This window comes from Gilvimarinus sp. DA14 (genome assembly GCF_024204685.1).
Classification (GTDB): domain Bacteria; phylum Pseudomonadota; class Gammaproteobacteria; order Pseudomonadales; family Cellvibrionaceae; genus Gilvimarinus.
Genome location: NZ_CP100350.1, coordinates 3,693,424 through 3,751,094 on the forward strand (window position 1 = coordinate 3,693,424; position 57,671 = coordinate 3,751,094).

Below are 57,671 nucleotides of genomic sequence, written 5' to 3' on the forward strand. Positions count from 1 at the left end.
ATAATGTTCGTACCATTGCCCGCGAGCTTGAAACTTTTAGCCCGCATTTGGCCCAGCGCGAGCGCTGGTTGGTGCTGAATAAAGTGGATTTGCTGCCCCTTGAGGAGCGCGAGCAGATCTGTCAGAAAATTGTTGATGAACTGGGCTGGCAGGGCCCGGCTTACCATATTGCCGCTGCCAGTGGCCTGGGTACGGATACATTGGCCTCGGCACTGATGAGTCATCTGGAAGCGCTGTGGCAAACCGAGCGTGAAGACGATGACGCGCGTCAGGCGGAATACGATTTCCAGGATGCTATGCAGGCCGAAGTGCGCGAGCGCATTGAAACCTTGCGCGAGCAGCACCGCGCTGCGCGCAAAGCGCAAAAGCAGCAGGATGACGATGAAGACGACGATGACGTGGAAATTATCTACGCGCCCTAGCGTTTAGCCCGAGATTTTGAATTCAATGACAAGACGTCAGGATATAACCCGCGCGCGCCGTTGGGTGGTAAAAATTGGCAGTGCCCTGTTAACCAATGATGGCAAGGGGCTGGATTACGCTGGAATTTCCCACTGGGTAGCGCAGATGGCCGAGTTGCGCCAGCGCGGGATTGAGCTGGTACTGGTATCCTCCGGTGCAGTAGCCGCCGGTATGACTCGCCTGGGCTGGCGCGAGCGGCCCACCGAAATTCATCGCCTACAGGCCGCCGCTGCGGTAGGGCAGATGGGTTTAATTCAAACCTATGAAGCCGAGTTTGCCCGTTTTGAGTTGCACACCGCCCAAGTGCTGCTGGACCACGATGATTTATCTTCCCGCGAACGCTATTTAAACGCCCGCTCGACCCTCACCACACTGCTCGAATTGGGGGTAGTGCCGGTGGTGAATGAGAACGACACGGTAGTGACCGATGAAATCCGCTTTGGCGATAACGACACTTTGGGTGCGCTGGTGGCCAATTTGGTGGATGCAGACTTGTTGGTCATTCTTACCGACCAAAATGGTATGTACAACGCCGACCCGCGCTCCAACCCCGAGGCCAAGCTGATCAGTGAAGTGGCCGCCGCCGACAAAACCCTGGATGCCATGGCCGGTGACGGCGGCAGCCTGGGACGCGGCGGTATGATCACCAAGGTGCGCGCGGCGCGGGTTGCGGCGCGTTCGGGGGCGGACACTGTGATAGTAGGGGGACGTCAAGACAGTGTTTTAACCCGTCTTGCCAACGGCGATAACCTGGGCACTTATCTCTGGGCGGATCAGCAGCCCCAGGCCGCGCGCAAACGTTGGATAGCGGGCCATTTGCAAACCCGCGGCACCCTTGTGCTCGATGACGGTGCGGTCAAGGTGTTGCTGGAGAAGGGCAAAAGCCTGCTCCCGGTCGGCGTGAAAGCGGTAAAGGGAGACTTTACCCGCGGCGAACTAGTTGTTTGTATGGACAGCAATGGACGCGAGGTGGCTCGGGGTCTGGTGAATTACCATGCCTCGGAGGCCGCTAAGATCATTGGCCAACCCAGTGCGCATATTCATAAGCTGTTGGGTTATCAGGGCGACGAAGAACTGATTCACCGGGATAACCTCGTGGTAACCGCGTGAGCAATCAGCACAGACAAATAGATTGAGTTTTCTTATTCGATAATAATTATCATTAGCGTTAATATGACCTCTCTACCAAGGGAGGTTGTATGCAGCAAAACGCACTGGAAAATGATTCGATGCGCCGGCGCCTGCACCAGTATTTAGTGACGCGGCTAGGCTCGCACACCCTGGCCACTCGTGCGGCCAGGGAAACCTTAGAGCGGGTTAGCGACAGCGGCATACTGGCTCATGTCGGAAACCAGGAAACCTACATTCAGGGTTTTGCGCTGTCGGTTGCCTTGCGCATGCGCGAGTACTACCAAGCGGGGCAGTGCGCCCCCGATAACCAGCATGATCAAGGCAAAGAGGCGTGACAGGTATGAATCCGTCACTTGCTGTTCCCGCGCCGCAACTCGATAGCCTATACAGCCATGCCATAGCCGATGCACGCTGGCCGGAAATTGGTCTGCGCGATCGCGCTGCACGCGAGTTGTGGCAGCTCTGTTGCCAGCGCTGCCCCCACTATTGTCCCCGTGCCAGTATCGAGTGTGTGCAGCAAAGTGTGTGGTTCGATAACCGCTGCCAGCAATTGCTACAGCGCGAGCCCAACACCCGTTTTATCAGTATTGGCGGCGGTTTAAATACGCGGTTTCACCGTTTGAGTCAGGCCAGCGATTGGCCCAGGTTCTCATGGTGGGATTTGGAGCTGGCTGAGAATCGCGAGTGCAAGCGTGGCTTGTTACCTGAAGTGGACAATTACCAGCTGCTGGAATATCACCCTGAAAATCTGGCCACTCAGCTTGGGGATATTATCCGCGCTGCGGACACCCCAGTTGCAATATTGGTGGAGCGCCCGGCGCTGCACTTTACTCGCAGGCAGTGGGATGAACTCACCTTAAGTTTACGTGAGCAGGCTGGTGATGTTGAGCTGAACCTTATTTTCGACTATCTCACGGCGCTGTCTCAGGCGTGGCCGGGGGCGGTGAAAAGTCGCGCAGGCTACTTTAGAGTTCATTTTACCCTCGCGGCCAGTCCGGCGGGCGGCGGTTTGGTAAATGCGCAACTGCTCGAACGTTCGTGCCTCAGTCGCGGGGTTATCAATCGCCGTTTCCTCGGTAACTTATGCGGCGTGTGGTATGCGGGCCATTGGCGGCTAGTGCCATAGATTTTGTGGGAGATGCGTAATCAGGTCTTAACACTGTAGTGGCAAAGTTTGTGCATTGGCTAACTTGGAGTGAGTCAGCAGGACTTTAAAAGGAGGCCATGCTATGCCTGATGCCAGTCAAACGCCCGCCGCTCTGTGGCCAGACTTTTTTACCCAGCAATTGCGCCAGGATGCTGCAAAGACTTTCGATATCGATGAGCTCAGCGCCAAGTTTGCCGCCGAGCTAGCTTTGCCTGAGCCGTTAGCGCAAAGCTTGTGTGCGTTGTACCAGCCTTTAGCTGCGCATTGTGCTAGTGCCAGGGGAAAGGGCACTTATGTGGTGGGCGTAAACGGCGCCCAGGGAACCGGAAAATCAACCGCCGCCAGTATTTTAAAAGTATTGCTGGAAGCGGTTTACGGTCTTAACGTTTGTGCGCTGTCCATCGACGATTTATACCTCTCCCGTGCGGCAAGAGCTGAGCTCGCTCGCGACACTCATCCGTTGCTGGCAACGCGCGGCGTTCCCGGCACGCACAATTTACCCCTCGCCCTTGAGACTTTTACGCAGTTAAAAAAAGCCGGCGCGCAGCAGCTTACCCCGATTCCTCGCTTTGATAAGTCTCAGGATGATTGCGTGAGCCGCGAGCTGTGGGACACAGTGCAGGGTCGTCCCGACATCATAATTTTTGAGGGCTGGTGTGTGGGGGCTAGAGCGCAGCGCAGCAGCGATTTGCAAACACCCATTAATGCCCTGGAAAAAGAAGAAGATATCGACGGCCATTGGCGTCGCTATGTCAACGATGCCCTGGCCGATTATCAGGCGCTATTTGCCCAAATAGACTTGCTGGTAATGCTAAAAGCGCCGTCTTTTACCCAAGTGCTGGAGTGGCGTCAGCTGCAGGAGCAAAAACTGCGAGACTCGTTAACTGACGCACAGCTGCAACACTCGCGAGTGATGAGCGCTGCGCAGATAGAGCGATTTATCGCCCACTATGAGCGCTTAACTCGCTGGATGCTCAGTGAGATGCCCGCCCGCGCTAATATTGTATTAGAGTTGGCAGAGAACCATCAGGTGGCTGCCATTCAATGCCATATCAATCACTAATAATCAGTTAATAATGGAGCTTTATTGTGGCAAAGCCTATTGCCGTGTTTACCGACCTTGACGGTACTCTGCTGAATCATCACGACTACTCGTATGCCGACGCCCTGCCTGCGATTAATCATTTAAAAAAGCAAAATATTCCCCTGGTTTTGGTGTCCAGTAAAACCCAGGCAGAGATGAGTGCCCTGTGCCAAGAGTTGTCGCTCACCAGCCCCTATGTGTGTGAAAACGGCAGCTTAATTGTAATGCCTGCGCCAGAGCGTCAAAGACTGGGGGTAGAGCTGGAAAACGCCGAACAACAGGGCGATGACTTTTTAATTTATCGCGGTGCTAATCGTGAAGAAATTGTGCGTATTTTGGCGCAGCTAAAGCGGACTTTTTCTTTTACCGGTTTTGCCGATATGAGTGTGCATGATGTGGTCAACTGCACCGGGCTCAGCGAGCAAGCGGCCGCTAAAGCGATGACGAGAGCCGCCTCAGAACCACTGCTTTGGCATCAAGATGAAGCGGATCTTGCTGATTTTGCCCAACATTTGCGCAAGCATAATTTACGCGTGCTCAAAGGTGGGCGTTTTTATCATGTGATGGCCACCTGTGATAAAGGCGATGCGGTACGCTATTTGCTGAGCTTGTATGAGTCCTATTATGGGGCAAGGGTGGCGAGCATTGCGCTGGGTGACAGCCCCAATGACCTGCAAATGCTCAAAGCGGTGGATCAGTCAGTGGTAATGCCGCACCCGGATGGAACCTACATGCACGATGATAGTTTAACTAACGCTATTCGTGCACCTTTTGAGGGCGCTCGCGGTTGGCGCGAGGGCGTCGAGGAAGCCTTAGCCGGCTTAACAGAACATGAGGAAGCACCATGAGTGACTTTTTTCAAAACGGACGTATCGGTACCCTGCATAATCTGGGCGATCGACCCATCGAGGAGCTTGAAGCCGAGCTAATGGAGTGGGGTAAACAAAAGCCCATGTGCCTGGTGCTGCCTTGCTTGTATTCTGAGCTGGAAGGCCCGGCAATGGATAACATTGTCGAAGAGCTGTCCAAGGTGCCTTTTCTGGATGAAATTATTATCGGCCTGGATCGCGCCGATGAAGAGCAGTATAAAAAAGCGAAAAAATTCTTCGCTCGCCTGCCGCAAAAACACTCTATTTTGTGGAACGATGGCCCACGCTTAAAAGCCGTGGATCAAGTGTTGGATGAAGTGGGCTTGGCGCCGCAGCAACTGGGTAAAGGTCGTAATGTTTGGTACTGCCTGGGTTACGCGCTGGCCAAAGGGCGCGCCCGCGCCGTCGCCCTGCACGACTGCGATATCGTCACCTACAAGCGCGATATTGTCGCCAAGCTGTTTTACCCCATAGCGCACCCAACGTTTAACTATATGTTCTGTAAGGGCTATTACTATCGCGCCGCGGGCGGCAAATTAAACGGCCGAGTCAGTCGTCTGTTAGTCTCACCGCTGGTGCGCGCACTGCAAAAAGTGTGTGGCCACAATAACTACCTGGACTTTATCGACAGCTTCCGCTACCCGCTTGCCGGTGAATTTTCCATGAGCATGGATGTGGTCAGCTCCATCCGTATCCCCAGTGACTGGGGCCTGGAAATCGGTGTGCTCTCAGAGGTGAATCGCCGCTACTCCGACGAGCGCGTATGTCAGGTAGACATTGCCGACGCCTACGACCACAAACATCAGGACCTATCCGCCGACAACCCCGACGGCGGTTTGTCCAAAATGAGCACCGATATCTCTAAATCCTTTTTCCGTAAACTAGCCATTAACGGCGTGGTGTTTACCCCCGAAGTCTTCCGTACTCTTAAGGCCAGCTACTATCGTTTAGCTCTGGACTTGATCGACCGCTACCACAATGACGCGGTGATTAACGGTATGAAACTGGATCGCAACAAAGAAGAAGAAACCGTTGAACAATTTACCCAGTGCATTATGCGCGCCGGCGAAAAGTTTCTGAACGATCCCACCGAACGCCCCTTTATGGCCAACTGGTCACGGGTATTAAGTGCGGTGCCGGATGTGTATGAGCGTTTGCTGGATGCGGTGGAGAAGGATACGAAGGAGATTAGTTGATAGAGGGAATGACGGGTAACGGTAGACGGAGAAGGGGAACGTAATCGCGTCGGACGTCTGATGCGATGGAAAAATGCGGTACGCAGAACGCTGAACGAAAAAGAAGGGGCAGACCTAAAGGTTTGCCCTTTTTATTGTGAAGTTTATGTGTAGAAGTGTAGATCTAATCTGACAAAAGACGTGACGGCGACTGTGTCAACATCGCGATAATTTTATTCCGCGTTCCGCGTTCCGCGTTCCGCGTTCCGCGTTCCGCGTTCCGCGTTCCGCGCCAACATTAACGGCATCAAATTCAACCCCCAGGGTGTCATATCCTCATGTAAGGTATTACTATTTCGCGGTGACAGCAGGCGTTGGGCATTGTTTGTGGCTTAAGGGCAGTCAATGTGCAGCTATACTCCGAGCTGTTACCTACAAATTCAGCAAAGGAATTACTGATATGAAAAAATTATCCCTCTTATTTGCGGCTCCAGTAGCTCTGGCGCTGGCCATGCATACCCATGCCGATATCGCCCCCGGCTACGATGTTACCACCCCGGCAGACTTCGGCGTGTCCGATTATGTATATAAAGTCTCGGAAAGCGATTTTAATTTTAAGCGCAGTCTGGCAAAGGCACCGATCAACGAATGGGCCTATCAGAGCGATCTAAGCCGGGTTAAAACTCAACAAGTGATTCGCGAAAACCAGGATGGCATATACGCCAGTGCGGTGGTGGACGTAAGCAAGGGTGCCACATTTACGGTCCCCGAGGGGGATCACTATCAGATCATTCAGGTGATCGATATGCAGAATTATGTTGCCGCTGTAGCTTATGCTGGCGATAGCATTACCATTACTCCTGAGGATTTAACCTACGGCAATCACGTGTATTTGAATATGCGGGTGCCGATTCTGACTGAGGATAAAGGCGGCATAAAAGAAACCTTGCGCCTGCAGCGCTTGGCCACCATCGAGGCCAACTCGGCCAAGCCCTATGTCTCGCCCGACTTTGTCCTGCCATTGGAAAAAACCGAAGAAATTCGTGCGGCCCTGGTTAAAGACGTAAAAGGCGGCGCGCTGACCCATACCCGTTATGTAAATGGCACCCCCTACACCTCGCGTCCGCAAGACCATTTATATGGTACCGCTTATGGTTGGGGTGGGCTGGGTCTGCCCGATGCCGCCTACTGGCCTTTTGCCAATAAAAGCAAAATGGTGGATGGCAAAATGCAGCCCTCCAGTGCTACCTTTACCCCACCGGACATTCAGGAAGAACGTGGCGGTTTCTGGTCAGTGACCATCTATAACGAAGAGGGCTGGTTGGCTAAGGATATTTCCGCTATCTCTAACACCCAGGCCGAACCCAATGCGGATGGCACTTACACCATTCACTTTAACTCGCCAGGTAAAAAGAACAACTTAGAAACCTCCGCGCCTTTTGCGGCATTGTTCCGTTTTTACCTGCCGGACTCCAAAGAATCCGCTGTGCAGTACATCAATGATCACGGCGGCGAACTGGTGATTGAATAGTCGCTAGCAGAACCCCAAACGAAAAAAAGGCGAACCGCAAGGTTCGCCTTTTTTATTTCACAGCTTACGTTAGCAATTATTGAAATTTACTTGATGGAGCATTCGCATTCGGCCTATCAGCAACAATACCGTTCAGCGTTCAGCGTTCAGCGTCAGACATCCGACGTTGCAGCCCTCACTCCCCCAAATAATTCGTCAGCCACAAATTCTGATAGGGCTGCAACATTATTTTTCCGTATAAATCATCCACTGGTTGGCCGCTGATTAAATCGACCCAGCTTTCGGTACTGATTAGATTTAAATCCGACAGGCTCACCTCTTGCGGTTGGTCGCTCAGGTTATAAATACAAAAAATACTTTGAGTGCGGCGCATGCTCTGGCGCCAGAAGGCGAAAATTTCCGGACGGATATGCAAAGTAAATTGCGTGGCGTTGGGGTGGAAGGCCGGTTGTGCCGAGCGAATTTTTACCAGTCTGGTTAATTCATTAAATACGCGCTCGCCGGGGCCTCCTGGTTTGCTTAGGCGCTCGTCCAGATCGCTCAGGCTCCAGTTGCGACGGTTGATTGAGCGGTTATGCCCTGTGGTTTCTAATTTGTCGTAATCATTCGGTGTGGCAAATAGGGTGTGGATATAAAACGCAGGAATGCCTTCCACCGCCAGCATTATGGCTTGCGACATAATCAGACGCTCTACTTGCCATTTATCCGTGCCGTTTAAGGTGCCTTTAAAGGCGTCGAACAGGCTGATGTTAGCCTCGTAAGGTTTGGCGTTACCTTCGGCGTCGGTGCGTGAGGAAATCTTACCGCCAAACGATTCCAGGGTGCTGAGCATTTGCCCCAGCTCTTCATCGCTTAATAGACCTTCTGCGGGGCGCAGGCCGATACCGTCGTGGCTGGCGGTAAAGTTTAGGTAAGCGCAGCCCACCGGCGGTGGGGGCATGCTCATCATCCAGCTTTTCAGGTAGGTGCAGTCGCCCGCGAGCAGGGCGTGAATCACCAGTGGTGGCAGGCTGAAGTTGTAGATAATGTGCGCTTCATTACTGTTGCCAAAGTAGGTTAAATTTTCCCGATTGGGCACATTGGTCTCGCTGATCAAAATCGCGTGGGCGTTTTTGTATTCGGTGAGCAGGCGAATCAGTTTTACCACATCATGGGTCTGGCGCAGGTGGATACAGGAGGTGCCTAGCTCTTTCCACAGAAAAGCTACCGCATCAAGCCGGATCCACTGCGCGCCTTCATCCAGATAGCGGCCAATAATACGCAAATACTCCAGTAGGACTTTTTCGTTGCGAAAGTCTACGTCTACCTGGTCGTGGCTAAAGGTACACCAAACATGTTTTATGCCGTTCGCGGTATCGGTTTTGCGCAACAGCGGGCTGGTGCGGGGGCGCACGACATTTGACAGATCGTAGTTGGGGTCTGCCTCGACAAAATAGTCCCGCCCCGGGTCTTTGCCGTACTGGTAGTTGCGGAACCACAGGCTCTGGCTGGAGACATGGTTAATGACCAAATCGGCCATTAACTTAAAGTCTTGTGCCAGGGCATTAATGTCATCCCAGTCGCCCAGGTCGGGGTCCACCTGGGTGTAGTCGATTACGGCAAAACCGTCGTCGGATGAGTGGGGGAAAAACGGCAGAATATGGACTGCCGAAAACGTACCCTGGAGTTTTTCGTGCAAAAAGTTTTGCAGCGTATCTAAAGGCTTGTGCCCTGCTTCGCGTAGAGAGTTGCCGTAGGTGATCAGTAAGCAGTCGCGCTCGGACCAGAGCCTTTCAGGGGCAACTATGTCTTTGTTTAGACGTGGTCCAATAGCATCAAAACAGGCTTGGGTTAAGGCCTGCGGTTCGCAGTTTGGGTACAGCGTGGCTATCAGTGCGTGGATTTTTTGTTCGAGTTCGTCGATGGACAGGAAGTCTGTGGTCATTGGCATGGCCCTATTGCAGGTCTTTGCCCACTATAACGCAAAACTTATGCCGCTAAACCCTTGAGCATGCTTGTTCAATACAGCTCTCGACTACCTGGGAGAGCGGCCGGTCAATATCAATACTGATTACGTCGGTTTCAGTTGTGCTTTCTTCCATACTGGCAAATTGGCTGTCGAGCAGCGAGGGCGGCATAAAGTGGTTATTGCGGGCATTGATGCGTTCGGCTATTAAGGCTTTGCTGCCCTTTAGGTACAAGAACACCAGGTCGAAGGGAAGTTTGCGCAGTTGCTGACGGTGACTGCGCCTTAGCCCCGAGAACGCCAGGGTGCAGTTTTGACCGTTTTGAGCGCGGGTTGCCAAGTGTGCACAGATATTGTGCACCCATGGGATGCGCTGGGCATCAGTAAGTGGAACCCCGGCGGCCATACACGCTTTTGCTTCATCACTGTGGAAGTCGTCGGCATCCAAATACTCGTAGTTCAGCTGCTCGGCCATGGCTTTGGCTACACTGCTTTTGCCAGAGCCGGAAACGCCCATAACGATAACAAGTTGTGGTTGGTGTGTTGGGGCGCTGGGCGCTCTGCTCATAGGGGGTTCTCGGCTGCTTCAAGTATCGGCTTAATGATAGCGCAAACATTTGTCATTGTGCTACCATAACGCCTTTTTATAAGCTGGAATAACTATGGCTGGCCGCACTCGCAACTCCTCTTCAAAACGCGCTACTTTGGCCGATGTGGCTCGGCTGGCTAACGTCAGTGCAATTACAGTATCGCGAGTGTTAAATCATCCCGATAAGGTTTCGGATGATCTCAAGCGCCGAGTGCAAGAGGCTATTGAAAATCTGGGTTACATTCCCAACCAGTCGGCCAGCTCCCTCGCCTCAGCGCGCTCACGGGTCATCGGTGTTTCTATTCCCTCGTTGTCAAATATTGTCTTTAACGATGTTCTGCGTGGCATTTACGATGTGGCCGGAGCCAATGGCTATAAAGTGCTGTTGGTGGATACCCATTACTCGCCGCTGGAGGAAGAGAAAATGGTCCGCACACTGCTCAGTCAGTCGCCCGAGGCCATGATTATTACCGGCGGCGATCAGACCCGTGCCTGCCAGCGAATGCTTGAGAGTGCCGCTATTCCAGTGGTGCAGATGATGGAAATTTTGCCCAACCCGCTGGATATGAACGTGGGTTTTTCTCACTATCAGGCCGGCTACGATGTCGCTGTATCCCTGCTTGAGACGGGCTGCAAGTCGTTAGGCTTTATTGGCGCGCGCATGGATATGAGGGTGCAGCAGCGTATGGCGGGTTTTGTCCGTGCGTTGGAAGAGCGCAATGCGTATCAGCCCGACTGGATTGCCACTACGCCTGAGCCTTCTTCCATTGCCCTGGGGGGCGAGCTGTTGCGCAGTTTAATCAGCAGCTCTGCGGGAGCCATTGACGGTATTTTTTGCTGTAATGATGACTTGGCGCTAGGCGCTTTGTTTGAAAGTCAGCGTATGAATATAAAAATTCCCACCGATCTGGCGCTGTGCGGCTTTAACGATTTCGAAACCTCGGCGTTTGTTAATCCATCGCTTAGCAGCGTGCATGTGCCACGCTTTGAGATGGGAGTAAAGGCCGCGCAAATGATTCTGGACCAGTTAGAAGGAAGGGCACCTGTGAGCAAGAAGGTAGATATTGGTTACGAGATTGTGATGCGTCAGTCTACAGCGGTGGCGAAATAAACCCCCGCTAAATCATCTAAACCGTTAGTTGCGTTTGGAGCAAAAGGCCCGGCAAAGGAAAAAGGTTTTCCTTTGCCGGGCCTTTCCGGTTACTGAAGTTCTATTGCAAAGTTGCTGCTGCCATCTTTATTAAGTGACATTGTCGTTTCGGTGGTTTCACCTTCATAAGTAATGCGAACCTTGTAGTCTCCATAGAATCCCCTTTCTGAAAACTTGCCATCGTTATTCGTACTGCCGCTAAAGTCATTCCACCACTGGTTGTAAATTAAGTCTTTCCAGGCCAGGGCGTTGGGTTTGGCCTCCCAGTTTTGCCGGAACATGGCGGTGTTCTCGCGCCAGATGGCCCCTTCCCAAAAACCCCAGGTTTGTACCCCCACGGTGGCGGGGTGACTGAAAAATACAGTTAGAAAATCGCGGGTGTAGTCCGCCTGTAGCGCTTCGTCCTGGGTGTTAATATCAAATTCCGTGGCGCGAATGGCCAATTCGGGAAAGGCCTGATGGTAGCGCTCGATTATCTCGTAAACTCGGGGCAGGTCGGTAGGGCTATTGCCAAAGTGGCCCTGCAAGCCAATACCATCAATCGCTGCACCCTCATCCACTAAAAACTGAATGGTCTGTTGGTAGTGATTTTGGTGCGGGGTGTTGCGGCCCCCACCAGAGAGGATGGAGTAATCGTTAATATACAGCTTGTGGTTGGGCAAGTGGCTGCGGGCTCGATTAAACCAATCCACCATGACCTCGTCGCCGAAGGCGTCCATCAGGTAGTGGTTGTCGTAGGGCTCGTTGAGTACGTCCCACTCCTGCACCACGCTGGCTGTTGAGCTGGCGATATCGTCAATATGGTCCAGCACTAACTGCTCGGCCGCCGGGTCGGCACTGGCCGGGTCACCTTCGGGTAAATAGGGTTGCATCAGGTTGGGCAGGTTGCGTTTAGAGGGCCACACCATCACATGCCCGCGAGTGTATAGGCCGTTATCCTGCAACCACTGCAAGGCGCTAAGGGTGGTGTTCTGGTTAAAGTCGTTGCCCCATTCGCCAATCCAGGGCGCCCATTTTAGGTCGTTCTCGGGGCCGCTTTGGTTAAACATGTCCAGCACCGTTCGCCGGTATTGTTCGCTGTCGCTGCCTTCGCCCAAGAGGATGTTGCCGACAATGACCGAGCCAAAGTGGTAGCCGTGACGTTCAAAGTTTACCTCGACCTCGGCGCCCTCAACCGGCGCGCCATTATCGGTGACGGTAATCGTAAAATCGCCTTTGCGGTGCTGCTCAATCCGGTCGGCGGCTTCGGCGCGCCAGGGAGCGTCGGCCTCGCGCCCGCCGTAGCTTAGGGCGGTGCCGGGCAAATCGTCGGCAGTTAAACTGTCGCCGTAATTGAGCAGGGTGACATTGGCAACTTCAAATACCTGCGGCCGGTCACCCGCGCCAAAACCAATGTTTAAACGCAACTCGCCCGCCTGCTCGGCGCCGTTCATTTCCACCGGAATAAAAAATTCCTGCCACTCGCCGGTGTTACTGATTTCGCGGCTCATGTATTTGGTGTAGTCGGGGCTGGGCCCTTCAAGAAACACAGTGGCAAACCCCGCCCCGGTTTCTTCCATATTTTCCACCGAGCGGAAATAAAAATGCACTAGCAGGGTATCGCCATTGCTTACGTCGCTGACGGTGGGGTACTGCACCTGACCGTTAAAAAATTCTCCGGCGGGGTTGGTGACATTGACGCGGACTGCCTGCGAGAAAGCCTCGTGCTCGGCGCCGACCGTCTCGGCCGAGCCCACAGGTCCGTTAAAATCGCCGCTCCAGACATTAAAGTCTGTAGCGGGTGAATCGGTTATTAACAAACTGCCCCCAGCGGGGATCTCATTGTCTGGCTCTGGCTCTGGCTCTGGCTCTGGCTCTGGCTCTGGCTCTGGCTCTGGCTCTGGCTCTGGGACAGGTTGTGGTTCAGGATCTGGTTGTGGAGCGGCGGTCGTGCCGCCACCCCCTCCACCGCCACAGGCGGTAATGCTGGTAGCGGTAAACACAGAAAGGGTGGCGATCAATATCAGGTGGAGTAAGCGTGTCAGCATAAACAGGACCGTATTATCACTATTATTGTGTACTTACAGCCAACTCTAGCGTGTTTTGGTCATTTTTACTATAACGCTGATGTGATCGCGCAGCCGGTTTAGCGTCCGAGTGTCACAGCCACCTGATAGGTTTTACCTTGCTGCAAATTTTTAATTCGGTTGTCTGGTTGTTCTATACCGTTCAGGCTTACGGTTAAGTCCGTTGACGCGTTGCTTTTGCGGTAGGTGACTTTTAGTGTAGCGCCACGGAACATGCGTGTGACCGATGCCTGATCCCAATCGCCCGGTAAATTCGGTTCGACCACCAAGTCTTCCCCATCGCCTTTTAATCCAAACAACCCTTCCACCAGCGAGCGATACACCCAGCTAACTGTGCCAGTATTAAACAGCTGGCTAGAGCATCCCGCGGTTCGGGGGTATTGGTAATAAGCACCCCGGTAATAGTTGGGGATATAAATAGGCATTTGCCCGCGCTGCGCAAAGTCTTGCATGTCCGGGCCGGGGATCATCTGACGCAGCAGCTTATAGGCGCGGTCGGCTTCGCCGATGGTGTAGAGGCTGTAGATATAAAAAATGGCGGCGTGGTTGTAGACCGAGCCGTTCTCGGCCGAGCCCGGGTGTTTTTGCGTGACTCGGCCCACGTCGTCGCGCATGGCGGTAAAGGCGGGGGCGAGCATGGCGACGCCGTAGGGGGTTTCTAATTGTTCCTCCACTGCCTTTATCATTTTTGCACGCTGCTCATTCGAGCAGGTGCCGGCGAGTATGGCCCAGCTTTGTGGGTTGAGGAATATGCGGCCCTCTTTGTCTTTGCTGATGCCGAAGGTGACATTGTCATCGGTGATGCCGCGACCGTACCAGTCGCCATCCCACAGGTGTTGGTTCACCGACGCGTTTATTTCATCCGCCCCTGCGCGAAAATCCTGTGGGGTTTCAATATTGTTTTGCTCGCAGATGTCCGCCCATAGATTTAGTGCGTAGGCGGTGGCGACGCTGAGCCAGCCAGACACGCCTTTGCCCTTATAGCCCACCATATTCATGGGGTCGCACCAATCGCCCTGGGCGATGTAGGACAGGCCGCGTTCATCGCGCGCTTGCAACAGCCAGCTCATGGCGGCGCTAATGCGTTCGGCGACGCTTAGGGTTTTACCGTCAGAGCCGCCTACCGTTTCGTTTAACAAAGCAAAGTCGCCGGTTTCGTCCAGGTAAGCTTTTAGGCACACGGGCAACCACACACAGTGATCGGTGTGGGGCACCTGGTTGATGTATTTTAATTCGGCGTCTTCGTGCAGCAGTATGCCGTCGGGCATAGCGCCCGAATCTTCCTGCTGACTCAATGCGTGCAAGAAGGCGTGACGGGCAACCTTGGGCTTGATATAGCTCATGCCCATATTGTCCTGCAGGTAGTTGCGTGTCTGCGGGTCGGTGGTCAGACGGTTTACATCGCCGTGATAATAAACTTGCCGCGCCAGCCAGTGGTTAACAAAGTTGTTCAGTCCTTCATCGGGGGTGTCGATGTGCAGAACCCCTTCGCCTTCGCCGATGTAATTTTGGTAATCCTTCTGGGCCTGAGAAAAACCGGCTTCGCTTAGGTATCGATCGCGTATTTGTTTTATTTCGGCCTCGTCTTTAGCGGGGCCAAAGGCAAAGCGGTAGGTTTGGGGCTCGCCCGCCGCCAAACATAAGCGGTACTGCAGCGCGGCCAGGGGCGGTTCATAGCGCGAGTCGTCGCAGGGCAGCAAGTCTTGCTGTACAGCGTCGGGGTTGTGCAGCCCGCCTTCGCCTTCAAATGCTTCACGCTGCACCTGCCAGGCGTCGGGTTTTTTCTCAGCAAGCAAATAGGTTTTGTCTTTAAAGTGCTGGTTTTTAAAATAGTCTGGGTATTTTTGGTAGGGCGTTACGCAGCTGGCAACCACTGCCTGCAGCTCGGGGCTGTATTCGGCGCTCTGGTTCATCCAGCTCATGTAACCCGGGGTAAAATAGGGGTACAGGCTGATATTGCGGGCTTGCTCCCCGAGGTTTTTCACACCCACTTCCCACAGCTCTGCGACATCATCCACCGGTAGGGCGAGGCGTAAATTAACTTCCAAGTCGCTGCATGTAATGGTCCAGCGAATATCGGTTTTGCCCGGTGAGAAACAGAATTTGCTGTTTTGGTTGCGCACCGGCTCATAGGGAGCTGAGAATATCTTGCCTGTTTCTTCGTCTTTAATATAAAAAAAACGGCCCGGGTGGTGCGCGTAGTAAGGCTGCTCGGGCTGCATAAAAGTTTTCGCCTCAAGGTTTGGGGCGTAGGCATACTTAGCCGGTTCCGGTTGCATAAACTGAGCGACGGCGTATCCGCGACAGTTCATTTGAATCATCATTTTTTTATTCCATAAAAAACCGGCCGCACGGGGCATCAGGCTAGGGCTTTTTAAGTGGTAGTAATGACCATCGGCGGAGGGGCTTAGCATAGTGTCCTCAATCGTGTGCAACATTAAATAAAAAAAGAGCGTCGCTACTTCAGACGCTCAAGCAAGGTGACGGTTTGCTCAGTGGTCACCGGTCAAGGATGTTTCGTGTTAACTCTGTCGCTCGGCCAGCTCTTGCTGAATGCGCGCGAGCTTGTCGCCGGTTAAATCGTAAAACGTGAGGGCGATAATCGCGATAAACGCAAACACACCCGGAGCCAAAGTCTGCATATACACAATGCCTTCCAGGGATGCGTCTGACTGCACCTGATTGGCCTGGTAGCCAAGTGCCGCCAGCACCGACAACATGATCGCTGAGCCCGCGGCACTGCCGAGCTTCTGTGAAAAGGTGGTGGCTGAGAATGTCATGCCGGTGGCGCGGCGACCGGTTTTCCATTCGTTGTAGTCGGCTACATCGGCGTACATGGCCCAGGTAATGGGCGCCTTGGGCCCAAGTGCCAGGCTAATCAGCATACTCAGTACAAACATCAGTACCAGTTCAGGCGGCCAGCTGGCGCTGTCTAGCTCGCTGCCATCGGCGCGGGTGCGAATTACGCTCAGGGTGTCGCTGGCGTAATCGGTGGTATCCAGTTGCGTGCCTGTTTGCGGCAGCTCAATGCGATTTTTAATAATCCAAAACACATTTTCGTAGCGAGTCCAGGTGTAGGTGTCGCCACTTTGGTGGGGCTCGCCGAGTAAATCACCGGCGCTCAGCTGGGTCTGCTTGGTCTCGTTAATGTCTACCACGCCCAGTGCCTGAGGCTTGGGTACAAAAGCGAAGGCAAAACAAAGCACGCTGACAATACCCATTAACACCATCAGCAGTTTTACTTTATCGATATAGCGGGTGAGGGTAGAGGCGGACATGGCGCCGATCATAAGTCCCAGTACCTGCAGGCCGACAAAGGCGCCCAGTAGGTCGGGCCGCTCAACAAAGTATTTAAAATAGTAAGTGGCCGAGCTGCCGCGCAGGGTGAAGGTGGTCATAATCACCATGGCGAGAATAAAAATAATAATCCAGGGCTTGCAGGTCAGCAGAGTTTTTAAGTCTTTTAACGGCTCGGACTTTTGCTTTGGCGGAGGGCTGATACGCTCTTTGGTGGTGGCAAAGGTAACCACAAACAAAATAGAGGCAATCACCGCGTAAATGCTCATGGTGATTTGCCAGCCCACTGGGTTGTAGCGGTCGCCGCCACCAAAGTATTCGGCTAAATCGGGCGTTAGGGCGCCGACAATAATGCCGGTAAAGTAGGCGAAGAAAAAACGCGTGCTGTTGAGGGTGTTGCGCTCCTGGGCGTCGGCGGTCAGCACCCCCGAAAGCGAGTTGTAGGGCATGTTTAATACGGTGTAAGTCAGCATTAAAATCATGTACGTGGCGTAGGCCCAGATCAGCTTGCCGCCCTCGTCTAAGTCAGGGGTGGTCATGGTGAGCAGGCCGGCGCCCATCATGGGCAAGGTGCCGAACAACAGGTAGGGGCGAAACTTGCCCCAGCGGGTATTGGTTTTATCCGCTATCGCGCCCATTGCCGGGTCGGTAAAGGCGTCGACGATTTTGGTGATAGTCACCATGGTGGCTGCGGCGGCGGCGCTGATGCCAAAGATATCGGTGTAAAAGAAAATAAGGTAGGAACCGATAATCGCCCAGTAAAAGTTAAAGCCGGCGTCGCCAAGGCCATAGCCAATGCGCTCGCGCCAGCTGAGTTTGGCCAGCCTGTCGGTGGGCTTAGTCTGATTCACATTTGTCTCCGCTCTTTGTTGTTATCTCGGTGACCTTGCTGCCACGCTAAATGATAGCGCTATCATATTGGCTTGTTAGGAGAAAATCTACCCCTGACTAAGAGGCGGTACTAAAGAATCGTAATGGGGGGAGGGAAAATCTGCAGCGCCCGAAAGGCGCTGCAGCCAACGGCGGGATTAAGCCGTTTTTTTCAGCTTCTTGGTCGGCTTGGTGGCGGCCTGCTCGCGCAGGGATTCGAATTTCAACCAGGCTTGCTCCACCGGGGTGGTGGGGGCGCTTTTGTTGGTGACAATTTTTACCAGGCGTAAATCCGCCAGGTTGGGGTTGAGCACTTCATCGTTTAGCAGTGCGGTGATCAGGGCCCCGTGTTTTTTGATCAGGCGCATTTGCGCGCTGGTCAGATCACTGGCGTTATTAAGATCACTTAACCCGTAAAAAGGCTGTTTGATGTAGTGTTCACGCGGCAGCATAAGTATCCCTCAACGATTAGCGATGGGGGTGTTATACGTGAGCTTTTTGACTGTTTTGTGGCAGTGGGGTGACGGTTTTGCGAAAGTGGCGGGGTGTGGGGAACGGGAAACGGAGAGCGATATGCTGCGCTAAAGCGCATTGATTTTCCGTTACCCGTTTGCCGTTATCCGTGTCCCGGTATTTTCTAGGCACAAAAAAACCGGCCGAAGCCGGTTTTTTTGAAGCAGTAAGACTCTTAAGAGGCCAGTGCTTTGATTTTGGCGTTCATGCGGCTCTTGTGACGAGCGGCTTTGTTCTTGTGGTAAACGCCTTTGTCTGCCACACGATCCAGAACCGGTACGGCTGCTGCGTAGGCGGTTTTGGCTTGTTCTACATCACCTGCTGCAATGGCGGCATCCACTTTTTTCAAGTAGGTGCGCACCATGGAGCGCAGGCTGGCGTTGTGCTTGCGAGCTTTTTCGTTCTGGCGTGCACGTTTTTTGGCTTGAGGTGAATTTGCCACCGTGTTGCTCCTATCTAAATTTCAAAAATCTGGTTTATTCGAGGCCGCTTGTACGCTTGTCTGGCCCCTTAAAAGACGCGGCATTTTACCGGTTTGGCAGCCTGTGTCAACTATCTTCTGTGCGTTTAGGCACCAGTTTTGGCGCTTTTATAGGCAACAACAGATAAAAAGTCACGCCGCCATCGATGTTTTCGCCCCAAATCTTCGCCTCGTGGTAGCGCGCGATCAAATCGACAATATAAAGCCCCAGCCCCAGGTGCAGTTGTTTATCGCCGCTTTGCGGGCGCGAGGACGTTAACGAATTAAACAGCTGGCCTTCAAGCTCGGCTGGCAGCGGCGGCCCCTGGTTGTGAACCGAGAGCAGCAGTTGCGGCTCTGGGTTGTCGGCACGACCAAGGCGAAGGGTTATTGTGGTGTTATCGGCGCTGAAACTGGTGGCATTGTCCACCAGTTTGTCCAGCAGTTGCACTAATAGCTCGGGAGCAACCGCGCAGTGGTAGGCACCCGCCGAGTGGGGTTCTATCTCGCAGGTAAAGCGCTGGTTGGGGTAGGCGTCTTGATACGCCGCGCTCATATCACTTAAAAGCTGCGCCAGATCAATTTCTTCGCGCTCGGCGCTGGCAATGCTGGCCTCCATGCGCGAGGCCTCGGTCATGGCGTTGACCAGGCTGCTTAAGCGTTGGGTGCCCTGGCGCGCGCGCTGAATGTAGGGGGCCGGGTCGTGACTGTGGTGCAGATTATCCAGTGAGCTGTTGACCACCGCCAGTGGGGTGCGAAGTTCATGGGCGAGCTTGCTGGTGAGTGTTTTCAGGTAATCGGTGTGGGCGCGCACCTGTTCCAATAGTTGCCGGTACTGATCCGACAGCTCGGCCAGTTCGTCATTCACGCGATAACTAGGCCACTGCGTCAGGGTTTGGTTGAGCGCTTCGCGGTTGTCTTCTGCCAGTTGCGCCGCACGCGACAGGCGCCGGATACGCAGGCTCAGCCACAGGGCGTAACCTACCAAGAGCGCCAGTAACACTAAGCCCGCACCCAGGGTAAGCCCCAGTAAATTGCGTGCGGCGCGGTTGTCGATAATCCGCCAGGGGTTAATGCGCTGCTCGACCACCACCAGGCCGGCACGCTGAGACTCTACCGCGCCGCTCTCGGGCCAGTTGCGATACACGGGCGCACTCACCTGGGCGATGTCGGCGTTGCCATGGCGATACCAGTGGGCCTGGGTTTGCCCCTCATCCATATTTGGCCACTGGCCCGAGGCAAAATCCTGCCATTCGGGCAGAGTGCGGCGCGGCTTAAGCAAGCGCAGGTACCAGGGGGTAGCGGGTGAGCCCGGGCTTTGTCTCAAAGCGCCGCTCTGGCCCCTCAGCCACTGATGCTTATCCAGCACACTGATACGCAGGTTGGCATCGCTAAAGGCCTTTAGTGCCTGATTGAGTGAAGCAGAGTCTGACACCAAGCGCCCATAGGTATCGGGTAAGACCCCGGGGTCTGTGCCTCCGACCAAAGGCGCCAGTTCGCCCAGCGTGCCTGTATGGCTAACCCCGGCGGGTGATTTATCCACCGCTGAGACGGCCAATCGGTTCTGTGCCCAGCCCGCAGGCATCGACAGTTCCACGGCATAGCCGCCGTCGGTTTCGTGCCAGAATCCGCGAATTCGATAGTCTGTTTGTGCCAGCCCGGCGCTGTCGCGATACAGGGCTTGTACTTCGCCTGGCAGGGGGGCGCGAATAGCGTAGTAGCGCTCGTTTGTCGCCTCGCCGGCGAACAGCGCCAGGTGATCGCCACTGGCGAGCTGGTCGCTGCCTTGGCGATGAAACTGGCGTTTGGGGTCGGCCACCTGCAGCAGCAGGTAGAGCTTGTTGCGGTACAAGCCCGCGCGCAACTGCACTTGTGGCCCGTCGGAGGAGGTTAACGCCAATGGCGCCAGCGGGTAGGTGGACCAATCGGCTGCGCGGCCGTCTAGCTGCGGTGGCGAGGGCAGGGAGTGTACGTACAGCTCGCGACTGCGGTCGGTGGCCGGGTTGGTGCCGAGGCCCGCGCGAGTTAGCAATTGGCTATCGCCACCCAGGCGCGCGGCAATGGCATTGGCGGTAGCCTGCAGCGCGGCGGTTTGCCCCTCGCGCAGCAAGTTGTCAAAGATATGCAGTGATTGCAGGGCCGCCCAGGGCAAAATAAGCGCGGCCAGAGATACCAGCGCTAGCTGCCGGGTGAGCTTCACGCCTCGCCCTGCCAGCGGTACCCCATGCCGTAGGCGGTTTGAATGCGCTCAAAGCTGGGGTCTATAGCCGCAAACTTACGGCGAATACGTTTAATGTGCGAGGTAATGGTGTTGTCATCCAGCACAACGTTCGCCGCATCCATCAGCTGTTGGCGATTTTTTACATGCCCAGGATGGCGCGCCAGAGCGTGCAGAATCCAGAACTCGGTTACGGTTAAATCCACAGGATGTTCTTGCCAGTGCACGCTCATGCGCGACAGGTTAATTGCGAGCGGGCCGCGGGTTAGGGTGTCGTCTTCATTGACCGGCTGGCGCAGCGCGTCTATGCGGCGAAACAGCGCATTAATGCGCGCCAGCATATGGGGCTGGCTGATATCTTTGGTTAAATAGTCATCGGCGCCCAGGCGCAACCCCGAGATCACATCAAACTCGTCGTCGCGGGCGGTCAAAAACACAATGGGCAGCTCGGGGGCGCGGCTGCGTAGATCGCGGCACAGCTCAAAGCCGCCTTCAATCTCATCCCCCAAGCCCACGTCGATAATCGCCAAATCCGGCAGCGCGCGGCGGAAGGCGGCTTGCGCACTGGGGCGATCCAAATAGTGTTCAACCTGGTAGCCCAGGCGGGTAAAGGCATCGCGGTAGTTGTCGGCGATGGCCTGCTCGTCTTCAACAATGGCTATAATGCGGGCCATAACTTATTCCGTTACAAGGTTTTGCGCATAATGGTGGCTTGCGCGGCTTTGATCAAGTTTGGGGGAACGGATGCTACAAAAATTAAAAGAACGCTGGGTGTTATTTCTGTTTGGCGCGCCCTTTGCGGCGGTGGGTTTAGGTTTTCTGTTTTGGGGTATTGTGCCTCAGTTGGCCCAGTGGACGGCAATGAAAAGTTGGGAGCCAGTGCAGGCGCAGATTGTAAGCGCCGAAATGAAAAGCCACCGCTCCGACGATTCTACCACTTACAGCCTGCACGCCACTTATCGCTACCAGTATCAGGGGCAAAACTACACGGGCAATCGTGTGGGCATCAGCTCGGGCTCGGACAATGTGGGCGATTACCACCAGCGGGTGATCGGGCCGCTGGAGCGCGCCGAGCGCAACGGCTCGACCGTCACCGCCTGGGTTAACCCACAACAGCCGGAGCAGGCTGTGCTGAATCGCGAACTGCGCTTAAGCTTAATTCTATTTAAAGGCTTGTTCGTGTTGCTCTTTGGCGGGGTGGGTTTAGGCATGTGGGCCTATGTGTTTATCGCCCGTCCCGATAAAACCGATGTCTCTGAGTTTGAGGCCCAGGAAAAACCCTGGTTGTCGCGTAATGATTGGGCGAGCCCGACCATTAAAAGCGATGGCAAAACCGGGATGTGGGCGCTGTGGGTGTTTGCCGCCTTTTGGAATCTTATTAGCCTCCCGGCGGCCATTGGCGCGGTGGGTGAAGCCTTGGGGGGTAATCATGCCGCCTGGTTAGCACTTTTATTTCCCCTGGTGGGGGCGGGCATTGTGTTCTGGGCGATCAAGCTGACCCTGGCTTGGCGCCGTTTTGGCCATGCGCCCGTGACCTTAGACCCTTACCCTGGCGCTATTGGCGGGCAGGTAGGCGGCGCGCTGGAGGTGGCCTTGCCCTACCAGCCGGATAATAGCTTTGCCGTGACTTTGCAGTGCTTGCACAGTTACTACACGGGCTCGGGTAAAAACCGCAAGCGGCGCGAGTCCATGGTATGGCAGAGCGAGGGCATTGCCCAGACCTCACGCAGCGCTCACGGCACCCGCGTAGAGTGGTTGTTTGAGGTGGACGAGGGGCTGCCCGAATCCGAGCCTCCGGGAAACCGCTACCACTTGTGGCGGGTAAACATTAAATGCGAGTTGCCCGGCGCGGATTTTGATCGCAACTACGAAATACCTGTATTCGCCACTGGCGACAAGGCCCAGCAATTGGGGGCTATTACTGTCAGCAGTCAGCATCCGGAAATGGCGCAGCAGCGCGAGCAATTACTGGAAGATTTGTTTGATATTCGTCAGGTGCCCGGCGGGGTGATATTGCATTATCCGGCCTTTCGAAACTTAAGCACTATGCTGGTGTTGATTTTAATGGGGGCAATATTTTCCGGTATCGGCTTGTGGCTAGATGCGGACGGTTTCCCCGAATGGATTTTTGCGCTTATCGGTTTGCCTATGTTTTTCGGCGGGCTCTATTCGCTCTGCTCCAGTTTGGATGTACGCATCGACCGCACCGAACTGATTACTCGCCGCCGTATACTGGGCCTGAGTTTGGGGAATAAGCACACTCCGCGCAGCGAAATTACCAAATTGTTTATCGATGAAAGCTACTCATCCAGCACCGGCAACAAACACACCACTTACTACAAAATAAAAGCCGAGCTGCGAAGCGGCGGCAAGAAAACCATTAGCCACAGCTTGCCCGGGCGCGAGCTGGCCCAAGAGGCGTTAGAATCACTCAGTCTACTCACCGGAGTCCCCTGTCAGTAATGTCTAAACTTCTTTTGTGCCCTCTGCTATTGGTGTTGGCCGCCTGTAGCCACCTTAACGCCACCAGTGTTGAGGATTACCCCTTGCCCGACGGATCGTCATACTCAGGCGAGCTTAGCGGCGGCTTGATGAATGGTGAAGGCAGAATTGAGTGGCCCAACGGCGATGTTTACACCGGCGAATTACAAGAAGGGGTTATTCACGGCCAGGGCGAGCTGGTTACTGAATCGGGCGAGGTGTTTCGCGGCCGGTTTGAGCGGGGTTTGCTAAACGGGACGGGCGAATGGCTGGGCCCGGACGAAGTAAGTTATACCGGCGAATTTAAGGATGATATTTTTCATGGCGATGGTATCTACGCCTCGCCCGAAGGCGCTTATGCCGGTGAATTTGTTCATGGTGAGCTGACCGGTCTTGGCACTTACAAAGACAGCGAGGGTATTGAGTACGCCGGAGAGTTTAAATCCTGGCGCTTTGAGGGCCATGGTATTTGGGAAGATGGCGAAACTCGCTATACCGGTGAATTTAAATCCGGCGTTTTTCACGGTTATGGCGAGCGTGTTGATATTGCCAGTGGCAAAGTCGAACAGGCGGGCAAGTGGCGCTGGGGTAGCTTTATTGGCGAGCCGTTGAGTGCCGCCGAGCGCCGCGCACAAAAAATGGCGTTGGAGCAGGCGGTGTTTGCTCAGTCAGACATTCTGCGGCAAAGTCTTAATGCGCTAACGCCCTCTAAGCCAGGTGAGGTAGATCTATTCGCCCTTATAGGTGCAGGGGATGGTACGCAAAAAGTGTTCTACCTTGAGGCGCAAACCATTGCCGAAACGCTGCAACAGAAAAATATTCGCAGCGACAAGATCGCCTTGTTCAGTAACAATCCCGCCACCAGTGCGCAGCAACCATTACTGACTCGCGCCAACTTACAAGCAGTCGTTTCTGAGCTGGGCAAGAAAATGCAGCCAGAGGATATTCTGCTGCTCTACCTTACAAGTCACGGCTCTGCCAAGCACGAGTTCTCGCTAGAAGCACCCGGCTACGACTTTGTCGACATTACCCCGGAAGATCTCGCCGCAATGCTTACGCCATTAAAGGAAAACCCCAAGGTGCTGATGATCTCTGCCTGTTACTCCGGTGGTTTTATAGAAGCCCTAAAAGCACCTAACCATTTGGTGATGACCGCTGCCCGCGCCGATCGCACCAGCTTTGGCTGTGGTGATGCCGATACCATGACCTACTTTGGCCGCGCGTATTTTGAACAATCCCTGCCTGAAGCGGACGGCTTTGTGAACGCGTTTGAGAAAGCCAAAAAAGTCATTGAAGAGTGGGAAGCGGAAGACGAGTTTGAGCATTCGGAGCCGCAGATTTTTATTGGCGAAACTGTAAAGGCGTCGTTAGGCCGGGTGTGGTAGCTGGCCTAGCTCGGCATAGCATCTTTTAATGTCGTGAATTCTGCATGCTTGAGGAAAATGGATATAAATATTGCCTGTGATTCTCCCAGCCCTTACACTGCAACGGGCTGTGACGCTAATAACCTGACAGGGCGGTCAAAGAGAACATGCTAAGTTTAAATAAAGGCAAAACTCCCCAGGTCGTGGATACCAAACGACCAACAAGTCGCCCCCCCGATTTATTCAGATGGCCCCAGATCTGCACGGCCGTTATCCCTGGTTTTGCAGTGCTCAGAAAGCCAGCTTTCCCCTCAGTTGATTAGCGCTGCGCGTTAACAGGCGCACTCAGTGCGTCAATATTGTCATTGACAAGGAGCAAAGGAATGAAGTTGATACATAAACTAACCTGCTGTCTTATGCTTTTGATGACGTCAGCTTTATGCTTGGCGAAAGATGAAGATGTTGAGTACCTAGAGCTAATAAGCACGGTTTTGCAGTTGGATAAAACGGTCACCGTCAACGAAGATTTTACGTTTACGGATGTCACGGCGATCTCTACCAAAGTTTTGAAGGAGCCCGCTTTAGAGAATTTAAAACGCCGGCGCTTTTCGTACAGCACGAGCATGGAAACCTTCGAGGTTCTGGAAGCATTTACCCTTAAGGCAGATGGCTCACGCGTCGCGGTTCCTCAAGACAACTACCAGGAGAGAATCAATAAAGGCCGGGGGGATGGCGGCCCTGCGTTCTCGGACCGGGCGAGTATTACTATCGTTTTCCCCGATCTGGAAGTAGGCGATTCTGTCTATGTTAAGACGAAGCGAACGCAGACAGAGCCGCTTTTCCCTGGTTACTTTGCTCTTTCCAGCGTTTACTGGCCCGAGACACCCTACGAGAAGGTCTCTGTAACACTCAACATCCCAGATGCTCTTATTTTGCACACGGATCACCGCGACGTCAAGATCGACAGTAAAGTCGAAAAGGACCGTAAGGTTATCCAAATTGCATACAAGAACCCAAAACCTCTGAAGAGTGATCGCCAGGACTATAGCGTCTTTGACGAAAAGTCCATGCCCGGTTTCGCGTTTTCAACTTACGAAAGTTACCAGCAAGTCGCCGATGCCTATGGCAAGCGTGCGCTTCCTAAAGCCAAGCCCATTAATCGGGTAAAAGACTTGGCTGAGTCACTAACCGAAGGGGAAGAAGACCCCTGGAAAAAGGCGCGAATTTTATACGATTGGGTAGCAAAGAACATATCTTACGCGGGAAATTGCATTGGTGTTGGCGCTGTGGTTCCGAGGGATATGGATGTTATCCTCGACAACAAGATGGGGGACTGTAAAGACAAGGCAACCCTGCTTCAAGCGCTTTTGAAAGCGGTTGATATTGAGGCGACTCAAGCACTGGTAAACTCCGGCTCAAATTATTCACTAAACGATCCTGCAAGAATTAGCGTCGTTAATCACGCGATTATTTACTTGCCAATGTGGGATTTATTTGTCGACCCTACTCCTAAAGATATTCCCTTTGGGCTCATTCCTCGGTCTATTCAGGATAAACCTGTCATCTTAGTGGGAGAGCACCGCCCCAACAAGCGAACTCCAGCGGCAAAACCTGAAAATTATTCGCAAAAGCTTTATAGTGAAATGACCCTCGAAGCAGGGGGATGGGTCAGCGGCAATGTATCTGTTGAGCTAAAAGGTCTTCCTTCTGCAAATATGCGCTCATCATGGCGGCAGCTGACAGAGCAACATAAAAACCAAATCATGGAAAGAATGTTCAGCTCCGGCACCCAGAAGGGGGAGGGTGACATTGAAGTGCTTGATGAAGACCCTTTGTCAGATAGCTACAGCTACACGGTGACATTTCGAAAGCCCGATGTGTTTTTAAGTCAAGGCGCTGGAGGTTTTGTTCCTCATGCTATGGCTCCTTCGCCGGCGGCTATTTTTAGCTTTCTTGGCTCGTGGGCAGAGCCTATCCAGGGTTACTCCGTTTCTTGCGGAAATGGAATTTCGAAGGAATCTCTGGTTTATCGGATTCCGGATAACGTTAAAATCCTTGCTGTGCCTGATGACTATCAGATCGCTGAAAACAATATTGAGTTTTCGGCGGCTTATGAATTAGACGGAGGCACACTAAGGGTAAACCGTTCGATTGTTGATACCACGCCTGCTAATGTGTGTGAGCCAGAGATCATCAACCGACAGAGGGATACGCTTGCAGCTATCACCGAGCATCTTCAGTCGCAGGTGGTTTACCAAGTGCAATAACAAAACACGATCGATCCGTGGTGCTAGCATGGTGGCGTAACAATGCTAGTGCCGCGTGTCGCCACATGGACTGCTTGCGATTTAAAGCCGTATTTTTTCTTACTAGCAAAGACCCCGCCTTTGAACGGATGCTGAAGGCTGGACAGAAAATACTTGACCACTGCAATTAACTATCAAATAAGTTACTGGAAAATTTGATTGTGCGAGATTATGTCTGGGCTTTTCTCATTCTTTTTTTGTTGATCTTTTCAGTTGTGGCGAAAGATTTGTTGATTTGGAATGAGGGAGGTGGCTTTGTCGAAGCTTTTTCTCGCCGAAACGTTATTCATTACGTTATATATTTGGGGGTATGTGTCGTTTCTACGATAGCGCTGTGTGGTGGACGTTATATCTACCATTGGCTTAATGGGGAAAAGTGCCGTCCTGTTGGGAAGAAAACTGCTCCCTACATATACATTCTAGTTTTTGGCTTAGCATTTTTGATCGCTCAAGCTTTAGTGAAGCTTTTATATAGTTGAGCAAACCTTTAGAGCCAGCCGATACGAAGGATCCGGCGAGGGTGTTCAAAAGCTTTATGATATATGCCAGTCTTTGTCTTTTAAGGTCGAGCTTTTCTCGTTTGGTAAGCCTTTGATGAATTGTCATTTATGAAAGGGGTGGTCATGACACCTCCTCTGCAAATGCTTTAGTTTATGAAACCACACCTGTCGGTAAGTCCGGTAAAAGCGATATTGACTTGACTTCCCACCTTCCAGAAAGGAGAAAAAAGAGTAACAACCGCTTTTGGAATGAGCTAGGTAGTATTGTAAAACGTCTTGGTAAAGAGGTCGTTTACGGTATCTCAGTACTAAAGAAATAGGTTGTTCGGTGCTTCCATTTTAGGTTGCTACGCGCAATACACTGTTGTTCAGCGTTCAGCGTTCAGCGTTCAGCGTTCAGCGTTCAGCGTTCAGCGTTCAGCGTTCAGCGTTCAGCGTTCAGCGTTCAGCGTTCAGCGTCTTTTCCGTTCCCCGTAAACCGTCCCCCATTCCCCATCACTCACTTAATTAATATCCACCGAATCCTTCTCGTTATCCGCCCAGGGTACGTTCCTAGTCCGCTCTTCACAGGGCAACTGCCGGTGCAGCGCCGCTTTCCCAACAATATGCGCACTTACCGGGGCGGTGATAAACAGGAACAAGGCGATCAGCAGCTCGTGCAGGCTGAGTTCGTGCTCACCGGCACTGAAAAATATAATTGAGCCTATGACCATACCGCCTACGCCCAGGGTGGTGGCTTTGGTGGGGCCGTGCAGGCGCATAAAAAAGTCCTGTAGGCGGGCGAGGCCGAGTGAGCCCACCAGGGCAAAGCAGGCGCCGACAAACAGAAACAGGGAAATAACCACTTCGGTTGCAAAACTCATAGGTGCCTCACTCGATAATGTCGCCGCGCAACAGGTATTTGGACAGTGCTACGGTGCCGACAAAGCCCATCACTGCGATCAGCAGTGCGCCCTCGAAGTACAGGGTGCTTTTTTCGTGCATGCCGAACACGATCAGCATGGCGATGGAGTTGATGTACATGGTATCCAGCGCCAGTATGCGGTCGGTCATGGTGGGGCCGATGCACAGGCGCCACAGGTTTAGCACCAAGGCTAAACCGATAATAAACATGGTGATTTGGATTACGGATTGGAGCATTCGAAAATCTCCTTTAACGGCTTTTCATAGCGGTTCTTAATGTCCGCTATGGCCTGGTCGATATCGTCAATGTGCAGGCCGTGCACCAGCAGGTAACCCTCTTCCATTTGCAAATCCACCGATACGGTGCCGGGGGTGAGCGAGATGGTGTTAGCCAGCATGGTGATGGTGAAGTCCTGCTTTAACTCCAGCGGAATACGCATAAATGCCGGGTTCAGCTTTTGCCGCGAGCCCATAATCAAAAAGGCCACTTGCACATTGGCAATTAATATATCCCACAGTACCAGCAGCAAAAATCGCAGCGCCAGCAGGGGTTTATTAATGACCATAGACTGGGGCCAGAAAGCTTGGGTGAAAAACGGAATGGCCCAGGCGAGCAGTAACCCCAGTACCCAGTGGCCGGGGGCAATGGTGTTGTTTATCAAAAGCCACAGGCCCAGCATAAACACGCTGAGCAGCTTGTGGGGAAAGAGCTTTTTACCGGCAAGACTACTCATGGTGCACCCCCGGAATGGCTTTGTGGCTGAGAACAGCCTCGGTGTAAATGCTCGGGTTTTTCAATTGCTGGGCTAATGCGTCGGTGTACTGCACCACGGCATTGCCGCCGAATGACAGCGCCAGCGACAGTGCCAGCATGGTAATTACCGCCAGCAGCGCGCCGCGGTCGGCTTTTTCTGCTTTGGCAACCCGATTTTCAGTACGCCAGAAAATGGTACTGCCGCTGCGGCTTAATGCGGTGATGGTGACAAAGCCCGCCGCCAGCAACATAAACCAGAGCCAGAAGGTGCGCTCGTCGGTGGTGGCCGCCTGCATTAGCATGACTTTACCCACAAAGCCCGACAGTGGTGGCATGCCGATGACCGCGGCGGCAGCGATAAAAAACAGCGCTCCCAGTTTTACCGGTTGGCGCAGGGCAGGGCCGATGATAATGCGGTCAGACGCTGCTCCGCGCTGGCGAACGATAAGATCGGCCAGCAAAAACAGCGCACCGCACACCCAAGTTGAGTGCACCAGATAGTACATGGTGGCGCTCAGCGCCTGTTCGGTATTGAGCGCAATACCCGCCAGCATAGTACCCACAGACACCACGACCAAGTAGGCAATTTGCAAGCGCAGCTCGCGCGCAGCCAGTGCGCCGGCCACGCCAAAACCCAGGGTGATCAGCGACAGTGGCCAGAGCCAGGGTTCGGCCAAATTGGCGACAACGCCAGCGGTATCGCCAAACACCATGGTGTACATACGGATAATCGAGTAGATACCGATTTTGGTCATGATGCAGAACATCGCCGCCACCGGCGCCGAGGCCGATGCATAGGCGCGCGGCAGCCAGAAGTACAGCGGCACCATGGCCGCCTTAAGGCCAAACACCACCAGCAGCAACAGCGCAGCGGCGTTCATAAGCGGCGCTTCATCGGCGGTGGTTTGCGCCACCTTCTCGGCCATGTCCGCCATGTTCAAGGTGCCGGTCAAGCCGTACAAAAGTGCGGCGGCAATCAAAAACAGGCTTGAGCCGACTAAATTGAGCAGTACATAGTGCAGGCCGGATTTAATGCGCGCCGCGCCGCCGCCGTGCAGCAGCAATGTGTAAGAGGAAATTAGCAGTACCTCAAAGAACACAAACAGGTTGAACAAGTCGCCGGTTAAGAATGCGCCGTTCACACCCATCAGCAAGAAGTGCAGCACACTGTGCAAGCTGTCGGCGGGTTTGTCGTTGCCGCGCACGGCATACCACAGGCTGAAAAAGGCCAACACCACGGTGACAAATACCATTAGGGCACTTAATCGATCCAGCACCAGCACAATGCCAAACGGCGGTGCCCAGTTGCCCAGGGCGTACACGGTGATACTGCCCTCGGCGGCGCTGGCAAGCAGTGCTATGGCAACACCCAGTTGCGCAATAATGCTGACAAAACTGATGCTGCGCTGTACTCGCAGCGGCCGCCCAGTGCCGAGTAGCAATAAGATGGCGGTGAGTAACGGTAGTAATACCGGAGCGATAATCAGGTGACTCACGATTTAACGTCCTCCACCTTAGTGCGCCCGTCGACATGGTCGTTGCCCAGCTCGGCACGCGCACGCAGTGCCAGCACCATGACAAAAGCGGTCATGGCAAAGCTGATCACAATGGCAGTAAGCACCAGGGCCTGGGGCAGCGGATCGGTATAGCCTTCTCCCACCCCGATAATGGTGCTTTTACCCGGGTTAAGGCGACCGGAGACAAAGATAAACAGGTTCACAGCGTAGGTGAGCAGTGTCAGGCCCAGAATAATAGGGAAGGTGCGTCCGCGCAGCAGCAGGTACACCCCGCAGCTGGTGAGTACGGCAATCACCACGGCTACCAGAATTTCCATCAGTTCTCTCCTCTGGTCACTTCGGTGTTTGAATAAACTTTGCTGGTGGCCGGGCGCGGCGAATGGCTGGTTTGGGCCAGCTTGCCCAAGTGCGCCAGTATCAACATGGTGGCGCCCACCACGGTGACGTACACACCGATATCAAATGCCATGGCCGAAGCCAGTTCAAAATCGCCCACTACTGGCCAGTGAATATGGCTGAAGGTCGAGGTTAAGAACGGATAGCCGAAGAACCAGCTGCCCACGCCAGTGATGGCGGCAATCAGCACCCCGGATACCGCTACCCGGCGGTATTTCCACTTCAAGCGCTCTTGCATCCAACCGGTGCCCGAGGCCACGTATTGAAGAATCAGCGCCACGCTTGTCACCAGCCCGGCAATAAAGCCGCCGCCCGGCGCATTGTGGCCGCGCAAAAAGATGTACACCGACACCATCAGTGCCAGGGGTAGAAGAATCCGCGCCATAACCGCCAAGATGGACGGGTGGGGTTCTTTATCCCAGCGCCGGCCCTCGCCATCGGCTTGGGGCAGGGGTAGGTGCAGGCCGTTGAGCATGGCGTAAATACCCACCGCCGCAACTGCCAGCACGGTGATTTCGCCAAAGGTATCAAAACCCCTAAAGTCCACCAGAATGACGTTGACAATATTGGCGCCACCGCCGCCCGACACACTGTTGGCGACATAAAATTCCGACAGGGTTTCATAGGGTCGAGTAATCATGGCAAAGGTGATCAAACCCATGCCGATACCCGCGGCAGCCGCCAGGGCAATGTCGCGGCCTACACGCTTGGCCCCCGATTCGTTGGGCGTTAACTGCGGTAGGAAATAAAGAGCCAAAATAAGCAACACAATGGTGACGACTTCCACCGAGATCTGCGTTAGCGCCAAGTCCGGCGCCGAGTAGCGCACGAAAATCAGCGAGACCACCAGACCCACCACGCTCATCAGCAGCAGCGCGGCAAAGCGGTTGTGGTGCAGCAGCACCGTACCCAGCGCGCCTACGATCAAAATAATGGCGGCCAACAGGCTGACCGGCTCGATCTCCGACACCCCAAGCACGCCTTGCAGCTGGGTCATGGGGTAGAGCGAGTAGGCAATAGCGACCACGGCGGCGCCGATAAGTAACGCCATATAGCGCTGCAGTGAGTTGTTTTGCACAAAGTCGGTAAACAGCTGGGCGATGCGCACGGACAATTGCACCCGCGACTCGAATACAATTTTCTCGTCGTGGCGGAATTTGCGCTCGTAAAAGGCAAACAGGCCCGAGCGCTGGGTGTACATAATCACCCCGCCCACGGTCGCGACAATGCTCATTATCAGGGGCAGGTTAAAGCCGTGCCAGATGGCGATATGGTAGTCCGGTTTGTTCTCGCCCAGTACCGCAAGGCTTGCCGCTTCAAGAAAAGGCGCTACGGTAAAGTTAGGCAGTATGCCTACCAGCAGACACAGGGCCACCAGCACTTCTACCGGCACAATCATATAGCGCGGCGGTTCGTGGGGTGGGTACTTGGGCAAGTCGACAGGCTCGCCGTTGAAAAATACATCGTGAATAAAACGCACCGAGTAGGCTACCGAGAAAACCCCGGCCAGGGTCGCCATCAGCGGGAATATCCAGCTGAACATGCCCATGGACTCGATGTGCAGCGCCTCGGAGAAGAACATCTCCTTGCTCAAAAAGCCGTTCAGCAGCGGCACGCCAGCCATGGCCAGGGCGGCCACCATGGCCAGCAGCGCGGTGTGCGGCATGTATTTCCACATACCGTTAATTTTGCGCATATCCCGGGTGCCAGTCTCGTGGTCGATAATCCCGGCGGCCATAAACAGTGAGGCTTTGAAAGTGGCGTGGTTAATAATGTGGAAAATGGCCGCTACCACCGCCAGCGGAGTGCTAAAGCCCAGCAGCATGGTGATCAGCCCCAGATGGCTGATGGTGGAATAGGCCAACAGGCCTTTTAAGTCGTGCTTGAACAGGGCGTTGTAGGCGCCGAACAGCAGGGTCGCCATACCGGTAAAGGTCACGATGTAAAACCAGCCATCGGTGCCCGCCAGGGCCGGGTACATGCGCGCCAGTAAAAACACCCCGGCCTTTACCATGGTGGCCGAGTGCAAATAGGCGGACACCGGCGTCGGCGCGCTCATGGCATGGGGCAGCCAGAACTGAAACGGAAACTGCGCCGATTTGGTAAATGCGCCCAGCAGCACCAGTACCAAAATCACCGGGTAGCTGGGGTCGGACTTAATTTGATCGGCAGCGGCAAAAATAGCCCCCAGCTCGAAGCTGCCAACAACGCGCTCAATCAGCAGCGCACCGGCCAGCAGGCAAAGGCCGCCCGCGCCGGTGACCGCCAGTGCCATGCGCGCGCCTTTGCGGGCGTCGGTTTGCTTGGACCAGTAGCCGATTAACAGGAAAGACACCAGCGAGGTAATTTCCCAGAATACGATCAACAGCAGCAGGTTGTTGGACAGCACAATGCCCAGCATGGCCATCATAAATAGCTGTAACAGGGCATAGAGTTTGCCCAGCGAGTCGCGCTCGGAGAGATAGTAGCGGGCGTAGAGAATCACCAAAAGGCCTATGCCGACAATCAGCAGGGCGAACATCAGCCCCAAACCGTCCAGGCGCAGGCTGAGGTTTAGCCCCAGCGAGGGCAGCCAGTTAAAGCTGGCGTATTCAACGTGTCCGCCAAAAACACTGGCGGCGCTGCCGATTAAAATACCCAGTGCACACAGCGGGCCTAGGGCGGCCGAATAGGCGCACAAGGTGCGGCCGAAACGCTCGGTTGCAAAGGGCAGTAATGCACCCAGCATGGGTAGCAAGATAATGCTCAGTAGTGTCATGGTGTGGTAACACCCCGGTTGCCAGGGCCCGCTTCCTCGGGCCGGATTATGTCATTGTATATCGCGCGCAGGCGGACTGAAGGCAGAGTGACTCCTGCCAGGCATTACCAGCCCGGTGGATCCATATAGAAAGGTTGATAGCGGCGATTGGAGTGATTACTGCCTGAACAGCCCGCCCGGGCGGCGGTAAGGTCTGGTCGCGGCAATGTTGCTGTTATACGCGAGAAGGCCATTAAATGTGTCGTCCTGATGTCTGCTCAGTGCAGACACGTTATACACAAACTTGGTGTTTAGTGCCACCGAAGGAGGTAACTTTTCGGCCGCATCAGGGGTTAAGCTTGCGGATTACCAACTGAATCGAGCCCACGGTAAAACCCCATTTACTCAGAGTCGACTGGTTGATGACCACATCGTCACTGACCCGCCACATCCAGTCATCCACTGCCAGGGCCAGCTTCTCGCCGCGATAGTCAATTTCCAGGGTGTAATTTAGGTTAAGGGCATTGCCGGCAATCTGGCCGCTACCGGTGCCAATAACATCGCCGGCGGTGGCGTCGAAGCTGTCTTTGCCGGTAGGGGTGAGGGTCCAAACCCGGGTTTGGGTTTCGCCGTCGTCAAACACAAATTGTTCATCCAGGGTGCCTACGCCGTTGTGCCACGAGGCGTCTATGTCCGCTTGAAAAGAGCGGGTGACCTCGCCTGAGCGGTCTTTTAACACGCCATGAGCCACCAGCTTGCCGGTAAAGAATTCTTCTGGCGCAAACGCCGGGGTGCGGCCTTCATAGGTTTGAATATCGGGGCCGGCACAGGCCTGCAGCAGCAAAAGGCAAGTTAGAATCAGCGTGCGAGACATAAAACACCCTAAAAAATATCGGTAAACGTAACCCCCAGCCCGATAGATTGAGTTCGCACGTTGTAATCGATCAGGCTGGCACCATAGCCGTCAAATAACTTGACGTAGCCGCGCACGGTCGAGCTGATGGGGAAAGACCAATCCAGCTGCAAAGCCCCTTTATCGCTAAAAGGCCGGCGCGTCATAAAGCTCACTATATGGTCATTACGTTTGTAGGCGCCGGTCAGTTCATAGTGACCGTAGTAGTCGTCGATATCGGGGTTGTCGTCCTGCTCGATATCCTCGGGCAGGCGGTACCAGGGAGTAATAGCGAGGGCGAGGTTGCCGCGCTCGAATATCGCGCGGCCTTTTACCCGGTTCCAGCTGCGCGACAATACTCCGGACTGACCGTTGGATTGATGCGCCACAATCAACTGATTGAGCACATTGCGAAAACCGAAGATCTCCCAATCGTTAATGACCGACAAAATGATTTCTGGCTCATGGTTGGTTTCGCGAAACGGGCGCGATATATCCGTGTTGTAGGCTTGCCAGAAAGATAAATTGGTGTAGGCGAGATATAGATAGCCATTGTTATGAAAGATATCGTCGCCGATTAACACCTTCATACTGATCTGAAATTCGATTTCGGTATTCTGATAATTGATGTCCCGACCCGACTCCTGCTCAAAGGGGGCTTCGTTGGGACTATCGTTATAAACAGCGGGCAGCAGGTAGTTGCGATTGTGTGGTGTGAGGAGAAAACGGTTGGCGCTGTTGAGAGCCTCCATTGTCATGCGCTCCTCAAGCGCCGGTTTTTCCTGCTTGGGGGATTTTGTCTGTTTGGCTTCTGCATCCTCGTCAGATGTTTGAGAGGCGCCGGACGGCGCCGTCATCTTTTGGCAGGCGCTGCGCAGTTCGGCCAGGGTCATATCCTCATCGGCGGTCTCGCCCATGCGCGCCAGGCAGCTTTGGTAATCGGCCGAGAATGAGGGTGAGCGATCGGCGCCCAGAAGGGGCAGGGGCGTGAAAAAGAGTAAAAATAAACAACGTCGAACAGCCATAGCGCCAGAGCCCGGAAGTGAAAGCCCGTCTATTCTGCCCCATGGGTGAGGGCTTTGGAAACCGCCAGCGGGGTGAAGGTTATACCGGCGCTATGCCACTCACCAGCCACTGGTCCATATCCGCGTCGTGCCATTGGCTGATCAGGTCAATACCATTGTCGACGATGGATAAGTAGACATCGATAATATCCGTGGCCAGGTTATAAATACGGTTACTGTCAGCGTTCAGTGCGCCCTCGTGCAGAATATCCGTCTCGACCATATTGAGCAGAAACATCAGCTTTAGCTCGTAGCTTTTTAGCTGGCTGAGCAGGCCAATATCCTGATCGAGAATGCCTTCCAGGCGTTTTATTTGATGGCGCAGCTTCTCATTGTTGACTCGGGTGCACTGTATTACGTAGCGCAGCTTGCTGTCGTGGTGCGAATCCAGATAGCCCGCAGCGGCAGCGTAGGTACCCAGGGCGCGAATTCGGCCAATTTGCTCTACCACGGCCGGGAGCAGGCGGGTGGTAAAGTGCAGTACCTCAAGGTGCTTGAAGCGGCTGGGGTAGTTGCCTACTTCGGGCTCGGGTGGTTTTTCCCCCAGCATTTCGTGAATGGGTTGTTCCAGCTGGCGTGACAGGGCCGCCAACATGGCCAGCGACTGCTCTATCATATGGCAGTGCAGCTCGTAGTTATCGATCACCGAATCTTCCTGCCAGTCGCGGCTGATGGTGACCCAGGCGTTTTGTAAATTATCCTGGTCGCGCTCGCTCAGGAGGCCTTCACTGCTTTTCGCCATGGCCTGCAGCAGCAAAATGCGGCGTTCAAGCTGTGCTTGCAGTTGGTTAAAGTCTTCGCGAAAAAACTCGTTACCGCCTAGCATACCCATGCTCATGCCGCGGTGGCGCTGGGCAGTTTTAATGGTGCGGTTAAACTGGCGAATAAGGTTTAAGGCGTTTTGCCGACGACAGTAGACACCGTAATAGCGGTCGTAGATTTCGCTATTGGTGTTTTGCTGTGGTGCAGTTTGTACGCTGGTTTGCCCGTTCATGGTGCCCATATTTGAGAGTTGACTTCATGTATGTGGCGCACACGCTAGGAATTGGCCCAATATTGCCCCTGCCTGGTGCGAAAATGGCGTCCACAGCCTGTATTGGCGAATCTTATCTAATGCCAGAGCAAGAGTTATACCAAAAGCCTAAAGAGGCAGGAATTGCGGATTTAGCTGCAACCAGCATCACAGTTTTTGCGTCTGCAGTATCTGGGCGGTGTCGGGCGCTGATTCAGTAAAGGGCAGTGGCTCGGGCGGCGCCTTATTTTGATACACAAAGACATGAGACAATCGCGCTGAGCTTGCGTATATTGCAGCGACAGAAAAATGGCCCTGAGTAAAAAGATGGCCAGAGAGTTCACAGGAGATTCACTGAATGCAAACCCCGGGATTTTTTCGCCGAAATATACGCTGGTTAGCGCCGGTACTCATTATTGTGGTGTCGATAGTGGCGCTGATCGCGCTGGCCTCTATGCGCACCCCGCCGCCCGAGCGCCCGCCGCAAAACGCCGCTGAACTCGTTGAAGTCACAACGTTAAATCCCGGGCCAATGCAGCTGAATGTTCACTCCCAAGGGTTGGTAACGGCCAAATACACTACCGACCTGGTGGCACAGGTAAGCGGCGAGATTGTCTCGCTGGCGCCTGCCTTTGAGCGCGGCGGCATTGTCAAAAAAGGCGAGCTGCTGGCCACCATTGATCCCACCAATTATGAAGTGGCGCTGGAAAACGCCAGGGCCAATCTCGCCAGTGCCGAGGCCGGCCTGGAACAGGAACAGGCGCAGAGCGAAGTGGCCCGGGTAGAGTGGGAAGATATTAACGATCGGCCCGCACCGGCGTTGGGTTTGCGCAAGCCGCAGCTGGCCCAGGCCGAAGCCCAGCTAACGGCGGCCCGCGCTGCGCTCAAGCAGGCCAGCAAAGATTTGGAACGGACCAAAATTATCGCCCCATATGATGCACTGGTGGCGGAGCGCAATATCAGCCTCGGAACCTTCGTCAATGTCGGTACAAACATGGGTCAGGTTATGGATGTGAGTCTGGCCCAGGTGCGTCTGCCCATTGCCGAGTCGGAGTTTCGCTTTTTAGTGGGCGACGGTGTCGGCGCCGAGGTGAATTTACGTTCGGGTGCCAAGCAGTGGCAAGCGCGCATTGTGCGCGGCGAGGGGGTAGTGGACAGCGACACCCGCATGCGCTATCTGGTTGCCGAACTGGCCGATCCTTATCAGCTGCAATCGAATCGCGACGCGAGCAAACTCACCTTTGGTACTTACGTGCAGGCCGAGGTAGAAGGAATTGAAGTGAACAGCGCGGTCACCGTGCCGCGCAGTCTGGTGCGCGATGGGCAGCTGCCGCTGTTCGACAATGGCTCCCTTGAGTTGCGCAAGGTGAATGTGATTCGCGAGCACCAGGGCGAGGCGATCATTGATCGCGGCATAAACGCCGGAGACCGGATGATTAAAACCGCACTGGATTATCCCGTGCCGGGAATGCAGCTGGAAATCCGAGGCGCCGCTAATACCGCAAGCTCGGTGTCGCAAGCATCCAGCGAGGGCTCAGCCGCCGCAACATCACCCGGTGCGGAGGCTGAGTAATGGAAACCGTTGAAGACACGCGCCGCGGCATTATTGCCTGGTTTGCGCGCAACAGCGTAGCGGCCAACCTGTTGATGATTGTGCTGGTCATTATGGGGCTGTTTAGCGCCATGACGATTCGCAAGCAGATGTTTCCGCAGTTGGAAATCAACTGGATCAATATTGACATTACCTACCGGGGCGCCGCACCTCAAGACGTAGAAGAAGGGATTACCATAAAGCTAGAAGAAGCTTTGGCAACGGTGCAGGGCATAGAGCGGCTGATCACCCGCTCCAACCGCGGCGCGGCGAGCGCCAGTATCGAAGTGATGGAAAACTACGACGCCCAGGATGTATTGGATGAAGTCAAAACAGCGGTAGATTCAATTTCCAGTTTTCCCGATGGTATGGAAAGACCACGAATCAGCCGCGCCAAGTTTCGTCAGGAGGTCATGTACGTTTCGCTCTACGGCGATTTGAACAATTTCGATTTGAAGCGCATGGGCGAGGATATTTACAACGAGCTGCGCGCTCTGCCGGATGTCAATATTGTCGAGTACTACAGTGGCGCCAATTACGAAATTGCCATTGAGGTCAGCCGCGACAAACTGCACGAATACGGTTTTACTTTTAACGAAATTGCCCAGGCGGTGCGCAACTGGTCCACCAATCAATCGGCGGGGCAAATTCGCGCCGCCGATGGTTTTATTTCTGTGCGGGTGGAAGACCAGGCCTATATCGGTGAAGAGTTTGAACGCTTGCCGCTGCGCACCCGCGAAGATGGCACCAAGGTGTTGCTGGGGGATGTAGCCAAAGTTAACGACGGCTTTGAAGAAGGCATTAATTACACCAAGCTTAACGGCCACAATGCGGTCACGTTTTTTATCGGCGCCACCAAAGACCAGAGCATTACCGATGTTTCCGACACGGTAAAAAACTACCTGGATGAGCGCAACCAAACCTTGCCCGAAGGCGTGTCGGTAGACCCATGGGTGGATCTTACCTATTACTTAAACGGCCGTTTAAACATGATGCTGAGCAACATGTTTTGGGGCGGCTTGTTAGTGTTTGGCATTCTCGCGTTGTTTTTGCGCATGAAGCTTGCGATGTGGGTCATGCTGGGCCTGCCGGTAAGCTTTTTAGGCGCAATGGCTCTGCTACCGTTAAGCTGGATTGATGTCACCATTAACGTTGCCAGTTTGTTTGCCTTTATTATGGTACTGGGGGTGGTGGTGGACGATGCCATTGTGATTGGTGAAAGCGTCCACAGTGAGGTCGAAGAGCGCGGCCAGAGTATCGACAATGTCATTCGCGGTGCGCAAAAGGTTGCCACTCCGGCCACCTTTGGCGTGCTCACTACCTGCGCGGCTTTTATGCCCATGGTGCTAGAGACGGGCCCGGACGCAGCATTTGCCAATTCTATTGGCTATGTGGTGGTGCTGTGTCTGTTGTTCTCGCTGGTGGAGTCCAAGCTGATTTTGCCGGCTCACCTGGCGCATATGAAGCCGGTAAATCCCAATAGCACCAATGCGCTGGCGCGGGTTCAAAATCGTATTAGCAATACCTTGCAGTGGTTTATTGACCGAGCGTACACCCCAGGGCTTACCTGGTCGCTGCAGTACCGCTACATTGTAATGGCGATTTTTACCGGAGTTATTTTTATTACCGCGGGGATGTTTGCCGCCGGCTTTCTCAAGTTTGTGGGCATGCCCAAGGTGCCGCACGACTTTGCCATTATCAATCTGGAAATGAACCCCAGCGTACCGGAGCAGGCCACCATGGATGCCATGCTCGCCATCGAACAAATGATCAATGAGGTCGAGGCGGATATCGAGCGGGAATTTAACACGCCGATGGTGGAAAAGCTGTTCGTCTCAATGCAAACGCGCACCACGGCGGAAATTCAGGCGAAGTTAGTGGACCCGGAAGAACGCCCCATGGACACCTTTGCTTTGTCAGCGCGCTGGCGCGAAAAAATGCCGCAAATCACTGGCATGAAAAGTATGAACGTCATTGACAGTGTGCAGATGGCCCCCGGTGGTGATGAAGGCGATGTCAGTTTTCGCGTGGTGGGCACTGACCTTGAGCAACTGCGCCAGGCAGCGGCCGATATTCGCGCCGCAATGGGCCGCATAGATGGCGTGTATGAAATTCAAGACAGTGAACAAAAAGGCGTGAAAGAAGCGCGTTTCAGCCTCAAGCCTGTTGCCTTCAGTCTGGGTTTGACCACCGCCGATGTTGCCAACCAGGCAGCGTTCAGTTTGTACGGCATCGAAGCGCAGCGCATTGTGCGCGACGGCGAAGAAATTCGTGTCATGGTGCGCTACCCAGAAAGCGAGCGCAACGCCATTGATGCGGTTAACGAAGTGCTGATCAATACGCCTTCGGGCAGCAAAGTGCCGCTGAAAGAAGTGGCGGACATTACCCTGGTCGACGGCGTGAACCAGATTTATCGCGAGGACGGTAAACGCACCATTACCGTGTGGGCCAACCTCGACTTTTCTACTGTTCAGCCTCTGGCTGTGGCCAATACATTACGCGATGGCGTGTTTAAGGATATTGAACATAAATTTCCGCGCCTGGAGCTGGAAGAGTCTGGCAATTTGCAGGACGAGCGCGAAACTCTATTCAACTTTTTCGTCAACATCGGCACTATCTTGATCATGATCTATGTGTTGTTGGCCTTGCCGCTGCGCTCTTATACTCAGCCGCTGATGATTATGTCGGTTATCCCGTTCGGCGTTATTGGCGCTATTTGGGGCCACATGATTATGGGCTTTGATTTCAGCAGTCTATCGCTGTTCGGTATTTTTGCCGCGATCGGCGTGGTAGTAAACGACTCGCTGGTAATGGTGGATTACGTGAACGGGGCGCGCGAACGCGGAGAGACCTTGCACAATGCGGTATTGCAAGGCGGACGGCGGCGTTTTCGCGCCGTTATCTTGACCTCGCTCACAACATTTATTGGCTTATTGCCGATTATGTTTGAGTCGTCGCTGCAGGCCAAAATTGTCATTCCTATGGCAATCTCCTTGGCTTATGGCGTGTTGTTTGCGACTTTTGTGACCTTGGTGTTGGTGCCAGTGTTGTATTTGGTTATGCACGATTTCGGCACGATCAGGCGCAGAGCCGTGGGCTGGTTTTTACCCTATCGAAAAAATTCTCAGCATTTTTAACAGGAGTTTACGATGAAAGTGTTGTTAATCAGTGGCAGTTTGCGCGAAAGGTCATTAAACACCGCGCTATTGAAAGCCGCGGGCGAGCTGCTGGGCGACAAGGCAACTTGTGAGTGGGCCAGTATAGGCGAAGTGCCGCTGTACAATCAGGATTTGGATGGCGAGGAAAAGCCCGCTGCAGTAACTCGCTTAAAAGCGCAAATAGAAAACGCCGACGCATTGTTGATTGCCTCCCCGGAGTACAATTATGGTATTCCCGGCGTGCTTAAAAACGCTATTGATTGGGTGTCGCGCCCGGCTTTTAAATCGGTCTTGGCGCACAAGAAAACTTTGCTGCTCAGCGCTTCTATGAGTGATATGGGCGGAGTGCGCGCTCAGGGCCAGCTTAAACAGGTGCTGGCCGGAACCTTGACGCCGATATTGCCGGCGCCCGAGTTTGCGGTGGGCAGCGCGCAGAATAAGTTTACCGATGGCACATTAACCGATGACGATACCCGCCAGAAGTTACAGCGTTTGTTGAACGATTTTCTTGCCTGGGTCTAACCCCTTGCCACCTCGTTAACCCCGCTCGGCCAGAGCGCGAATCGCCATGGCCGCGGCGGAGGTTCTGTTCTCAACCCCGAGTTTCTTAAAAATCTGCTCCAGGTGTTTGTTCACTGTGCGTGGGCTCATTTCTAATATTTGCGCAATTTCCCGATTGGTTTTGCCATTGGCAATCCACAATAAAACATCGGCCTCGCGTTGGGTGACGCTAAATTGCTGGCGCAGCAAATCGGTGTGATTTTCGGCACTGGGAGCGTCGGATAAACGCAGCAGATACTCTTTGTTATCCACCAGGGTAAGAAACTCAACCGCCAGAGTTTCACTGCCTTCAATTTTTAGCTTGTGTCCGGTTTGTGGACTGTGGCCCAGCCAGCCTTGCAATTGTTCCCCCAGAGACTGGGTGTCTTCTGCGTGGAGATAGGGCGCTAACAACTGGTGCACACGTGGCGTAGCCCACAAAATGTCCCCCTGCGGGTTACAGGCAAATAAATTCTGCCCCGCGGCGTCCAGCGCCTGGCGCGCGCTCTGGGTCATACGCGCATTGGTTAAATGCACTTGCATGCGGGCGATCAGCTCGGCGGCATTAATAGGCTTGGTAATATAATCGACTCCGCCAGACTTTAAGCCCATCACCACATGTTCGGTATCGGTAAGACCTGTCATAAACACAATGGGTACGTCGATCAGGCGCGGGTTTTCTTTTAGTGTTCGGCAGGTTTCAAAGCCATCCATATTAGGCATGATGGCGTCCATCAAAATAATATCAGGGGTGATATTTTTAGTGATGGTGATCGCTTGTGAGCCTTCCAGGGCAATTAACACCGTCATGTTGGCCTCTTCCAGCACATCGCTGATCATGCGAATGCTGTCCACTGAGTCGTCCACGACGAGTACGACATCTTGTTCGCTGCTAGATTGGTTACTCGCAGTTTTGCTATTGGGCGCTTTCATTGGAGGGTTCCTGAAGCAGGGAAATCAGTAAATCGAATTGGAAATTATCCACGTGGTTAACGGCTTGCTGATAAAACGCGCGGCTGCAACGCTGCTCGCTCATCAGCTGGTTAAGGAGTTTTTTAATACCGCGTTTATGGCCGATAGCGGCCAGGGCGGATATCTCTTGGCACGCTGTGGCATCTGGCAGTGCCACTTTGTCCTCGGTTTTGCTCTCGCCCGGGGCCTCGGCTACTGGCTCGTAGCGCCAGTTTAATTGTAATAAGTTACCAATTTTTTCAAGCAGGGTAGATAGCTTTACCGGTTTAACCACATAGGCGTTGTGGTGGGGCGGGTCGGGTAAGTCCGGGTGGCTTTCGCGGGCGTCGGCGGACACCATAACAATTGGGCAGTCTATATCTGCCTGTCTTAGCTGCGCTGCCAGCTCCCAGCCGCCGAGCCCCGGCATGGAGATATCCAGCATAATCAAATCAGGTTGTAATTCGCGGGCGCGAGCTGCTGCGCTCAACGAGTTGTCCTGGGTGTGTACCTCAAAGCCGAGCGGGGTTAGGGCGGCACTAATAAGGTCGCGGTGGCTGGCCTCGTCGTCTACCACCAGCAGTGAGCGTTGCGGGCCCTCGTAGCCATGTATCTGGCGGCTGCTCTGGCGTGGGTAGTGCACGGGCGATGTGCTGGAGAGCATCAGTGCCAGTTTAAATTCACTGCCTTGGCCGACTTGGCTTTGCAGGCTTAAATCGCCGCCCATAATATCGGTGAGTAAGCGGGTAATGGTTAACCCAAGCCCCGTGCCCGAAGCGGTGCTGCCCGGTCGCTTGACTCGCTCGAAGGGTTGAAAAATTCGCTCTATATTTTCACTGGCGATGCCTTCGCCTGTGTCAGAAATTGTGAACTCAGCCACCTGGGAACGGTAGCGCACTTTAAAAACCACTCGACCGCGTTCGGTGTATTTAATCGCGTTGGACAACAGGTTAATGAGTACCTGACGCAGGCGCTTTTCATCGGTTTTTACGAATTCGGGCAGCCCGGTTAACTGGACAAACTCAAAGGCTAGGCCTTTGCTTTCCGCTTGGGGGCGAAACATATGCACTAACTGTTCGATAAGCTCGGGTAAGCGCACTTGTTCGGTGTGCAAATCCAGGCGGCCCGCTTCGATTTTGGAAATGTCCAGTAAGCCTTCAATGAGGTCCCCCAGGTGTTCGCCGCTGCGACGAATAACGCCAATGGCATCGCGGCGCGCGGGGGGAATGTCGGCGGCTTTTTCCAACAGCTGGGCGTAACCGAGCACGGCATTTAGCGGCGAGCGCAGCTCGTGACTGATGCCCGTCAAGTAGCGACTTTTGGCTTGGTTGGCGGCCTCGGCGACCTCTTTGGCGCGCTGTAGTTCGCGGTCGGTTTGTTCGTGGGCGAGAATCTCTTCGGTCAAAAGCCGTGTTTGGCGCTGAGACTCCTCTTGCGCTACCACGCGACTTTCATGGGCCAGCACGAATAGCCAGCTGACAATACCGGTAATAATCACCAGCAGAAAAAACACTTTCCAGAGCGTAGCGGCGGTGTGAGGTGTGGGCTCTTGAAAGTAAATCAGCGAGAGCAATAAGGCAGAAAAGCCATTAATGACCGCCTGCAACCCCACAAAGTGTCCTAGTCGCGAGTTGATGTTGGGCACCAGCCAGGCTGGCAAAAAGCGCTGCGCTAATTGCTGTAGCTGTTGCCAGTAGCCAGCACCGGGTTTGCAATAGTCGCCGCAGCGGGCGTCCAGCGAGCAGCACAGTGAACAGATGTTGCCCGCATAGGCGGGGCAGTGGGTCATATCTTCGCGTTCGAAGCGGTGCTCGCAAATGCAGCATTCGACCGGCTGGCCATCGGAGTGCGCGCATTCGATATCACTGCTGATAATTTCTCGCGCTAGATAAAACCGCCCGCCGGTTAACCAGGCTATAGCTGGGGCAATAATGAGCGCTGCAAAAAGGGTGATAAAGTGGGCCAGCGCCTGAGCGCCAGCGCCGAGTGTGCCCGAGTAGCAGACCATGCCGACTATGGCCGAAATGATCATTGCACCGCAGCCGACCGGATTGATGTCGTACAGGTGCGAGCGTTTGAACTCAATGTGCTTGGGAGAAAGCCCCAGCGGTTTATTAATCACTAAATCGGCGACCAGACAGCCTACCCAGGCGATGGCGACAATGGCATAAAAGCCCAGGGTTTGTTCCAGCGCTTGGTAAACCCCAAGCTCCATCAATAGGAGCGCAATACCCACATTAAACACCAGCCATACTACGCGCCCGGGGTGGGAATGAGTGAGCCGCGAGAAAAAATTCGACCAGGCGATAGAGCCGGCGTAGGCATTGGTGACGTTAATTTTTAGCTGACACAAGACCACAAAAATACCGGCGATGGCCAGGGCGACCTCGGGGGTTTGGGTAATGTAGCTGAACGCCACCATATACATGCGCGTGGGATCGGCGGCATTTTCCAGGCCGATGCCGTGCTGCAGTGCGAGTACGGCGAGAAAAGAACCCGCCAGCATTTTAATCACACCCACTACAATCCAGCCGGGGCCCGCGGCCATGGCGCATACCCACCAGCGCCTTTTGGTGGTAGCCGTGGGCTGGGGGATAAAACGTAAAAAATCCACTTGCTCGCCAATTTGCGCAATCAACGCAAACATGACTGAGGCGGCAGCACCAAACAGCACCAGGTCGAAATGTCCGTCTGTTTGTAATGGGCTGGTAAAGGCGGTCCAGTCGCTGACAGCACTGGCGTCGGCGTAAATAATGAAAATGAAGGGCGCCAACTGCAACACCAGCCAAATGGGTTGGCTCCAGACCTGAAAGCGGCTGATAAAGGTAATACCGTAAACCACCAGGGGAATGACCAGTGCCGCGCTGATTAAATAGCCAATGGCCAGCGGAATATTAAATAGCAGCTCCAGCGCCATCGCCATAATGGCGGCTTCAAGGGCAAAGAAGATAAACGTAAACGAGGCGTAGATCAGCGAGGTGATGGTGGAGCCGATATAGCCGAACCCTGCGCCCCGGGTTAATAAATCAATGTCCACCCCGTAGCGGGCGGCATAGTAGCTGATGGGAATGCCGGTTAAGAAAATGATAATGCCAACGGCAAAGATGGCCACCACCGCATTGATAAACCCGTAATGCAGTGTGACGGTTGCACCAATCGCTTCCAGTGCCAAAAACGAAATTGCCCCCAAAGCGGTAATTGCGACTCGGGCGGCGCTCCAGCGCCGGGCACTTTTGGCGGTAAAGCGCAGGGCATAGTCTTCCAGCGTTTGGTTGGCAACCCATTGGTTGTAATTGCGGCGGACGCGAAAAATATGCTGCTTAGCGGTCATTCAGTTGCTCGTTCTGCGGTCAGTCGTTTGGTGGGGATGAACCCATTTTTGCGTGTGCATGGTGCGCTGCACTGATCGGGGTGCCGTTTTGGTGCGTGGCGCGCAACTTATCAATGGTCGCTTCCAGACACCACACCCTCTAGCGACTATCCGTGTGGCAACAGGGTGTTGTATTAACAAAAGCCGTACCACTTCGACGCGCGCAGACCTTACGCTGTCGCGACCAGAGCGCGTATGGGGTAAATGACGTATGCCCATGGTGCGATTGGCGAATAGGCCCAGAGGGCGACTTTCCTGAGAATGGATAGCAAGCAACCTGCTCGACTTTGGTTCTTTGAATCAGGTTCTTTGAATCGGGTCGTTTGAATCAGGTTGTCTGAATTTGCTAATCACACGAGGAAAGATCATGGCTACGATGAAACATGCAAGCCAAAGCGGCTTGGGGGGCAAGTTGCCGGGGTTGGTTAAAACCCTGGCGGGCGCTGTGGCTGGCGCGACTATGGCGCTGTCTGCTGTTGTCAACGCAGCACCGGCGACATCTGAAGTGAACACCACAGGCTTGGCGGTGACAGATGACACCGTAACCGTGGGTATCCTGCACTCGGTGACCGGTACCATGGCCATCAGTGAAACGGGTTCGGTACAGGCTGAAAAACTGGCAATTGAGCAAATCAATGCCATGGGTGGTGTGTTAGGTCGTAAGATCGAGTACATCCAGGAAGATGGCGCCAGTGACTGGCCAACCTTTGCGGAAAAATCGCGCAAGCTGTTGGTAAACGATAAGGTCGCCAGCGTATTTGGTTGCTGGACCTCGGCTTCTCGTAAAGCGGTATTGCCAGTGTTTGAGCAGTACAACGGCATGCTGTACTACCCCACCTTCTACGAGGGTCTGGAGCAGTCTCCGAACGTGATCTACACCGGTCAGGAAGCGACCCAGCAGATTTTGGCGGGTATTGACTGGGTAGTGGATGCAAAAGACGCAAAAACTTTCTATCTGCTGGGCTCTGATTACATCTGGCCTCGCACGTCAAACAAAATTGCGCGCAAGCACATCGACAAGCTGGGCCTGAAAGTTGTGGGTGAAGAGTACTACCCACTGGGTCACACACAGTTCAACTCAGTGATCAACAAAATCAAGCTGAAAAAGCCTGACGTTATCTTCGCCTCGGTTGTGGGTGGCTCCAACGTAGCCTTCTACAAGCAGCTGAAAGCCGCCGGTATCGATATGACCGATGAGAAGCCGCTGGTGCTGACCATTTCGGTAACCGAAGATGAAATCCTGGGTATTGGTGGTGAGAACATCGACGGTGCCTACGCATCGATGAAGTACTTCCAAAGCCTGACCAATCAAAACAACCAAGAGTTCGTGAAAGCGTTTAAAGAGCGCTGGGGCGACGACATCGTAATCGGTGACGTAACTCAGGCAGCTTATCTGGGCCCTTGGTTGTGGAAAGCGGCGGTAGAAAAAGCGGGTTCTTTCGACGTGGATAAAGTGCGCGAGGCCTCTCCGGGTATCGAGCTGACTACTGCGCCAGAAGGTTATGTGAAAATTCACCCCAACCATCACCTGTGGTCCAAGACTCGCATCGGCCGCGCCAAAACCGATGGTCAGTATGAGATTGTTTACGAGACTGAAGAGCTGATCGAGCCCGATCCGTTCCCCGAAGGTTATCAATAAGCAACCTTCTCTTACCCGCCGGTTTAGCCGGCGGGTACCTTCCCGGTTTTACCTGGAACCCGTTAGATTTGAGCACGAGGATTGAGCGATGTTCGCCGATTATTCCACCTCTGAATTAATGTCAATTTTTGCCATGCAAGGCTTTGCCGGACTGATTTTGTTTTCGGTATTTGTTCTGATGGCATTGGGGCTGGCCATTATTTTTGGTCAGATGGGTGTTATCAATATGGCGCACGGCGAATTTATGATTCTCGGCGCGTACATTACTTACTTAACGTCAAACGTGTTTGCCGATTATATGCCCGCACTGTTTGGCTCTTACTTTTTTGTCGCCATGATATTGGCCTTTATTGCCGCCGGTGCCCTCGGGATGCTGGTCGAATGGGCAATGATTCGCCACCTCTATCACCGTCCGTTGGATACCTTGCTGGCTACTTGGGGTTTAAGCCTGATCTTGCAGCAGTTGTATCGCACCATTTTTGGCGCCCGTGAAGTGGGTGTTAGCTTGCCGGACTGGTTAATGGGCTCTATTCAGCTCACCGATATTGTCGAAGTACCCATCAACGGTATCTTTGTGATGACCTTGGCCATTGGTATTTCAGTGGGTATTGCCGCGCTGATGTACAAATCTCGCTGGGGTATTCAGGTGCGCTCGGTGGTGCAAAACCGTCCTATGGCAGGTGCTGTCGGTATTAATACCGCGAAAGTTGACCGTCTGACATTTGGTCTAGGGTGCGGTATTGCCGGTGTCGCCGGTAGCGCATTCACCATGATTGGCTCGACCGGTCCGACCTCGGGTCAGCTGTACATTGTTGATACATTCTTAGTCGTTGTCTTTGGTGGAGCTACCAGTTTGCTGGGTACCATCGCCTCGGCGTTTACGATTTCTCAGGCCCAATCCACGATGGAGTTTTTCTTAAGTGGTTCTATGGCCAAAGTTCTTACGCTGCTGTTTGTGGTGTTTATTTTGATGCTGCGTCCGCAGGGTCTGTTCTCGCTGAAAATGCGTAAGTAGGAGGAGCTCATTATGTCTTATGAAGGCTTGCGTTCGCTGTTGCCAAAAAATGACCTCCTCGGCTTTGCTGTACTTGCACTGCTGTTGGTGGTGGTACTGCCGCTGAGTTTGGATATTTTCCGTCTCAATCTGGTAGGTAAATACTTAACCTATGCGTTTGTCGCGCTGGGCCTGGTGTTGTGCTGGGGCTATGGCGGTATTCTGAGTTTGGGGCAGGGCGTGTTCTTCGGTCTTGGCGGTTACGCCATGGCGATGTTTTTAAAGCTTGAGGCATCGTCACCAGAAAACACCGCCATTCAGTCTACCCCGGGTATTCCCGATTTTATGGACTGGAATCAGCTCACTGAGCTGCCCTGGTTCTGGGAGCCCTTCCACAGTCTAGGCTTTACCATTCTCGCGATTGTGCTGGTGCCGAGTATCTTTGCTTACATTATTGGCGTTGCCATGTTTAAGCGCCGTGTGGGTGGAGTGTACTTCGCGATCATCACCCAGGCCGTGGCCGCCATTCTGACTATTTTGATTATTGGTCAGCAGGGCTACACCGGCGGTGTAAACGGTATTACCGATTTACGCACCTTGAAGGGCTGGGACATCCGTACCGACGAAGCCAAGTACGTGTTCTACTTTCTGTGTGTGTTCATGTTGTTTGTCTGCCTGCTTATTGCGCAGTTTGTGCGCAAAAGCAAACTGGGCCGACTACTGGTGGCCATGCGTGAAATGGAAGATCGTGTTCGTTTCTCGGGCTACGACGTTTCCAACTTTAAAATCTTTGTGTTTTGCCTGGGCTCGGCGTTTGCCGCCATTGGCGGTGCTATGTTCACGCTGCAAGTAGGTTTTATGTCGCCTACGTTTGTCGGCATTGTGCCCTCCATTGAAATGGTGATCTTCTGCGCCGTAGGAGGCCGTCTGTCTATTCTCGGTGCGGTGTATGGCACCTTGGTGGTCAACTGGGCAAAAACGACCTTTTCTGAAAGTTTTCCAGAGTTGTGGTTGTTTGCCATGGGCGCGCTGTTTATCGCCGTGGTGATGGCCTTCCCGAACGGCTTGGCTGGCTTGTACAACAAGTACGCTGCCCCTCATGTCGAAAAATTGTTGGGTAAGGTAACCGGTAAATCGAACAACGCAAAAGCAACTGTTGGAACCCAGGGGGTGGCTCATGAGCGCCAGTAATACAGACTTTGTTTTGGCGGTTGAAGGTTTAACCGTCTCCTTTGATGGTTTTAAAGCGGTTAACGATTTGAGCTTTTACGTGGACAAAGACGAAATTCGTGTGATTGTCGGCCCCAATGGGGCCGGTAAAACCACGGTGCTGGATTTGATTTGCGGTCGCACTAAATCCACCGAAGGCTCGATTAAGTTCCGCAATAAAGAACTGACCAAAATGAAAGAGCACCAGATTGTTCGTGCCGGAGTGGGGCGTAAATTCCAAACGCCTTCAATCTACGGTGACTTGACAGTGTTTGAAAATTTGGAAATTTCTTTTCCTCGCGGTCGCTCGGTATTTGGTGCGCTGGCGTTTAAGCGCGATGCCGAAGTGCTGAATCGAGTGAACGAGATTGCCGACATGATCTTTTTGAGCGAGCTGTTGGAGTCGCGCGCCGATCTGCTCAGTCACGGACAAAAACAGTGGCTGGAAATTGGCATGCTGCTGATTCAAGACCCGGAACTTCTGATGCTGGACGAACCTGTTGCGGGCATGTCGGTATCCGAGCGCCGACAAACCGCTGAGCTGTTGCGCCGTATCACCAAAGATCGTTCGGTGATTGTGATTGAGCATGACATGCAGTTTGTGGCAGAGATCGCCGATAAAGTCACGGTATTGCATCAGGGGAAAATTCTCGCCGAAGGCTCTGCCGAAGAAGTGAAAGCTGACCCTAAAGTGATTGAAGTTTATTTGGGCCATTAAGGAGCATCCAATGTTAAATGTATCCGACTATCGTGTCAGTTATGGCCAGAGTGAAATCATTCACGGTATGAACTTTGAGGTTAAGCCCAATGAAATTGTCGCCATTATGGGGCGCAACGGTATGGGTAAAACCACGTTAATGAAATCGCTGATGGGGGTTATTCCCTCTCAGGGCGGTAGCGTGACGCTCGAAGGCAAAGAAGTTTCGGCCATGAAAAGCTATCAGCGTGTGGGGGCGGGTTTTGGCTTTGTGCCCCAGGGGCGGATGATCTTTTCCAGTATGACGGTAAAAGAAAATATCGAGACGGGTTTAACCACCACCAACAAGCGCAGCGTGCCCCGCGATTTGTACGATCTGTTTCCGGTACTTTTGGAAATGCGCAACCGGCGCGGTGGTAATTTATCCGGTGGCCAACAACAACAGTTGGCCATTGCCCGCGCGCTGGCCAGTAATCCGAAAATGCTGCTGCTGGATGAGCCCACCGAAGGTATTCAGCCATCCATTATTCGCGATATGGCGAAAACCCTGAAAGAGATTCGCGATCAGCGCGGCTTGTCCATCGTGGTGTCCGAGCAGGTATTGAGCTTTGCCCTGGATATTGCCGATCGGATTTTGGTGATCGAAAAAGGAGAGATCGTTCACGAGGAGCTTAGGGAGAACGTCGACGAGGCAAAAATTGCCTCTTATCTTTCTGTTTAATCGTTCGAATTACGCTGGAGTTTAGCTATGCGTCACGGTGATATTTCAAGCTCACCCGATACCGTTGGTGTTGCGGTGGTTAATTACAAAATGCCGCGCCTGCACACCAAAGCCGAGGTGCTGGACAACGCACGTAACATTGCCGATATGATTATCGGCATGAAAAAGGGGTTGCCCGGCATGGATTTGGTGGTGTTCCCTGAGTACAGCACCATGGGCATTATGTACGACAACGATGAAATGATGGCTACGGCGGCCACCATTCCCGGTGCCGAAACCGAGATTTTTTCGGCGGCCTGCCGCGAGGCTGATACCTGGGGCGTGTTTTCGCTCACGGGTGAGCAGCATGAAGAGCATCCCAACAAAGCGCCTTATAACACCTTGGTGTTAATCAACAATAAAGGCGAGATTGTGCAAAAGTACCGCAAGTGTATTCCCTGGTGCCCCATTGAGGGTTGGTACCCCGGTGATAAAACCTATGTCACCGAAGGACCCAAGGGCATGAAAATCAGTTTGATTATCTGCGACGACGGCAATTATCCCGAAATCTGGCGCGATTGTGCCATGAAAGGAGCCGAATTAATTGTGCGCTGCCAGGGTTACATGTACCCGGCCAAAGAGCAGCAAATTATGATGGCCAAATCCATGGCCTGGGCCAACAACTGTTATGTGGCGGTGGCGAATGCTTCGGGCTTTGACGGGGTGTATTCTTACTTTGGTCACTCCGCCGTAATTGGGTTTGACGGCCGCACCTTGGGCGAGTGTGGCGAAGAAGATATGGGCGTGCAGTATGCTCAGCTATCGGTGTCGCAAATTCGCGATGCGCGCAAAAACGACCAATCGCAGAATCATCTGTTCAAGCTTTTGCACCGAGGTTACAGCGGTGTGCATGCTTCCGGCGATGGTGACAAAGGCATTGCCGATTGCCCGTTTGATTTTTATCGCTCGTGGGTGATGGATGCAGAACAAACCCAGCGTGATGTCGAGGCCCTGACCCGCGACACGGTAGGCGTTGCGGATTGCCCTGTGGGAAATCTGCCGGTGGGCGAGAAAGAAAAGTCCGTGTAATTCAGGTGAGCCGTGGTATTTATTAACGACTTGCTGGAGGAAAATCAGCGTCAGCGTCGTCCGAGCGGCGGCGCTGGCACAGGTTACCCCAGCCGCTTTCGCTTTGATCTGCAAGCCGGGTGTGATTATTTGCGACAGCACTTAATCGGCCAGGAGACGGTGTGCCAAACTCTTTGTGATGCGCTGGCGGTCATTAAAGCCGATATTGCCGACAACGAGAGACCTCTGTGGTCGGCGCTGTTGGCGGGGCCCACCGGGGTGGGCAAAACCTCCAGCGTAAAACTGATGGCTAAGGTGTTAACGGGGTCGGCCGATGCTTACTGCCGAATTGATATGAACACCCTGTCGCAGTCTCACTATGCAGCCGCGTTATCCGGTGCGCCGCCCGGCTATGTGGGTAGCAAAGAGGGCGTCAGTCTTTTTGATGAGGCGGCCATCAAAGGCGATTTTAGTACGCCAGGTATCGTGCTGTTTGATGAAATTGAAAAAGCCAGCGACGAAGTTATTCTGGCGTTGCTAAATGTGCTGGAAGAGGGCAGGCTAACTCTAACCGGCGCCGGTAAAACCCTGGACTTTCGTAACAGTCTGATTTTCTTTACCACCAACCTCGGATCGTCTTCTCACGCAACTGCACCCGCTTCCAGATTTTGGTCGCGATTTTCTTGGTGTTCACTGCGCTCGGCTTGGAATTCGCTGCGTCTTGGACGGCAAGAAAAGCCTCAAGCGTCGTCTGTGCATGAGGCAATCGAATCGTTTTTCGTGCCAGAATTTTTTAATCGGTTGGACGCTGTGCTGGAGTACCAACCGCTAAGTTCGGACTCTGCCGAACAGATTTTGCACTTGGAGCTTATTCGGCTTAACCGACGCCTGGCAAAAAAATCGTTGCGATTGACGTTAAGTGCGAATGCCTGCAAAAACATCATTGCACAGGGTTTTAATGATCGCTATGGCGCACGTGCGGTGCGACGTGTGGTGCGCGATCAGGTAGAAACGCCCTTGGCGCAGTTTATTTTCTCTGATGCTTTTAGTGTCGAGCCAACATACGCGGCAACACACATAGAAGGCGACTGGACCAATCAATCCATCGCGTTTTCTGTCGTCGCTCCTCGCTAAGCTAATTTCCCGCTACATATTGCCAGGTGCTTCGTCAAGTGTCTGGCTTTCTTGTTTTCGAGTATCCCTCGGACGCTAGTGTTGCAGACGGTACTGCCCCTAATTTATTCACTGGTTTTCTTCGTACATGCGTCATTTGACGTAGGTGCCGGGCAATTTGTCGTATTGGCCGCATAGCTGTGAAAAACCATACTGTTTCCGAGTTCAGACGGCAGCAAATAAGCCTAGCTGTTTACTTTAACCCGGTTCCGCAGGAGTCTCCGTTATGGCAGAAACCATTGTAAAAATCGACTTGAACAAGTCGCCCTATGAAAACGATATGATCCACAACCGCTGGCATCCGGACATTCCTATGGTTGCCACCGTTAAGCCCGGCGATGACTTCATTATGGAGTGCTATGACTGGACCGGTGGACAGATTGAAAACAATGACAGCGCCGACGATGTACGCGACGTTGATTTAACCCAGGTTCACTTTTTGTCGGGCCCTGTGGGCGTTGAAGGCGCCGAGCCTGGCGACCTCTTGGTGGTGGACATTCTGGATATTGGCGCGTTCCAAGAGAGCCAATGGGGCTTTAACGGTTTCTTCTCGAAAAACAACGGTGGAGGCTTCTTAACCGAGCACTTCCCCGAAGCGCAAAAGTCCATCTGGGACTTTAACGGCATGTTCACCAAATCCCGTCATATTCCCGGTGTGGAATTCGCCGGTCTCATTCACCCGGGGCTGATTGGCTGCTTGCCGTCAAAAGAGATGCTGGATACTTGGAACAAACGTGAAAAAGGCCTGTACGACACCGAGCCGGATCGCGTTCCTGCGTTAGCCACCTTACCTTATGCCGACACGGCCCACATGGGACGTTTAAGCGGAGATGCCGCCAAAGAGGCTGCCGCTGAAGGCGCTCGTACCGTGCCACCTCGTGAGCATGGCGGTAACTGCGACATTAAAGATTTGTCGCGCGGCTCGAAAATTTACTTTCCGGTGTACGTTGAAGGCGGCGGCCTGAGTGTGGGGGATTTGCACTTTAGCCAGGGCGACGGTGAGATTACCTTCTGCGGGGCTATTGAAATGGCCGGCTGGATTCACCTGCGAGTGAACCTGGTAAAAGGCGGCATGGAGAAATACGGCATTAAAAACCCGATCTTCAAGCCCAGCCCCATTACTCCGAAATACGATGACTACATTATTTTTGAAGGTATCTCGGTGGATGAATATGGCGAGCAGCATTACCTGGATGTGCATGTCGCTTACCGTCAGGCATGCTTGAACGCTATCGAATTCTTAACCAAGTTTGGCTACAGCAAAGCACAAAGCTACGCCATCTTAGGATGTGCACCGGTACAGGGGCATATCAGCGGGGTGGTGGATATACCCAATGCCTGTGCCACTTTGTGGTTGCCGAATGAGATCTTTGATATCGACCTTAACCCAACCGCTGACGGCCCTACCGTAAAAGTTGAGAACACGGTGGATATTCCTAAGTCACCCGATAAGGAGTAATGAGCTATGCCGGTTTACGATTATCGCTGTAAAGACCACGGCGTATTCAGTGACCTGGCCACCATGGACAAGAGCGCGGACCCCGCGCCTTGCCCAGTGTGCGCTGCAAGCTGTGCCCGGGTGATTATGGTGTCACCTAAGCTATTGGATATGGCGCCCGCTAATCGAGAAGCGCACGCGCGTAATGAAAAGTCTCGCGACAAGCCGACCTTTTCCACCCCGGAATCAAGGGCAGAGCAGTTGGCTCGACGCGAACACAAGCATGGCAAAGGCTGCGGCTGTGGCGACAAGCCGATCCGGCAGTCTCATGTGGTCTATACCGCAGACGGCTCCAAGGTGTTTCCATCCGCACGGCCGTGGATGATCAGCCATTGACGGTTTGAATCAAACCTTGGCGTCTATCAGCAAGATGCAGTATTTCCGTTTGTTTGAGGGTTTGGGAGGCTTCGGCCTCCCTTTTTTTTGGCGCAATTTTTAGTGTTTACATTTGTTTACGTTTGGTGTGCATCCAGTGTCACCTGTGTGGCGTATAAAATCGCACGCCGCTCATTTACCTACACCCGGAGTCTTTATGTCAGGCAGTTATAACCTTTCGCTGGTTTTTGCATCCTATTGTGTTGCGGTCATTGCCGCTTACACCGCCATCTATTTCGGCACTCGCTTATTCACTATCGAAGGTCCCGCCCGTAAGTTCTGGTTGTGGATTGGCGCTGTGTGCCTCGGTACTGGAATCTGGTCTATGCATTTTGTGGGTATGAGTGCCTACACCATGCCCATGAATATGGAAATGAGTTTTAGCCTGCCGCTCACGGTCGCTTCTTGGATTCCGGCGGTCTTGGCCTCGGCGCTGGCACTGACGGTAATTACCCGGCCAACGGTTAAAGTGCTAAGTATTGTCTCCAGCGCCATCATTATGGGTGCCGGTATTTCAGCCATGCACTATGGCGGTATGTACGCGATGCAAATGACTCCGGCCATTCAATACGATCAACTTATCGTTGCTATTTCCGTGCTGATTGCTGTGGTTGCCTCGGGGGCGGCGCTGGTTATTTGTCGCCAGGTCAGGGTAGTGCCCGCCAAATATGCACTGGCGACGAAAACCGCTGCGGCCCTGGTTATGGGCGCGGCTATTTGCGGCATGCACTACACGGGCATGGCCGCGGCCAGTTATCCCATGGGCGCGGAAATGGCCGGCAGTAATGCCCTGCGAGGCCAATGGATGGGTATCCCCACCGCGATTGTCGCCAGCGTTTTCTTGCTGGTGGCGCTGATTGTGGCCTACCAGGATTTTCGCCAGGCCGAGCGCGAGCGCCACGAGCAACAAGAGCGTCAGCAACAAATTCACAGTGCGGCCTTTGAAGACCCGGTGACCGGGCTTGGTAATCGCAGTGAGTTTGAACGCCATCTGATGCAGCGTATTGCCGGCGCAAACCACAGTCGCTTTACTCTCGTCAGTTTTGAGCTGGTGCAATTTCGCGAGCTGCAAAATCTGGAAGGCGATGCGGCGGCGGATACCTTGGTTAAGACTTTTGCGTCTGTGCTGGGGGCAAGACTGGGTCAAAATACTACTCTTGCCCGCTATTCCAGTAGCAGTTTTATCGCCTTGACCGCTCAGCATTCCAGTGCTCAGTTGGAAGCCTTGGCCGCGGCTATCCGCAATGATCTGGCGGGGCGTGACTATTTACAGCGCTTTGGTCAGTGGCGCATGGGTTATAGCCACTACCCGGAATCGGCCAGCAATAGTCGCTTGCTGGTACGCGAGGCGCAGCGGGCTAAATACAGCTTCGATTACAGCACTGACGCCGCTTCCGCCGAGATCGCCTGATCCAGCAGTGCGGGGCATAATCGTGTATACTCCGCCCACATTTTAGTCAACAGGTGTCAGGTTTTGATCACAAAGCTGTTTAAGAAGATGGTGGGCGGAGACGAAAAACCCACCGCGCAAGAATCTGCAAAGAAACCCAAATCGCAAGCGACAGGCGGTGGCGAAAAAGGCCAGGGCAAAAATTCGCGCGGCGATAAAGCGGCTAAATCGAACAAGAACAAGGGCCGTGGCGGCAAGAAAAAGCAGAGCGGACCGGACCAGGCTAAATCAGACAAAGCGGCTGCGGGGCAATCTGCAGCAGACAAGCCTAAATCGAAAAAACCTAATAAAGCTAAAAAGAACAAGCCAAAAAAAGCGCAGCCTAAAGCCCCCTGGGATATCAGCCAATTTCCGGTGCCTGAAGTGGAGGGCAAAACCCGCTTTCACGACCTTGCACTGGAAAACGATCTAATGCACGCCATTGCCGATTGCGGCTTTGAGTACTGCTCACCTATTCAGGCGCAATCCTTGCCCTACGCCCTAACTGGCCGCGATGTGGTGGGTAAGGCGCAGACGGGTACCGGTAAAACCGCCGCCTTCTTAACCGCCATCATCGATGATTTGCTCAAGCACCAACTGACCGAAGAACGCTTCGCCGGTGAGGCTCGCGCTCTGGTGATCGCGCCGACTCGCGAGCTGGTAATGCAAATTGCCGACGATGCCAAAGCGCTGTGCAAACATACGGAGTTGGAAATTCATACCCTGGTCGGTGGTATGGACTACACCAAGCAGCAGCGTCGTTTGCACGACAAGCTGGTGGATATACTGGTAGCCACACCCGGTCGTTTGCTGGATTTTTGCCGCAATAAAGATGTTTATCTGGAC

46 protein-coding genes (2 of these 46 only partly in view) are annotated in these 57,671 nt (G+C 53.7%); 26 read left to right on the forward strand and 20 right to left on the reverse strand.

Going from position 1 to position 57,671, the window contains the following annotated elements:
* The 8 genes from cgtA to NHM04_RS16195 all read left to right on the forward strand — a co-directional run.
* Positions 1–422, forward strand: partial view of an Obg family GTPase CgtA gene (cgtA, locus tag NHM04_RS16160; RefSeq protein WP_254264786.1) — the 3' portion only. It extends 769 nt beyond the left edge of the window; the window shows 422 of its 1,191 coding nt (coding positions 770–1,191); its start codon lies beyond the left edge, outside the window; the stop codon is at positions 420–422.
* 25 nt (positions 423–447) lie between these two features.
* Positions 448–1,572 (forward strand): glutamate 5-kinase, encoded by a 1,125-nt coding sequence (gene proB, locus NHM04_RS16165; RefSeq protein ID WP_254264787.1) that lies wholly within the window; start codon positions 448–450, stop codon positions 1,570–1,572.
* An 89-nt stretch (positions 1,573–1,661) separates the two neighbouring features.
* Positions 1,662–1,928: a hypothetical protein gene (locus tag NHM04_RS16170; protein WP_254264788.1), complete on the forward strand. Its 267-nt coding sequence runs from the start codon at positions 1,662–1,664 to the stop codon at positions 1,926–1,928.
* 5 nt (positions 1,929–1,933) lie between these two features.
* Entirely contained in the window at positions 1,934–2,719 is a 786-nt protein-coding gene (locus tag NHM04_RS16175; protein WP_254264789.1) for a hypothetical protein, read from the forward strand.
* Between the two features lie 103 nt (positions 2,720–2,822).
* Positions 2,823–3,803: a phosphoribulokinase gene (locus NHM04_RS16180; RefSeq protein ID WP_254264790.1), complete on the forward strand. Its 981-nt coding sequence runs from the start codon at positions 2,823–2,825 to the stop codon at positions 3,801–3,803.
* Between the two features lie 26 nt (positions 3,804–3,829).
* Positions 3,830–4,672 (forward strand): mannosyl-3-phosphoglycerate phosphatase, encoded by an 843-nt coding sequence (locus tag NHM04_RS16185; protein WP_254264791.1) that lies wholly within the window; start codon positions 3,830–3,832, stop codon positions 4,670–4,672.
* A complete protein-coding gene (locus tag NHM04_RS16190) occupies positions 4,669–5,889 on the forward strand; it encodes a glycosyl transferase (protein WP_254264792.1) in 1,221 nt (406 codons plus the stop codon). The genes NHM04_RS16185 and NHM04_RS16190 overlap by 4 nt, the downstream gene beginning before the upstream one ends.
* Before the next feature lie 439 nt (positions 5,890–6,328).
* Entirely contained in the window at positions 6,329–7,399 is a 1,071-nt protein-coding gene (locus NHM04_RS16195; protein WP_254264793.1) for a DUF1214 domain-containing protein, read from the forward strand.
* Positions 7,400–7,574: 175 nt separating this feature from the next.
* On the opposite strand, the gene NHM04_RS16200 is transcribed toward NHM04_RS16195, so the two are convergent.
* A complete protein-coding gene (locus NHM04_RS16200) occupies positions 7,575–9,323 on the reverse strand; it encodes an alpha-amylase family glycosyl hydrolase (RefSeq protein ID WP_254264794.1) in 1,749 nt (582 codons plus the stop codon).
* A gap of 52 nt (positions 9,324–9,375) precedes the next feature.
* Positions 9,376–9,912, reverse strand: a complete 537-nt coding sequence (locus NHM04_RS16205; RefSeq protein ID WP_254264795.1) for a gluconokinase — start codon at positions 9,910–9,912, stop codon at positions 9,376–9,378.
* Between the two features lie 94 nt (positions 9,913–10,006).
* Here NHM04_RS16205 and NHM04_RS16210 point away from each other — a divergent pair, with 94 nt between their 5' ends.
* A complete protein-coding gene (locus tag NHM04_RS16210) occupies positions 10,007–11,044 on the forward strand; it encodes a LacI family DNA-binding transcriptional regulator (RefSeq protein ID WP_254264796.1) in 1,038 nt (345 codons plus the stop codon).
* 89 nt (positions 11,045–11,133) lie between these two features.
* On the opposite strand, the gene NHM04_RS16215 is transcribed toward NHM04_RS16210, so the two are convergent.
* The 7 genes from NHM04_RS16215 to pdsR form a co-directional block, all read right to left on the reverse strand.
* Entirely contained in the window at positions 11,134–13,110 is a 1,977-nt protein-coding gene (locus NHM04_RS16215; protein WP_254264797.1) for an endo-1,4-beta-xylanase, read from the reverse strand.
* A gap of 98 nt (positions 13,111–13,208) precedes the next feature.
* Complete coding sequence (locus NHM04_RS16220; protein ID WP_254264798.1) at positions 13,209–15,563, reverse strand: GH36-type glycosyl hydrolase domain-containing protein; 2,355 nt, start codon at positions 15,561–15,563, stop codon at positions 13,209–13,211.
* 108 nt (positions 15,564–15,671) lie between these two features.
* On the reverse strand, positions 15,672–17,297 hold the full coding sequence (locus tag NHM04_RS16225; protein WP_254264799.1) for an MFS transporter: 1,626 nt from the start codon (positions 17,295–17,297) through the stop codon (positions 15,672–15,674).
* Positions 17,298–17,474: 177 nt separating this feature from the next.
* Positions 17,475–17,768 (reverse strand): DUF413 domain-containing protein, encoded by a 294-nt coding sequence (gene maoP, locus NHM04_RS16230; RefSeq protein WP_254264800.1) that lies wholly within the window; start codon positions 17,766–17,768, stop codon positions 17,475–17,477.
* Positions 17,769–18,004: 236 nt separating this feature from the next.
* On the reverse strand, positions 18,005–18,271 hold the full coding sequence (gene rpsT, locus NHM04_RS16235; protein ID WP_254264801.1) for a 30S ribosomal protein S20: 267 nt from the start codon (positions 18,269–18,271) through the stop codon (positions 18,005–18,007).
* A gap of 106 nt (positions 18,272–18,377) precedes the next feature.
* On the reverse strand, positions 18,378–20,489 hold the full coding sequence (locus NHM04_RS16240) for an ATP-binding protein (protein WP_254264802.1): 2,112 nt from the start codon (positions 20,487–20,489) through the stop codon (positions 18,378–18,380).
* Complete coding sequence (pdsR, locus tag NHM04_RS16245) at positions 20,486–21,181, reverse strand: proteobacterial dedicated sortase system response regulator (protein WP_254264803.1); 696 nt, start codon at positions 21,179–21,181, stop codon at positions 20,486–20,488. Before pdsR ends, NHM04_RS16240 begins: the two co-directional genes overlap by 4 nt.
* 70 nt (positions 21,182–21,251) lie before the next feature.
* Here pdsR and NHM04_RS16250 point away from each other — a divergent pair, with 70 nt between their 5' ends.
* From NHM04_RS16250 to NHM04_RS16260, 3 genes are all read left to right on the forward strand, one after another.
* Positions 21,252–22,970 carry a DUF3592 domain-containing protein gene (locus NHM04_RS16250; RefSeq protein WP_254264804.1) on the forward strand — a complete coding sequence of 573 codons (1,719 nt, stop codon included), beginning with the start codon at positions 21,252–21,254 and terminating at the stop codon, positions 22,968–22,970.
* On the forward strand, positions 22,970–24,373 hold the full coding sequence (locus tag NHM04_RS16255; protein ID WP_254264805.1) for a C13 family peptidase: 1,404 nt from the start codon (positions 22,970–22,972) through the stop codon (positions 24,371–24,373). The genes NHM04_RS16250 and NHM04_RS16255 overlap by 1 nt, the downstream gene beginning before the upstream one ends.
* Positions 24,374–24,735: 362 nt before the next feature.
* A complete protein-coding gene (locus NHM04_RS16260; protein WP_254264806.1) occupies positions 24,736–26,619 on the forward strand; it encodes a DUF3857 domain-containing transglutaminase family protein in 1,884 nt (627 codons plus the stop codon).
* A 1,042-nt stretch (positions 26,620–27,661) separates the two neighbouring features.
* Here the strand turns inward: NHM04_RS16260 and NHM04_RS16265 are convergent.
* From NHM04_RS16265 to NHM04_RS16305, 9 genes are all read right to left on the reverse strand, one after another.
* Positions 27,662–28,021 (reverse strand): Na+/H+ antiporter subunit G, encoded by a 360-nt coding sequence (locus NHM04_RS16265; RefSeq protein WP_254264807.1) that lies wholly within the window; start codon positions 28,019–28,021, stop codon positions 27,662–27,664.
* A 7-nt stretch (positions 28,022–28,028) separates the two neighbouring features.
* Positions 28,029–28,298 (reverse strand): K+/H+ antiporter subunit F, encoded by a 270-nt coding sequence (locus tag NHM04_RS16270; RefSeq protein ID WP_020208368.1) that lies wholly within the window; start codon positions 28,296–28,298, stop codon positions 28,029–28,031.
* The gene (locus tag NHM04_RS16275; RefSeq protein ID WP_254264808.1) at positions 28,283–28,795 is read right to left on the reverse strand and encodes a Na+/H+ antiporter subunit E; all 513 of its coding nucleotides are present in this window, start codon (positions 28,793–28,795) and stop codon (positions 28,283–28,285) included. The genes NHM04_RS16270 and NHM04_RS16275 overlap by 16 nt, the downstream gene beginning before the upstream one ends.
* The gene (locus NHM04_RS16280; RefSeq protein ID WP_254264809.1) at positions 28,788–30,311 is read right to left on the reverse strand and encodes a monovalent cation/H+ antiporter subunit D; all 1,524 of its coding nucleotides are present in this window, start codon (positions 30,309–30,311) and stop codon (positions 28,788–28,790) included. The genes NHM04_RS16275 and NHM04_RS16280 overlap by 8 nt, the downstream gene beginning before the upstream one ends.
* Positions 30,308–30,649 (reverse strand): Na+/H+ antiporter subunit C, encoded by a 342-nt coding sequence (locus NHM04_RS16285; protein ID WP_254264810.1) that lies wholly within the window; start codon positions 30,647–30,649, stop codon positions 30,308–30,310. The genes NHM04_RS16280 and NHM04_RS16285 overlap by 4 nt, the downstream gene beginning before the upstream one ends.
* Complete coding sequence (locus NHM04_RS16290) at positions 30,649–33,486, reverse strand: monovalent cation/H+ antiporter subunit A (protein ID WP_254264811.1); 2,838 nt, start codon at positions 33,484–33,486, stop codon at positions 30,649–30,651. Before NHM04_RS16290 ends, NHM04_RS16285 begins: the two co-directional genes overlap by 1 nt.
* A gap of 325 nt (positions 33,487–33,811) precedes the next feature.
* The gene (locus NHM04_RS16295) at positions 33,812–34,339 is read right to left on the reverse strand and encodes a DUF3833 domain-containing protein (RefSeq protein ID WP_254264812.1); all 528 of its coding nucleotides are present in this window, start codon (positions 34,337–34,339) and stop codon (positions 33,812–33,814) included.
* An 8-nt stretch (positions 34,340–34,347) separates the two neighbouring features.
* Positions 34,348–35,382, reverse strand: a complete 1,035-nt coding sequence (locus tag NHM04_RS16300) for a phospholipase A (RefSeq protein WP_254264813.1) — start codon at positions 35,380–35,382, stop codon at positions 34,348–34,350.
* Between the two features lie 79 nt (positions 35,383–35,461).
* Positions 35,462–36,424: a hypothetical protein gene (locus tag NHM04_RS16305; protein WP_254264814.1), complete on the reverse strand. Its 963-nt coding sequence runs from the start codon at positions 36,422–36,424 to the stop codon at positions 35,462–35,464.
* A 367-nt stretch (positions 36,425–36,791) separates the two neighbouring features.
* Between NHM04_RS16305 and NHM04_RS16310 the strand changes: the two genes are divergently transcribed.
* From NHM04_RS16310 to NHM04_RS16320, 3 genes are read left to right on the forward strand one after another with little or no spacing between them, the layout of a single operon-like run.
* Positions 36,792–38,006: an efflux RND transporter periplasmic adaptor subunit gene (locus NHM04_RS16310; RefSeq protein ID WP_254264815.1), complete on the forward strand. Its 1,215-nt coding sequence runs from the start codon at positions 36,792–36,794 to the stop codon at positions 38,004–38,006.
* Positions 38,006–41,161 carry an efflux RND transporter permease subunit gene (locus tag NHM04_RS16315; RefSeq protein ID WP_254264816.1) on the forward strand — a complete coding sequence of 1,052 codons (3,156 nt, stop codon included), beginning with the start codon at positions 38,006–38,008 and terminating at the stop codon, positions 41,159–41,161. The genes NHM04_RS16310 and NHM04_RS16315 overlap by 1 nt, the downstream gene beginning before the upstream one ends.
* A 12-nt stretch (positions 41,162–41,173) precedes the next feature.
* Positions 41,174–41,704: an NADPH-dependent FMN reductase gene (locus tag NHM04_RS16320; RefSeq protein WP_254264817.1), complete on the forward strand. Its 531-nt coding sequence runs from the start codon at positions 41,174–41,176 to the stop codon at positions 41,702–41,704.
* Positions 41,705–41,719: 15 nt separating this feature from the next.
* Here NHM04_RS16320 and NHM04_RS16325 read toward each other — a convergent pair whose 3' ends face one another.
* Positions 41,720–42,655, reverse strand: coding sequence for a DNA-binding response regulator (locus NHM04_RS16325; RefSeq protein WP_254264818.1), 936 nt, complete (start codon positions 42,653–42,655; stop codon positions 41,720–41,722).
* Positions 42,639–46,004 carry an ATP-binding protein gene (locus NHM04_RS16330; RefSeq protein ID WP_254264819.1) on the reverse strand — a complete coding sequence of 1,122 codons (3,366 nt, stop codon included), beginning with the start codon at positions 46,002–46,004 and terminating at the stop codon, positions 42,639–42,641. The genes NHM04_RS16325 and NHM04_RS16330 overlap by 17 nt, the downstream gene beginning before the upstream one ends.
* Before the next feature lie 499 nt (positions 46,005–46,503).
* Here NHM04_RS16330 and urtA point away from each other — a divergent pair, with 499 nt between their 5' ends.
* The 11 genes from urtA to rhlB form a co-directional block, all read left to right on the forward strand.
* Positions 46,504–47,682 carry an urea ABC transporter substrate-binding protein gene (gene urtA, locus NHM04_RS16335; RefSeq protein WP_254266657.1) on the forward strand — a complete coding sequence of 393 codons (1,179 nt, stop codon included), beginning with the start codon at positions 46,504–46,506 and terminating at the stop codon, positions 47,680–47,682.
* A gap of 88 nt (positions 47,683–47,770) precedes the next feature.
* Positions 47,771–48,697, forward strand: a complete 927-nt coding sequence (urtB, locus tag NHM04_RS16340; protein ID WP_020208382.1) for an urea ABC transporter permease subunit UrtB — start codon at positions 47,771–47,773, stop codon at positions 48,695–48,697.
* Positions 48,698–48,709: 12 nt separating this feature from the next.
* On the forward strand, positions 48,710–49,867 hold the full coding sequence (gene urtC / locus NHM04_RS16345; RefSeq protein ID WP_254264820.1) for an urea ABC transporter permease subunit UrtC: 1,158 nt from the start codon (positions 48,710–48,712) through the stop codon (positions 49,865–49,867).
* Entirely contained in the window at positions 49,854–50,603 is a 750-nt protein-coding gene (gene urtD, locus NHM04_RS16350) for an urea ABC transporter ATP-binding protein UrtD (protein ID WP_020208384.1), read from the forward strand. The genes urtC and urtD overlap by 14 nt, the downstream gene beginning before the upstream one ends.
* A 10-nt stretch (positions 50,604–50,613) precedes the next feature.
* Positions 50,614–51,303 (forward strand): urea ABC transporter ATP-binding subunit UrtE, encoded by a 690-nt coding sequence (urtE, locus tag NHM04_RS16355; RefSeq protein WP_254264821.1) that lies wholly within the window; start codon positions 50,614–50,616, stop codon positions 51,301–51,303.
* A 27-nt stretch (positions 51,304–51,330) separates the two neighbouring features.
* Positions 51,331–52,371, forward strand: coding sequence for an aliphatic amidase (locus tag NHM04_RS16360; RefSeq protein ID WP_254264822.1), 1,041 nt, complete (start codon positions 51,331–51,333; stop codon positions 52,369–52,371).
* Positions 52,372–52,383: 12 nt separating this feature from the next.
* Entirely contained in the window at positions 52,384–53,484 is a 1,101-nt protein-coding gene (locus NHM04_RS16365) for an AAA family ATPase (RefSeq protein WP_254264823.1), read from the forward strand.
* Between the two features lie 265 nt (positions 53,485–53,749).
* Positions 53,750–54,982, forward strand: coding sequence for a formamidase (gene fmdA / locus NHM04_RS16370; RefSeq protein ID WP_254264824.1), 1,233 nt, complete (start codon positions 53,750–53,752; stop codon positions 54,980–54,982).
* A 6-nt stretch (positions 54,983–54,988) separates the two neighbouring features.
* Positions 54,989–55,357, forward strand: a complete 369-nt coding sequence (locus NHM04_RS16375; RefSeq protein ID WP_254264825.1) for a zinc ribbon domain-containing protein — start codon at positions 54,989–54,991, stop codon at positions 55,355–55,357.
* A 196-nt stretch (positions 55,358–55,553) separates the two neighbouring features.
* A complete protein-coding gene (locus NHM04_RS16380) occupies positions 55,554–56,807 on the forward strand; it encodes an MHYT domain-containing protein (RefSeq protein ID WP_254264826.1) in 1,254 nt (417 codons plus the stop codon).
* Between the two features lie 87 nt (positions 56,808–56,894).
* On the forward strand, positions 56,895–57,671 hold the start of the coding sequence (gene rhlB, locus NHM04_RS16385; RefSeq protein ID WP_254266658.1) for an ATP-dependent RNA helicase RhlB. 807 nt of this gene lie beyond the right edge of the window; 777 of the gene's 1,584 nt are visible here — the first part of the coding sequence; the start codon lies at positions 56,895–56,897; its stop codon lies beyond the right edge, outside the window.

Coding starts and splice junctions, on each gene's coding strand:
- NHM04_RS16380 (WP_254264826.1), top strand. CDS start 55,554: ATGTCAGGCAGTTATAACCTTTCGCTGGTTTTTGCATCCTATTGTGTT.
- urtB (WP_020208382.1), top strand. CDS start 47,771: ATGTTCGCCGATTATTCCACCTCTGAATTAATGTCAATTTTTGCCATG.
- NHM04_RS16360 (WP_254264822.1), top strand. CDS start 51,331: ATGCGTCACGGTGATATTTCAAGCTCACCCGATACCGTTGGTGTTGCG.
- NHM04_RS16210 (WP_254264796.1), top strand. CDS start 10,007: ATGGCTGGCCGCACTCGCAACTCCTCTTCAAAACGCGCTACTTTGGCC.
- NHM04_RS16315 (WP_254264816.1), top strand. CDS start 38,006: ATGGAAACCGTTGAAGACACGCGCCGCGGCATTATTGCCTGGTTTGCG.
- NHM04_RS16175 (WP_254264789.1), top strand. CDS start 1,934: ATGAATCCGTCACTTGCTGTTCCCGCGCCGCAACTCGATAGCCTATAC.
- urtA (WP_254266657.1), top strand. CDS start 46,504: ATGGCGCTGTCTGCTGTTGTCAACGCAGCACCGGCGACATCTGAAGTG.
- NHM04_RS16290 (WP_254264811.1), bottom strand. CDS start 33,486: ATGACACTACTGAGCATTATCTTGCTACCCATGCTGGGTGCATTACTG.
- NHM04_RS16170 (WP_254264788.1), top strand. CDS start 1,662: ATGCAGCAAAACGCACTGGAAAATGATTCGATGCGCCGGCGCCTGCAC.
- NHM04_RS16220 (WP_254264798.1), bottom strand. CDS start 15,563: ATGCTAAGCCCCTCCGCCGATGGTCATTACTACCACTTAAAAAGCCCT.
- urtC (WP_254264820.1), top strand. CDS start 48,710: ATGTCTTATGAAGGCTTGCGTTCGCTGTTGCCAAAAAATGACCTCCTC.
- NHM04_RS16255 (WP_254264805.1), top strand. CDS start 22,970: ATGTCTAAACTTCTTTTGTGCCCTCTGCTATTGGTGTTGGCCGCCTGT.
- proB (WP_254264787.1), top strand. CDS start 448: ATGACAAGACGTCAGGATATAACCCGCGCGCGCCGTTGGGTGGTAAAA.
- maoP (WP_254264800.1), bottom strand. CDS start 17,768: ATGCTGCCGCGTGAACACTACATCAAACAGCCTTTTTACGGGTTAAGT.
- pdsR (WP_254264803.1), bottom strand. CDS start 21,181: ATGGCCCGCATTATAGCCATTGTTGAAGACGAGCAGGCCATCGCCGAC.
- NHM04_RS16275 (WP_254264808.1), bottom strand. CDS start 28,795: ATGAGTAGTCTTGCCGGTAAAAAGCTCTTTCCCCACAAGCTGCTCAGC.
- NHM04_RS16305 (WP_254264814.1), bottom strand. CDS start 36,424: ATGGGCACCATGAACGGGCAAACCAGCGTACAAACTGCACCACAGCAA.
- NHM04_RS16375 (WP_254264825.1), top strand. CDS start 54,989: ATGCCGGTTTACGATTATCGCTGTAAAGACCACGGCGTATTCAGTGAC.
- NHM04_RS16195 (WP_254264793.1), top strand. CDS start 6,329: ATGAAAAAATTATCCCTCTTATTTGCGGCTCCAGTAGCTCTGGCGCTG.
- NHM04_RS16250 (WP_254264804.1), top strand. CDS start 21,252: ATGCTACAAAAATTAAAAGAACGCTGGGTGTTATTTCTGTTTGGCGCG.
- NHM04_RS16330 (WP_254264819.1), bottom strand. CDS start 46,004: ATGACCGCTAAGCAGCATATTTTTCGCGTCCGCCGCAATTACAACCAA.
- NHM04_RS16320 (WP_254264817.1), top strand. CDS start 41,174: ATGAAAGTGTTGTTAATCAGTGGCAGTTTGCGCGAAAGGTCATTAAAC.
- urtE (WP_254264821.1), top strand. CDS start 50,614: ATGTTAAATGTATCCGACTATCGTGTCAGTTATGGCCAGAGTGAAATC.
- NHM04_RS16205 (WP_254264795.1), bottom strand. CDS start 9,912: ATGAGCAGAGCGCCCAGCGCCCCAACACACCAACCACAACTTGTTATC.
- NHM04_RS16260 (WP_254264806.1), top strand. CDS start 24,736: ATGAAGTTGATACATAAACTAACCTGCTGTCTTATGCTTTTGATGACG.
- NHM04_RS16265 (WP_254264807.1), bottom strand. CDS start 28,021: ATGAGTTTTGCAACCGAAGTGGTTATTTCCCTGTTTCTGTTTGTCGGC.
- fmdA (WP_254264824.1), top strand. CDS start 53,750: ATGGCAGAAACCATTGTAAAAATCGACTTGAACAAGTCGCCCTATGAA.
- NHM04_RS16295 (WP_254264812.1), bottom strand. CDS start 34,339: ATGTCTCGCACGCTGATTCTAACTTGCCTTTTGCTGCTGCAGGCCTGT.
- NHM04_RS16190 (WP_254264792.1), top strand. CDS start 4,669: ATGAGTGACTTTTTTCAAAACGGACGTATCGGTACCCTGCATAATCTG.
- NHM04_RS16180 (WP_254264790.1), top strand. CDS start 2,823: ATGCCTGATGCCAGTCAAACGCCCGCCGCTCTGTGGCCAGACTTTTTT.
- NHM04_RS16270 (WP_020208368.1), bottom strand. CDS start 28,298: ATGCTCCAATCCGTAATCCAAATCACCATGTTTATTATCGGTTTAGCC.
- NHM04_RS16200 (WP_254264794.1), bottom strand. CDS start 9,323: ATGACCACAGACTTCCTGTCCATCGACGAACTCGAACAAAAAATCCAC.
- urtD (WP_020208384.1), top strand. CDS start 49,854: ATGAGCGCCAGTAATACAGACTTTGTTTTGGCGGTTGAAGGTTTAACC.
- NHM04_RS16310 (WP_254264815.1), top strand. CDS start 36,792: ATGCAAACCCCGGGATTTTTTCGCCGAAATATACGCTGGTTAGCGCCG.
- NHM04_RS16215 (WP_254264797.1), bottom strand. CDS start 13,110: ATGCTGACACGCTTACTCCACCTGATATTGATCGCCACCCTTTCTGTG.
- NHM04_RS16285 (WP_254264810.1), bottom strand. CDS start 30,649: ATGGAAATTCTGGTAGCCGTGGTGATTGCCGTACTCACCAGCTGCGGG.
- NHM04_RS16300 (WP_254264813.1), bottom strand. CDS start 35,382: ATGGCTGTTCGACGTTGTTTATTTTTACTCTTTTTCACGCCCCTGCCC.
- NHM04_RS16325 (WP_254264818.1), bottom strand. CDS start 42,655: ATGAAAGCGCCCAATAGCAAAACTGCGAGTAACCAATCTAGCAGCGAA.